At 71.4% G+C, this 40450-nt stretch carries 27 protein-coding genes, 1 pseudogene and 1 riboswitch (1 of these 29 running past the window's edge); of the genes and pseudogenes, 18 read left to right on the top strand and 10 right to left on the bottom strand.

Annotated features, from left to right (window positions below; translation table 11 throughout):
* Window positions 1–522 carry the 5' end (the start) of an ATP-binding protein gene (locus QMF80_RS14110; RefSeq protein ID WP_283453046.1) on the bottom strand. The gene continues 1092 nt to the left of window position 1, outside the view, so only the first 522 of its 1614 coding nucleotides appear in the window; its start codon is at window positions 520–522; its stop codon lies beyond the left edge, outside the window.
* 215 nt (window positions 523–737) lie between these two features.
* On the opposite strand from QMF80_RS14110, the gene QMF80_RS14115 reads away from it, so the two are divergent.
* The 7 genes from QMF80_RS14115 to QMF80_RS14145 all read left to right on the top strand — a co-directional run bounded on the left by QMF80_RS14115 (window position 738) and on the right by QMF80_RS14145 (window position 13974).
* Entirely contained in the window at window positions 738–5024 is a 4287-nt protein-coding gene (locus QMF80_RS14115) for a discoidin domain-containing protein (protein WP_283453048.1), read from the top strand.
* Window positions 5025–5125: 101 nt separating this feature from the next.
* The gene (locus QMF80_RS14120; protein ID WP_283453050.1) at window positions 5126–6136 is read left to right on the top strand and encodes a LacI family DNA-binding transcriptional regulator; all 1011 of its coding nucleotides are present in this window, start codon (window positions 5126–5128) and stop codon (window positions 6134–6136) included.
* A 221-nt stretch (window positions 6137–6357) separates the two neighbouring features.
* Entirely contained in the window at window positions 6358–7761 is a 1404-nt protein-coding gene (locus tag QMF80_RS14125; RefSeq protein WP_283453052.1) for an ABC transporter substrate-binding protein, read from the top strand.
* Between the two features lie 90 nt (window positions 7762–7851).
* Window positions 7852–8757: a carbohydrate ABC transporter permease gene (locus QMF80_RS14130; protein WP_283453053.1), complete on the top strand. Its 906-nt coding sequence runs from the start codon at window positions 7852–7854 to the stop codon at window positions 8755–8757.
* A gap of 105 nt (window positions 8758–8862) precedes the next feature.
* Complete coding sequence (locus QMF80_RS14135) at window positions 8863–9738, top strand: carbohydrate ABC transporter permease (protein ID WP_283453055.1); 876 nt, start codon at window positions 8863–8865, stop codon at window positions 9736–9738.
* A gap of 89 nt (window positions 9739–9827) precedes the next feature.
* Complete coding sequence (locus QMF80_RS14140) at window positions 9828–11435, top strand: glycoside hydrolase family 13 protein (RefSeq protein ID WP_283453057.1); 1608 nt, start codon at window positions 9828–9830, stop codon at window positions 11433–11435.
* Window positions 11436–11577: 142 nt separating this feature from the next.
* Window positions 11578–13974, top strand: coding sequence for a discoidin domain-containing protein (locus QMF80_RS14145; protein ID WP_283453059.1), 2397 nt, complete (start codon window positions 11578–11580; stop codon window positions 13972–13974).
* A 31-nt stretch (window positions 13975–14005) separates the two neighbouring features.
* On the opposite strand, the gene QMF80_RS14150 is transcribed toward QMF80_RS14145, so the two are convergent.
* Entirely contained in the window at window positions 14006–15268 is a 1263-nt protein-coding gene (locus QMF80_RS14150; RefSeq protein ID WP_283453061.1) for a citrate synthase, read from the bottom strand.
* Between the two features lie 70 nt (window positions 15269–15338).
* On the opposite strand from QMF80_RS14150, the gene QMF80_RS14155 reads away from it, so the two are divergent.
* Window positions 15339–16532: a citrate synthase gene (locus QMF80_RS14155; protein ID WP_502962841.1), complete on the top strand. Its 1194-nt coding sequence runs from the start codon at window positions 15339–15341 to the stop codon at window positions 16530–16532.
* A 24-nt stretch (window positions 16533–16556) separates the two neighbouring features.
* Window positions 16557–17684, top strand: a complete 1128-nt coding sequence (locus QMF80_RS14160; RefSeq protein WP_283453063.1) for a CobW family GTP-binding protein — start codon at window positions 16557–16559, stop codon at window positions 17682–17684.
* A gap of 179 nt (window positions 17685–17863) precedes the next feature.
* Here QMF80_RS14160 and QMF80_RS14165 read toward each other — a convergent pair whose 3' ends face one another.
* Window positions 17864–20323: a DNA gyrase/topoisomerase IV subunit A gene (locus QMF80_RS14165; protein ID WP_283453065.1), complete on the bottom strand. Its 2460-nt coding sequence runs from the start codon at window positions 20321–20323 to the stop codon at window positions 17864–17866.
* A gap of 188 nt (window positions 20324–20511) precedes the next feature.
* Here QMF80_RS14165 and QMF80_RS14170 point away from each other — a divergent pair, with 188 nt between their 5' ends.
* The 4 genes from QMF80_RS14170 to QMF80_RS14185 all read left to right on the top strand — a co-directional run bounded on the left by QMF80_RS14170 (window position 20512) and on the right by QMF80_RS14185 (window position 25250).
* Entirely contained in the window at window positions 20512–21864 is a 1353-nt protein-coding gene (locus QMF80_RS14170) for a M16 family metallopeptidase (RefSeq protein WP_283453109.1), read from the top strand.
* Window positions 21865–21884: 20 nt separating this feature from the next.
* On the top strand, window positions 21885–23252 hold the full coding sequence (locus tag QMF80_RS14175; protein ID WP_283453110.1) for a M16 family metallopeptidase: 1368 nt from the start codon (window positions 21885–21887) through the stop codon (window positions 23250–23252).
* A gap of 183 nt (window positions 23253–23435) precedes the next feature.
* A riboswitch (cyclic di-AMP (ydaO/yuaA leader) is annotated at window positions 23436–23594 on the top strand.
* Between the two features lie 12 nt (window positions 23595–23606).
* Window positions 23607–24410 (top strand): M23 family metallopeptidase, encoded by an 804-nt coding sequence (locus QMF80_RS14180; protein WP_283453067.1) that lies wholly within the window; start codon window positions 23607–23609, stop codon window positions 24408–24410.
* A 174-nt stretch (window positions 24411–24584) separates the two neighbouring features.
* Complete coding sequence (locus tag QMF80_RS14185) at window positions 24585–25250, top strand: GntR family transcriptional regulator (protein WP_283453068.1); 666 nt, start codon at window positions 24585–24587, stop codon at window positions 25248–25250.
* A 183-nt stretch (window positions 25251–25433) separates the two neighbouring features.
* Here the strand turns inward: QMF80_RS14185 and QMF80_RS14190 are convergent, their stop codons facing one another.
* The gene (locus QMF80_RS14190; protein WP_283453069.1) at window positions 25434–25715 is read right to left on the bottom strand and encodes an HPr family phosphocarrier protein; all 282 of its coding nucleotides are present in this window, start codon (window positions 25713–25715) and stop codon (window positions 25434–25436) included.
* A gap of 211 nt (window positions 25716–25926) precedes the next feature.
* On the opposite strand from QMF80_RS14190, the gene QMF80_RS14195 reads away from it, so the two are divergent.
* The 4 genes from QMF80_RS14195 to QMF80_RS14210 all read left to right on the top strand — a co-directional run bounded on the left by QMF80_RS14195 (window position 25927) and on the right by QMF80_RS14210 (window position 31467).
* Window positions 25927–28878, top strand: a complete 2952-nt coding sequence (locus QMF80_RS14195) for a bifunctional acetate--CoA ligase family protein/GNAT family N-acetyltransferase (RefSeq protein WP_283453070.1) — start codon at window positions 25927–25929, stop codon at window positions 28876–28878.
* Window positions 28879–28939: 61 nt separating this feature from the next.
* Window positions 28940–29539 carry a DUF5998 family protein gene (locus tag QMF80_RS14200; RefSeq protein ID WP_283453072.1) on the top strand — a complete coding sequence of 200 codons (600 nt, stop codon included), beginning with the start codon at window positions 28940–28942 and terminating at the stop codon, window positions 29537–29539.
* Window positions 29539–30750 carry an alkaline phosphatase family protein gene (locus QMF80_RS14205; protein ID WP_283453073.1) on the top strand — a complete coding sequence of 404 codons (1212 nt, stop codon included), beginning with the start codon at window positions 29539–29541 and terminating at the stop codon, window positions 30748–30750. Before QMF80_RS14200 ends, QMF80_RS14205 begins: the two co-directional genes overlap by 1 nt.
* Before the next feature lie 66 nt (window positions 30751–30816).
* Complete coding sequence (locus QMF80_RS14210; RefSeq protein ID WP_283453075.1) at window positions 30817–31467, top strand: thymidine kinase; 651 nt, start codon at window positions 30817–30819, stop codon at window positions 31465–31467.
* 90 nt (window positions 31468–31557) lie between these two features.
* On the opposite strand, the gene QMF80_RS14215 is transcribed toward QMF80_RS14210, so the two are convergent.
* On the bottom strand, window positions 31558–32211 hold the full coding sequence (locus tag QMF80_RS14215) for a DUF1326 domain-containing protein (RefSeq protein ID WP_283453077.1): 654 nt from the start codon (window positions 32209–32211) through the stop codon (window positions 31558–31560).
* A gap of 179 nt (window positions 32212–32390) precedes the next feature.
* Here QMF80_RS14215 and QMF80_RS14220 point away from each other — a divergent pair, with 179 nt between their 5' ends.
* Complete coding sequence (locus QMF80_RS14220) at window positions 32391–33218, top strand: DUF2182 domain-containing protein (RefSeq protein WP_283453079.1); 828 nt, start codon at window positions 32391–32393, stop codon at window positions 33216–33218.
* A 66-nt stretch (window positions 33219–33284) separates the two neighbouring features.
* Here QMF80_RS14220 and QMF80_RS14225 read toward each other — a convergent pair whose 3' ends face one another.
* The 5 genes and pseudogenes from QMF80_RS14225 to QMF80_RS14245 all read right to left on the bottom strand — a co-directional run bounded on the left by QMF80_RS14225 (window position 33285) and on the right by QMF80_RS14245 (window position 40127).
* Window positions 33285–34925 carry a M4 family metallopeptidase gene (locus QMF80_RS14225; RefSeq protein WP_283453081.1) on the bottom strand — a complete coding sequence of 547 codons (1641 nt, stop codon included), beginning with the start codon at window positions 34923–34925 and terminating at the stop codon, window positions 33285–33287.
* A gap of 751 nt (window positions 34926–35676) precedes the next feature.
* Window positions 35677–38021 (bottom strand): annotated as a pseudogene (locus tag QMF80_RS38305) (bifunctional polysaccharide deacetylase/glycosyltransferase family 2 protein).
* A 35-nt stretch (window positions 38022–38056) separates the two neighbouring features.
* Complete coding sequence (locus QMF80_RS14235; protein WP_283453083.1) at window positions 38057–38626, bottom strand: hypothetical protein; 570 nt, start codon at window positions 38624–38626, stop codon at window positions 38057–38059.
* A gap of 59 nt (window positions 38627–38685) precedes the next feature.
* A complete protein-coding gene (locus QMF80_RS14240) occupies window positions 38686–39501 on the bottom strand; it encodes a hypothetical protein (RefSeq protein ID WP_283453085.1) in 816 nt (271 codons plus the stop codon).
* On the bottom strand, window positions 39498–40127 hold the full coding sequence (locus QMF80_RS14245; protein WP_283453112.1) for an RNA polymerase sigma factor: 630 nt from the start codon (window positions 40125–40127) through the stop codon (window positions 39498–39500). Before QMF80_RS14245 ends, QMF80_RS14240 begins: the two co-directional genes overlap by 4 nt.
* Between the last annotated feature and the right edge of the window lie 323 nt (window positions 40128–40450).

Consider the following 40450-nt stretch of genomic DNA (forward strand, 5'->3'; position numbering starts at 1 on the left):
GCGGACGTTGTCGTAGGCGATGCCGACCGAGACGGCGCCGACGATCTCGCCGTCGGCGGCGAGCAGCGGGACCTTGCCGCGGGCGGAGCGGCCGAGGGTGCCCTCGTCGATCTCCATGACCTCGCGGCCCGCCAGAGCGTCGGAGGGGTCGGTGGAGACGGGCAGGCCGATGAGCGCGGGGCTGGGGTGGGAGCGACGGATGCCCTTGAGGTCGATGACGACCACGTACTCGGCTCCGGTGGCGCGGCGGATCCGCTCCGCGGTGGCCTGAACCGCGCTGTCCGGGCCGGGCGGGCCGGACAGGAGCGCGGCGGGCAGCTCGGGGTCGGTGGCGGCGCTCTGGGCGATGGCCAGGGCGCGGCGCATGGCCTGGTCGTCGAGCTGGGCGCCGAGGGGGGCCAGGAAGAGGCCGGTGGCCAGCACGGCGACCCCCGCGGCCAGCGCGAGCTGGGTCAGGAGGATCTGGGACACCGCCCGCCGGGGTCGCCCCGGGCGCCAGGTGCTCGTGAAGTGGAACCGCATGAGTAGGAACGGTAAGGCGGCCTCCGGTTTTACGGAATTTCCATAGTGCACGCAAATTACTTGCGTCGCTTGCGTCCAGCTTGCGCAAGCGATTCAGCAGGGAAAGTGCGGTCGTGACGGTAGACGACTGACCAAGGCTCTGCAATTCTCGCACCGCAGTACGCAAATTCCTATGTCACCTGGTTCAGAAAACTCATGTCGAGGGACGAGGACGTATGAGAAGGCACACCTGGAGATGGCGGGTCCTGGCCGCCCTCATCAGCACGGCCCTGCTGATGCTCGGCTGGCCCGCCCTGACCGCCGCGGCCGCGGGCGGTCCGAGCGTCGCGGCGGGCAGGCCCGCTTCCGCGAGCAGTACCAACGGCTCCTTCACCGCCGCCGCCATCACCGACGGCAACCAGTCCACCTACTGGGAGAGCGCCGGAAGCACCTTCCCGCAATGGGTGCAGACCGACCTCGGCGCCACCACCCGCGTCGACGAGGTGGTCCTGAAGCTCCCCGCCGCCTGGGAGAACCGCAACCAGACCCTGTCCGTGCAGGGCAGCCCCGACGGCACCAGCTTCTCCACCCTGGTCGGCTCGGCGACGTACACCTTCGGGCAGGGCGCCGGGAACACGGTGACCATCGCCGTCCCGGCCACCCAGACCCGGTTCGTCCGGATCGAGTTCACCGCCAACACCGGCTGGCCCGCCGCCCAGCTCGCCGAGCTGGAGGTCCGCGCCGCCGGCGGGTCCTCGGCCAATCTGGCCCTCGGCAAGACCCTGACCGCGAGCAGCAACACGCAGGTCTACGTCGCCTCCAACGCCAACGACGGCAACAGTGCCAGCTACTGGGAGAGCGTCAACAACGCCATGCCGCAGTGGCTCCAGGCGGACCTCGGCGCGTCGGTGCGCGTGGACCGGGTGGTCCTGCGACTGCCCGAGAACTGGGGCGCCCGCACCCAGACCCTGAAGATCCAGGGCAGCGCCAACGGCGCCGACTTCACCGACCTGACCGCCTCCAAGGCCTACGACTTCAACGCGGCCGACATCAACACGGTGCCCATCACCTTCGACGCCACCACCACCCGCTACGTCCGGGTGCTGATCTCCGTCAACAGCGTGCAGCCGGGGGGCCAGCTCTCCGAGCTGGAGATCTACGGACCCCAGACCGGGGACACCCAGGCCCCGACCGCGCCCACCGCGCTGGCCTACACCGAGCCCGCCACCGGCCAGATCAAGCTCACCTGGCAGGCGGCCACCGACAACGTCGGGGTCACCGGCTACGACGTCTACGCCAACAACCAGCTGCGCACCAGCGTCGCGGGCAATGTCACCGGCTACACCGACACCCAGCCCACCAGCGCGAGCGTGACCTACTTCGTCCGCGCCAAGGACGCGGCGGGCAACCAGTCGCCGAACAGCAATAGCGTGACCCGCGCCGGTGACACCGGGGACACCCAGGCCCCCACCGCTCCGGGCGCCCTGTCCTACACGGAGCCCGCCACCGGCCAGATCAAGCTCACCTGGCAGGCCTCCACCGACAACGTCGGGGTCACCGGCTACGAGGTGTACGCGAACAACGCGCTGCGGACCACCGTCGCGGGCAACGCCACCACCTACACCGACACCCAGCCCACCAGCGCCACGGTCAGCTACGTCGTGCGCGCCAAGGACGCGGCGGGCAACCGGTCCGGCGACAGCAACTCCGTCACCCGCAACGGAAGCGGGGGCGGCGGCTCCAACCTGGCCGTCGGCAAGCCCGTCACCGGCTCCTCCGTGATCAACACCTTCGTCGCGGAGAACGCCGACGACAACAGCACCGCCACCTACTGGGAGGGCGCGGCCGGGGCCTACCCGAGCACCCTGACGGTCAAGCTCGGCGCCAATGCCGACACCGACCGCCTCGTCCTCAAGCTCAACCCGGACAGCAGCTGGGGCGCCCGCACCCAGCGCATCGAGGTCCTCGGCCGGGAGCAGTCCGCCTCCGGCGTCACCAGCCTGGTCGCCGCCAAGGACTACGCCTTCGACCCGGCCTCCGGGAACACCGTCACCATCCCGCTGGCCGCCCGCATCGCGGACGTACAGCTGCGCTTCACCGCCAACAGCGGCTCCTCCAACGGGCAGATCGCCGAGTTCCAGATCATCGGCGTCCCGGCGCCCAACCCCGATCTGGTCGTCACCGCTCTGAGCGCGACCCCGGCGGCCCCAGTCGAATCGGACACCGTCACGCTCGCCGCGACGGTCAAGAACAGCGGCCCGGTCGCGGCCCCCGCCACCGCGGTGACCTTCCAGCTGGGCGGGACCAAGGTCGCCACCGCCAACGTCGCGGCCCTCGCCCCGGGCGCCTCGGCGAACGTCACCGCCGCCATCGGTCCGCGCGACGCGGGCGCCTACCCGCTGACCGCGATCGTCGACGAGGCGAACACGGTCGTCGAGCAGAACGACACCAACAACACCTACACCGGCTCCCCGCTGGTGATCCGCCCGGTGGACAGCTCAGACCTGGTGGCCTCGGCCGTCAACTGGACCCCGAGCGCGCCGTCCGCGGGCCAGAACGTGGCCTTCTCCGTCACCGTCAAGAACCAGGGCACCGTGGCGGCGGCCGCCGGTTCGCACGGGATCACCCTCACCCTGCTCGACGCGAACGGCGCCACCGTCCGCACCCTGTCCGGCTCCTTCAGCGGCGCGCTCGCGCCCGGTGCGGCGGCGGCCCCCGTCGCCCTCGGCAGCTGGCCCGCGGCCAACGGCAATTACACCGTCAAGGTGGTGCTCGCCGACGACGCCAACGAACTGCCGGTCAAGCGCGGCAACAACAGCAGCACCACGTCCTTCTTCGTCGGCCGAGGGGCGAACATGCCCTTCGACATGTACGAGGCGGAGGACGGGGCCGTCGGCGGCGGCGCGAGCGTGGTCGGCCCCAACCGCACCATCGGAGACATCGCGGGCGAGGCCAGCGGCCGCAAGGCGGTCAGCCTCGACCAGACCGGCGAGTACGTCGAGTTCACCACCCGGGCCAGCACGAACACCCTGGTCACCCGCTTCTCCATCCCGGACGCCCCGGGCGGCGGCGGCATCGACTCGACCATCGACGTCTACATCAACGGGACGCTGAAGAAGGCGCTCCCGCTGACCTCCAAGTACGCCTGGCTGTACGGCGCCGAGGCCTCCCCGGGGAACTCGCCCGGCTCCGGCGCGCCGCGGCACATCTACGACGAGGCCAACATCGTGCTCGGCGAGACCGTCCCGGCCGGAAGCAAGATCCGCCTGCAGAAGGACGCGGGCAACACCTCCACCTACGCGATCGACTTCGTGAGCCTGGAACAGGCCACGCAGATAGCCAACCCGGACCCGGCGACCTACACCGTGCCCGCCGGATTCGGCCACCAGGACGTGCAGAACGCCCTGGACAAGGTCCGCATGGACACCACCGGCAAGCTCGTCGGCGTCTACCTGCCGCCCGGCGACTACGACACAGCCAGCAAGTTCCAGGTGTACGGCAAGGCCGTGCAGGTGGTCGGCGCGGGACCCTGGTTCACCCGCTTCCACGCCCCCGCCGCGCAGGACAACACCGACATCGGCTGGCGGGCCGAGGGCACGGCGAATGGCTCGTCCTTCTCCGGCTTCGCCTACTTCGGCAACTACACCTCACGGATCGACGGCCCGGGCAAGGTCTTCGACTTCTCCAACGTCACCGACATCACCATCGACAACGTGTGGGACGAGCACACGGTGTGCCTCTACTGGGGAGCCAACACCGACCGGATCACCATCAAGAACTCCCGGATCCGGGACACCTTCGCCGACGGCATCAACATGACCAACGGCAGCACGGACAACCTCGTCTCCAACAACGAGGCGCGCTCCACGGGTGACGACAGCTTCGCGCTGTTCTCCGCGATCGACGCGGGCGGCGCGGACATGAAGAACAACATGTACGAGAACCTGACCACGCTCCTGACCTGGCGCGCGGCCGGAGTCGCGGTCTACGGAGGGTTCAACAACACCTTCCGCAACATCCTCATCGCCGACACCCTCGTCTATGCGGGCATCACCATCAGCTCGCTGGACTTCGGGTATCCGATGAATGGTTTCGGCACCGATCCGACGACCTTCGAGAACATCTCGGTCATCCGCTCGGGCGGCCATTTCTGGGGGGCGCAGACCTTCCCGGGAATCTGGATCTTCTCCGCGTCGAAGGTGTTCCAGGGGATCCGGATCAACAACGTCGACATCGTGGATCCGACCTACAGCGGCATCATGTTCCAGACCCAGTACGTAGGAGGACAGCCGGTCAATCCGATCAAGGACACCATCCTGCGGGACATCACCATCACGGGCGCCAAGAAGAGCGGCGACGCCTACGACGCCAAATCCGGCTTCGGTCTCTGGGCCAACGAGATGCCCGAAGCGGGGCAGGGTCCGGCGGTCGGTGACGTCGAGGTCCGCAACCTGAGGATGAGCGACAACGCCGTGGACATACGGAACACGACCTCGACGTTCAAGATCAACCAGCTGCCGTAGCGGCTGCCGCGGAAGCGGCCGGAACGGCCGCCGGAGGGTGGCCGGAGAAGGGCCGAAGACTAGCGCAAGCGACTTGCGTCGTTTGCGCTAGTCTTGCGTTCATGACGCGACGACTTGCTCAGGTAGCCAAGAAGGTGGGAGTCAGCGAGGCAACGGTCAGCCGGGTGCTCAACGGCAAGCCGGGCGTCTCGGACGCGACCCGCCAGTCCGTACTCACGGCTCTCGACGTTCTCGGCTACGAGCGCCCCACCCAGCTGCGCGGCGAGCGCGCCCGGCTGGTGGGCCTGGTCCTGCCCGAACTCCAGAACCCCATCTTCCCGGCCTTCGCCGAGGTGATCGGCGGAGCCCTGGCCCAGCAGGGGCTGACCCCGGTGCTCTGCACCCAGACCACGGGCGGCGTCTCCGAGGCCGACTACGTCGACCTCCTGCTCCAGCAGCAAGTCTCCGGCGTGGTCTTCGCGGGCGGCCTCTTCGCCCAGGCCGACGCCCCGCACGACCACTACCGGCTGCTGGCCGACCGCAAGGTCCCGGTCGTGCTGATCAACGCTTCCATAGAGGATCTGGGCTTCCCCTGCGTGGCCTGCGACGACGCCGTCGCGGTCGAACAGGCCTGGCGCCACCTGGCGTCCCTCGGCCACGAGCGGATCGGTCTGGTGCTGGGTCCGCCCGACCACATGCCCTCGCTGCGCAAGCTCGTCGCCGCCCAGGCGGTGGCCGCGGCCGCCGGGACCGAGCTGCCCGCCGCCCACGTCGAGCGGGCGCTGTTCTCCCTGGAGGGCGGCCACGCGGCCGCCTCCCGGCTCCTGGACCGCGGGGTCACCGGAATCATCTGCGCGAGCGACCCGCTGGCCCTGGGGGCCGTACGGGCGGCCCGCCGCCGGGGTCTGGACGTGCCCCGCCAGGTCTCCGTGGTCGGTTACGACGACTCGGCCTTCATGAACTGCACGGAGCCGCCGCTGACCACCGTGCGCCAGCCCATCGAGGCCATGGGCCGGGCCGCCGTCGAGCTGCTGACCGCGCAGATCCAGGGGGCCGCCGTACAGCCCGGGGAGCTGCTCTTCGAGCCGGAGCTGGTGGTGCGCGGCTCCACCGCGCAGGCCCCGCGCGGGTAGAACCCCGCCGCCGACCCGCCCGCCGACCCGCCCGCAGGGCCCCCGTACGTCCACGTGACGTACAGGGGCCCTGTTTTTGCGTCCATGGACAGTCCGGAACGGTATCCACTGTCAATGTATTACGAAGTCTGCGCGAGATATTGCGTTCATCTGTGGCTGGTGGTTGAGTGTGCCGCGCTCGCCCCCACGCACTCCTGCTCGATGCTCGAAGGGGTCCACCGATGAGAAGCAACACCCGCCGCACCGTCGCGGCTGCCCTCGTCTCCGCGCTCGCCGTCACCGCCCTCGCGGCCTGCGGTACGAGCAGCAGCGGCGACGGCAAGGCGGACAAGGCGGCGCCCGGCGCGTCCGCCGACGCCTCCGCCCCGCTCGACCCGGACACCAAGGTCACCCTCTCGATCGACTGCATGCCGCCCGCCGCCAAGGCGGCGGAGCTGAAGGAGTGGAAGGAGGACATCGCGGCGTTCAAGAAGATCTACCCGAACGTCACGATCGACGGCCGTTCCACTCCCGGCCAGTGCCTGGAGCCGCCCCGGTTCACCGCGATGCTCAAGGGCAAGTCCCAGCCGGACGTGTTCTACACGTACTTCACGGACCTCCAGCAGGTGCTCGACAACGACGGGGTCGAGGACATCTCCGCCTACGTCACCGCGAAGTCGGTGCCCGCGATCGGTGACCTCGACAAGAACGTCATGGACATGCTCAAGAAGGACGGCAAGCTCTACGGCCTGCCGACCAGCAACTACACGATGGGCCTGCTGATCAACCGCAAGCTCTTCACCCAGGCGGGGCTCAACCCCGACACCCCGCCCCGTACCTGGGACGAGGTCCGCACGGCCGCCAAGAAGATCGCGACCCTCGGCAACGGCACCGCGGGCTTCGGCGAGTACAGCGTGGAGAACACCGGCGGCTGGCACTACACCGCCACCCTGTACGGCATGGGCGGCGACGTCGTGGGCTCCGACGGCAAGGCCGCCTTCAACAACCCCACGGGCCGCCAGATCGCCGACAACCTCAAGGCGATGCGCTGGACGGACGACAGCATGGGCAAGACCCAGCTGCTCAAGTGGGGTGACCTGCAGAAGCAGATGACCTCCGACAAGCTCGGCATGTTCATCGCCGCTCCGGACGACATCACGTACATGGTCCAGCAGCTCGGTGCGAAGTACGAGAACTTCGGGATGGGCCCGCTGCCCGGCGGCGCGTCCACCCTCTCGGGCGGCAACGCCTACATGGTCAAGAAGGGCAGCTCGCCCGACAAGGTCAAGGCGGCCATCGCCTGGCTGAACTTCAAGACCCTCACGGTCGGCAAGGGCCAGTTCGACTTCGCGCGCAGCAAGGCCGACGGCCTCCCCGTCGGCCTCCCGCAGCCCGCCTTCTTCACCGGCGCCTCCCGGGAGCAGAGCGACGCGCTGAAGACCGCGAGCGCCACGATGCCGGTCGCCAACTTCAAGCCCTTCCTGGACAATCCGGTCCCGCCGAAGGCCGAGCCCGCCAAGGCCCAAGAGGTCTACAAGGTGCTCGACAAGGTGATGTCGGGCGTCCTCACCAACAAGGACGCCGACCCCGCGCAGCTCCTCGGCGATGCTGAGAAGGCGGTCAACCAGGTACTGGGCAACCAGTAGGGCACCGGGCGGGTCCGGCGCACCTCCCCGGCCCGGTCCCGCCCGCTCCGCCCCACCCCGTTCCGACCTGCGAGCCACCAAGGAGCGGCGATGTCGGCCCCCACCCTGCCCGGATCCCGAGAGGCCTTCGTCCGGGCGTTCAAGCGGAACGTCTCCGCGCACGGATTTCTGATCGGCGCGGTCATCTGCTTCGCCTTCTTCTCCTGGTACCCGATGGTCCGGGAGTTTCTACTGGCCTTCCAGAAGACCGAGAACGGCGCCACCAGCTGGGCCGGTCTCGACAATTTCCGCTACATCTTCAACGACCCGAGTTTCTGGCAGGCCTGGCGCAACACCCTGCTGTTCACGGGTCTCGCGCTGATCTTCGGGTTCGTGGTCCCGTTCTTCATCGCGATCGTGCTCAACGAATTCCGCCACGCGCAAGGGTATTTGCGGCTGCTCGTCTACCTTCCGGTGATGATGCCGCCGGTCGCCTCGGTGCTGCTCTTCAAATATTTCTACGATCCGGGCTACGGCCTCTTCAACCGGATCCTGGTCTTCCTGCACGTGCCCGCCCAGGACTGGCTCCAGTCCACCGACACCGCGATGCTCTCCGTTGTCCTCGCCGCCACCTGGATGAACATGGGCGGCGCGACCCTGATCTACCTGGCCGCCCTCCAGGGCATCCCGGGCGAGCTGTACGAGGCCGCCGAACTCGACGGTGCGGGCCTGCTCCGCAAGATCTGGCACATCACCGTTCCGCAGACCAAGCTCATCCTCTCGCTGATGCTGCTCATGCAGATCATCGCGACGATGCAGGTGTTCGTGGAGCCGTTCCTGCTCACCGGCGGCGCCGGACCCGAGGGCTCCACGACCACCGTCGTCGTCCTCATCTACCAGTACGCCTTCAACTTCAACCAGTACGGCGGCGCCTCGGCCCTCGGCCTGTGCCTGCTCGTGCTGCTCGCGGGCTTCTCCGCGGTGTACGTCCGGCTCAGCCGCGACAACGAGAGCTGACCCGGGAGACCGACCGGTGCACCTGACCGGGGAACCCGCCCGTGAACCCGACCCGGGCCACCGACCCGAGAAACCGACACGAGAGCCGACCGGAGCACGGAAATCATGGCAGAGCGCACGCTGATCTCCCCGGCCCAGCTGGGCCGGACCCGGGGGAAGGTCCTCTACTGGACGGTCTTCGTCCTGGTCGTGGCCGGCTTCACCCTCGTCTTCCTCGGCCCCCTCTACTGGATGGTGGCCAACGGCCTCAAGAGCACCGAGGAGTTCGCCAAGGTCCCGCCCACCCTGGTGCCGGGCTCCCTGCACACCGCCAACTACAGCAGCGCCTGGAAGGTCATGGACCTGGCCAAGCTGCTCTTCAACACCCTCTACTACTCGTTCGGCGCGCTGGCCTTCCAGCTGGTCCTCGACGTCGCCGCCGCCTACTCGCTGTCCCGGCTCCGCCCGGTCTTCGGCAAGGCCGTCCTCGGGATGATGCTGGCGACGCTGATGATCCCGGCCACCGTGCTCGTCGTACCGCAGTACCTGACCGTCCTGGACATGCCGATCATCCAGCGGAACCTGCTCAACACGCCCTGGGTGATCTGGCTGCCGTCCGTGACGAACGCCTTCAACATCTTCCTGCTGAAACGCTTCTTCGACTCGATCCCGCAGGAGATCCTCGACGCCGCCTCCATCGACGGCGCGAGCGCCCTGCGCAGCCTGCGCTCCGTCGTCCTGCCGATGTCCCGCCCCATCCTCGGAGTCGTGTCCATCTTCGCGATCGTCGGCGTCTGGAAGGACTTCCTCTGGCCGATGCTCACCCTGCCGGACCCGGCCCTGCAGACGCTCAACGTAGGCATCTACTCGCTGTCGACCGGAGTGCCCGAGAACCATCTGATCGCGGCGCTCGCCATGGCCTGCGCACCCACGCTCATCGTGTTCCTGATCTTCCAGCGCAACATCATGAGCGGCCTCACGGCGGGCTCGCTCAAGGGCTGACCACCCGGATCCCCGGCCCGGACCTCCCGGCACCACCCCGGGCCGCACGGCCGCCGTCCGCATCGCCACTTGTGAAAGGACCACCCCTCGTGGCCGACTTTCCCCTGCCCGCAGCCGCCGCCGACTGGTGGCGCAGCGCGGCGATCTACCAGGTGTACCCGCGCAGCTTCGCCGACGGCGACGGCGACGGCACCGGCGATCTCGCGGGTGTCCGCGCCAAACTGCCCTACCTCGCCGAACTCGGGGTCGACGCACTGTGGTTCACGCCCTGGTACCTGTCACCGCTCGCCGACGGCGGCTACGACGTGGCCGACTACCGGACCATCGACCCCGCCTTCGGCACCCTCGACGAGGCCGAGAAGCTGATCGCCGAGGCCACCGGCCTGGGCATCCGCACCATCGTCGACATCGTCCCGAACCACGTGTCCGACCAGCACGCGTGGTTCCGGGCCGCCCTCGCCGCCGGACCCGGCAGCCCCGAGCGTGAGGTCTTCCACTTCCGGCCCGGCCGCGGCGAGCACGGCGAACTGCCGCCGGGCGACTGGCCCTCGCAGTTCGCCGGGGCGACGACCTGGACGCGGGTACCGGACGGGGAGTGGTACCTGCACCTGTTCACCCCCGAGCAGCCCGACCTCAACTGGGCCCATCCCGAAGTCCGCCGCGAACACGAAGAGGTCCTGCACTTCTGGTTCGAACGCGGGGTGGCGGGCGTACGGATCGACTCCGCGGCCCTGCTGGCCAAGGACCCGGCGCTGCCCGACCTGGCCGGCCGCCCCGGCGAGCCCTGGCCGGGGGAGGTCCACCCCTACATCGACCGGGACGAACTGCACGGCGTCTACCGCTCCTGGCGGGCCATCGCCGACGCGTACGACGCCATCTTCGTCGGCGAGGTGTGGCTGCCGGACTCCGAGCGCTTCGCCCGCTACCTGCGCCCCGACGAGCTGCACACCGCCTTCAACTTCTCGTTCCTGAGCTGCCCCTGGGACCCCGCCCGGCTGCGGACCGCCATCGAGGAGACCCTCGCCGAACACGCCCCGGTCGGCGCCCCCGCCACCTGGGTCCTGTGCAATCACGACGTGACGCGCACGGTGACGCGGTACGGGCGCCAGGACACCGGGTTCGATTTCGCCGCCAAGGTCTTCGGCACGCCCACCGACCTGGCCCTGGGCACCCGCCGGGCGCGCGCCGCGGCCCTGCTGACCCTGGCCCTGCCGGGCGCGGTGTACGTGTACCAGGGGGAGGAGCTGGGCCTTCCGGAAGCGGACATCCCGCTCGACCGGATCCAGGACCCCATGCACTTCCGCTCCGGCGGCCGGGACCCCGGCCGGGACGGCTGCCGGGTCCCGCTGCCCTGGACGGCCGAGCCCTGGCAGGACCCCTGGCTGCCCCAGCCGGCCGACTGGGCGGCGTACGCGGCCGACGGTCAGGCCGCGGACCCCCGGTCGATGCTCACCCTCTACCGTCGCGCCCTCGGCCTGCGCCGGGCCGCGCGCGGTTTCGGCGGGGGCGCGCTGGAGTGGCTGCACGCGCCGGACGGGGTACTGGCCTTCGCCCGCCCCGACGGCCTGGTCTGCGTGGTCAACCTGTCCGACGAGCCGGTGCCCCTGCCCGGCCACACCGGTCTCCTGCTGAGCAGCGCCCCGTTGTCAGACGCGGGGCTGCTTCCGCAGGACACGGCGGCCTGGCTGCGGACCTGACGCCGTAGCCGGGCCGCCGGAACCATCCGTACGCCGACACCTGTACGCCGACACCCCTGTACGCCGGTCCATTCGTCGGCCGATCCGTCCGTCCGCCCCCTCATAGCCGCCGTGCACGTCCCCCGCATGGAGAGGTCCCCTCATGAGCCCAGCACGAGGCAGGCCGACCAGGCCCGCCCTGTTCGCCGCCCTGGCCGCCGCGATCCTCGCCGCCGCCGCCCTGCCCGTCCTCACGGCCGCTACCCCGGCCGCCGCCGCCCCGCCCGCCGCGCTGTCGCCCCTGGAGGTCCCGGGGCGCGGGGCGAGCGTCCCCTTCACCGAGCAGGAGGCGGAGCAGGCGGCCACCACCGGCTCGGTCATCGGCCCCGACCGCACCTACACGACCCTGCCCGCCGAGGCTTCCGGCCGCAGCGCCGTCCGGCTGGACGCGGCGGGGGAGTACGTCGAGTTCACCCTGGCCAAACCGGCCAACGCGATGAACGTGCGCTACTCCGTCCCCGACAACGCGGCCGGTACGGGCATCACCGCGCCCGTGGAACTGAAGCTGGACGGTACCAAGCTGAAGGACCTCGACTTCACCTCGAAGTGCAGCTGGTACTACGGCAGTTACCCCTTCACCAACCAGCCCGGCGAGAAGCCCCACCACTTCTACGAGGAGACCCGGACCCTCTTCGGCACGACCCTCCCGGCGGGTTCGAAGGTCCGGCTCACCCTGGCCGCGACCTCGGCCACCCCCTGGGCGGTGGTGGACCTGGCCGACTTCGAGCAGGTCGCGGGCCCGGCCACCCGGCCCGCGGGCTCGCTCTCGGTGACCGACTTCGGGGCGGACCCGAACGGCTCGGCCGACTCCACGGGAGCGTTCCAGCAGGCCGTGGACGCGGGAGCGGCGCAGTCGAAGGAGGTGTGGATCCCGCAGGGCGCCTTCAAGCTCACCGACCACGTGGTCGTCGACAAGGTGACCCTGCGCGGCGCCGGACCCTGGTACTCCGTACTCACCGGCCGCAGCGCCACCGACCGCAACCGGGCCGCCGGGATCTACGGCAAGTACGCGCGCGGAGGCGGCTACGGCGGCCAGATACGCCCGTACGAGGACGACGGTCCCAGCCGCAACGTCACGCTCAAGGACTTCGCGATCATCGGCGAGATCGGTGACCGCGTGGACGACGACCAGGTCAACGCGATCGGCGGCGCGATGACGGACTCCGTCGTCGACGACGTCTGGATGCAGCGGACCAAGGTCGGGGCCTGGATGGACGGCCCCATGGACAACTTCCACATCAGGAACAGCCGGATCCTCGACCAGAGCGCGGACGGGGTGAACTTCCACTGGGGCGTCACCAACTCCTCGGTGGAGAACACCTTCCTGCGCAACACCGGTGACGACGGGCTGGCCATGTGGGCCGACACCAAGGTGAACGTCGGGAACTCCTTCAGCCACAACACCGTGGTGGCGCCGATCCTCGCCAACAACATCGCGGTCTACGGCGGCAAGGACATCAGCGTCACCGACAACGTGGCCGCCGAGACCCTGACCAACGGCGGCGGACTGCACGTCGGCAACCGCTACCCCGGAGTCACCGCGGGCCAGGGCACCGATGTCCAGGGCACCTTCACCCTCGCCCGCAACACGCTGATCCGGACCGGGAACACGGACTACGGCTGGAACTTCCCGATCGGAGCCGTCTGGTTCGACAGCCGCAACAGCGCGATCGACAAGGCCGTCATCAACGTGACCGACAGCGACATCCTGGACAGCTCCTACGCGGCGGTCCACTTCGTGTCCGGGACCACCAAGGGCGTCCACTTCGACAACGTCAACATCGACAAGACGGGAACCTTCGCCCTCCAGTTCAACGATCCCGCCGAACTGTCGATGACGAACGTCAAGGCCACCCGGATCGGTTTCGGGGAGCCGGTCTACAGCTGCCTCGGCGCGCAGCTGAAGCTCACCCAGGGAACCGGGAACTCCGGCTGGAACACCAAACTGCCCGCCACCTACTGCGGGCCGTTCCCGCCCGCCAACGACCAGCCGGGACCGGACCCGACCCCGACGCCCACCCCGACTCCGACCCCCACGCCGACTCCGACGCCAACCCCGACTCCGACCGTGGACCCGGCGCGCAACCTCGCGCGGGGACGGCCCGTGAGCGAGACCTCGCACACCCAGGTCTACGACGCGGCCAGGGCCGTCGACGGTGACCCGGGCAGCTACTGGGAGAGCGCCAACAACGCCTTCCCGCAGTCCCTCACGGTCGACCTCGGCGCCACCGCGTACATCAGGCGCGTCGTCCTCAAGCTGCCGCCGCCCGCCGCCTGGGGAGCCCGTACCCAGACCGTCGCGGTCCTCGGCAGCGCCGACGGAACGGCCTTCACCACCCTCGTGGGCGCGCAGGGCTACCACTTCGACCCGGCCACCGGCAACCAGGTGACCATCGCCCTCCCCGCGGGCACCGACGTACGCCACCTGCGGGTGACCGTCACCGGCAACACCGGCTGGCCCGCGGGCCAGATCGGTGAGTTCGAGGCCTACGCGGGCTGACCCCCCGCCGATCGCCGCTGCACCCCGCCCGTCACGGCATCGGCTGTGGCGGGCGGGGTCCGTGGTACAGCCCGCTCGGGCGCATCCGCAGCGGCCGCTCCTGGTACTCCTCCAGCGCGTGCGCGATCCAGCCCGCCGTACGGGCCACCGCGAACACGCTCTCCCCGGCCTCCGCGGGCATCCCGCAGGACACCGTCAGCACGGCCAGCGCCAGATCGACGTTCGCGTGCAGCCCGGGCCGCCGGGCCGCCGCGGTGGCGACCACGTCCCGGGCGGCCGCGAGCGCGGGCCCGGCCTGCGGCAGCTCCTCCAGCCGGGCGAACAGCGCCGTGGCCCGCGGATCCTCGCCCCGGTAGAGCCGGTGGCCGAGCCCCGGCACCCGGCGCCCGGCCCGCAGGTGGTCGGCGACCACGGGCGCGGCCCCGCCCCCTTCGACCACCTCCAGCAGCATCCGGTGCGCGAGCCGCCCGGCCGCCCCGTGCAGCGGGCCCTCGAGAGCGCCGAGCCCGGCCGACACCACCGCGTACGGATGGGCCCGCGCCGAGGCCGCCACCCGTACCGCCAGCGTCGAGGCGGCCAGATCGTGGTCGATGAGCAGGGCCAGCGCCAGATCGAGCACGTCCAGCGCGAGCGGATCCGCCTCCCGCGCGGTCAGCCTGCTCCACAGCCGCCAGGCCAGCGGTCCGGTCCCGCGGTGGGCCTGCCCGACCACCGGCAGGGCGCCGACCAGCGTGGGGATCAAGCAGCGCGCCGAGCCGAGCACGGCCTCCTCGGACAGGTCGAAGCGCAGCGGGTCGGCCACGGCGGCGGCGGCCGTCGCCACCCGCAGCCGGTCCAGGGGTCCGCTGTGCTCCGGCAGGGCCGCCACCGGCCGCCGGGCGGCGGCCAGCATCGCCGCTGGGGCCTCGAACCGGATCCCGGGGCTCAGGACGCCGGTCCAGAGCCAGTCGGCGACCTCCTCGTAGGAGTGCCGGGCGGCCAGTTCGGTGGCGTCGACGCCCCGGTACCAGTAGCGGTCGCCCTCGATCAGGGTGATGCCGGTGCGGACGGCGAGTTCGCCGCCGGAGGCCGCCGCCGGGAGAGCGGCCTCGCGGCGGGTGCGGCGCGCCAGTTCCTCGACCTCGTGGGCGGCGAAGCTGCTGCCCCGGCCGACGGGGTCGCGGCGGCTGGTGAGCTGGCCCCGGCTGACGTAGGCGTAGACCGTCGCCGGTTTCACGCCGAGCAGTTCGGCGGCCTGCCGGGTGGTCAGCCGTCGTTCGTCGCGCTGTGGTTGATCGGGGGCCTCGTGGTCCATGCATCCCAGCCTACATATATTGATGCGATCAACATTGACAGCGATTGGATCCATCATGGATGGTCGATCCATGGACATCAACGTCAGCATGACCGCAGACGCCGCCACCGCGGCCGCGGACACCGTCACCGAGGTACCCCGCGGACTCGCCGGAGTCGTCGTCACCGAGACCGCACTCGGCGACGTCCGGGGCCGCGAGGGCTTCTACCACTACCGCCAGTACTCGGCCGTCGACCTCGCCACCGAGCGCGGCTTCGAGGACGTCTGGCACCTGATGTTCCGCGGCGCCCTGCCCGGCCCCGCCGAACGCGCCGCCTTCGCCGCCGAACTGGCCCCGCTGCGCCACCTGCCCGCCGACGTCCGCGACGCCCTCCCCGCCCTGGCCCGGGCCACCGCGCTCTCCGGCCCCCTCGCGGGCCTGCGCACCGCGCTCTCCCTGCTCGGCGCCTCCGCCGGCTTCCGCCCCGTCTACGACCTCAGCCCCGAGCGGCGGGCCGCCGACGCGCTGTCCGCCTGCGCCGCCGTACCCACCCTGCTCACCGCGCTGCACCGGCTCGGCCGGGGGCTGGCCCCGGTGGAACCCCGCGACGACCTCCCCTACGCCGCCAACTACCTGTACATGCTGACCGGCGAGGAGCCCGACCCGGTCCGCGCCCGCGCGGTCGAGCGCTATCTGATCTCGACCATCGACCACGGGTTCAACGCCTCGACCTTCACCGCCCGGGTCATCGCCTCCACCGGAGCCGACGTCGTCGCCTGCCTCACCGGGGCGATCGGCGCACTGTCCGGCCCGCTGCACGGCGGCGCCCCCAGCCGGGCCCTGGACACCCTGGACGCCATCGGCACCGCGGACCGGATCGATCCGTGGATCCGCGCACGGGTCCTGGCGGGGGAGCGGATCATGGGCTTCGGCCACCCCGTGTACCGCACCGAGGACCCGCGCTCACGCATGCTGCGCGAGATCGCGCTGGGCTTCGGCGGCCCGTTCGTGGACTTCGCCGTCGAGGTCGAGCGGCACGTCGAGGAGATCCTCGCCGAGCTGAAGCCGGGCCGCGAACTCCACACCAACGTCGAGTTCTACGCCGGTGTGGTCATGGAACTGTGCGGGCTGCCCCGCGAGATGTTCACGCCCACGTTCTGCGCGGCGCGCGTGGTCGGCTGGAGCGCGAACGTCCTGGAGCAGGCCGCCGATACGAAGATCATCCGGCCCGCCGCCCGCTACGTCGGCCCGGTCCCGCCCCAGCCCGTGCCCCCGCTCGGCTGACCCGTACGCCCTACCATCGACGGGATGAGCACCAGCCAGCCCCAGCCCGAGCCGTCCCGCGTCCCCCGGCGGACCGGGCAGCCGATTCCCGTCGTCGTCCTCGCCGGATTCCTCGGATCCGGCAAGACCACCCTGCTCAACCACCTGCTCGCCCATCGTGCGGGCACCCGTGTCGGGGTGGTCGTCAATGACTTCGGCTCGATCGAGATCGATGCGATGTCCGTCGCCGGGCAGGTCGGCGACTCGATGGTCTCCCTCGGCGGAGGCTGCCTGTGCTGCGCGGTGGACGGCAGCGAGCTGGACGCGTACCTGGCCAAGCTCTCGGATCCCGTCCACCGCATCGACGTGATCGTCATCGAGGCGAGCGGGCTGGCCGAGCCGCAGGAGATGATCCGGATGCTGGTGGCCAGCGAGAACCCGGACGTCCGCTACGGCGGCATGGTCGAGGTCGTCGACGCCGCCGAGTTCGACGCCACCCGCCGCGCGCACCCCGAGACCGACCGTCACCTCGCCGTCGCCGACCTCGTCGTCCTGAACAAGACCGACCGGGTGGACGCCGCCGAGCGGGCCAGGATCGAGACGGAACTCGGCGCGCTCTCCCCCGGGATCCCGCTCGTCACCGCCGACCACGGCAGGATCGACCCGGAGCTGCTCTTCGACCGCCGCCCCTGGACCGAGACCCGCGGCCAGCTGTCCTTCGAGGACCTGCTGACGGGGGCGGCCGAGGACACCGAGGACCACAGCGGTCACGCCCACACCCGCTACGAGACCACCGAGTTCGTCACGGACGGGGCGCTCGCGCCGCGCCGCTTCGTCGAGTTCCTCGACAGCCGCCCGGCCGGGCTCTACCGGATCAAGGGATTCGTGTACTTCGGCGTGCCCGGCCACGAGGAGAAGTACGAGGTCCACGCGGTCGGCCGGTTCCTGCGCTTCGCCCCGCTGCCCTGGGCCCGCGCCGAACCCCGGCGCACCCAGCTCGTCCTGATCGGCAGCGGAACCGACGGCCCCGCCCTGCTGCGCGCCCTGGAGGCGTGCCGCGAGCCCGCACCGCGGGACGCCCGCCCCGAGAGCATGTGGGGCGTCCTGCGGTACGTCCGCCAAGAGGCGGAGAGCAGCGACGGGACCGGAGTCCCGGCCGCGCCGTATTCCTAGTGCCTCGTCAGGCGACGTTCGCCCCGTAGCGACGTCCCGCTCGCACTCTCGCCGCACCGGCCGGAAGCCCACGTACGTCCAGTCCAAGGGCTTCCGGCCGGCCCGCCGAGAGCACGCACCGGACGCCGCTCCTCAACGGGGCAAACGTTGCCTGACGCGGCACTAGTGCCGTGACCGCACTAGAGCACCGCTCCGGCCAGCGCGGTCACCGTCGCCGGAAGCGGGATGCCCGAGCCGTCGCGGCGCGGGTCCGGCACCGGCAGTTCGGCCGGAGCGCCGTTCGCCCCCGCCGCCCGGGCCGGGGATCCGCCCGCCCAGGCCAGCACCAGCACGTCCTCGCCCTTCAGGAAGCGCTGGCAGCGCACCCCGCCGGTGGCCCGGCCCTTGCGCGGGTACTGGTCGAACGGCGTGAGCTTGCCCGACCGCACCGAATCGTCCAGGGTGCCGTGCGAACCGGCCACCGTGAACACCACCGCGTCGCCCGCCGGGTCCACCGCCGAGAAGTGGATCACCTTGGCGTTGTCCGTGAGCTTGATGCCCGCCATACCGGCCGCCGGGCGGCCCTGCGGACGGACCTGTCCCGCCGGATACCGCAGCAGCTGGGCGTCGTCGGTGATGAAGACCAGGTCTTCCTCGCCCGTGCGCAGCTCGACCGCGCCGACGATCCGGTCACCGTCCTTGAGGGTGATGACCTCCAGCTCGTCCTTGTTCGCCGGATAGTCCGGCACGACCCGCTTGACCACGCCCTGCTCGGTACCGATCGCCAGACCCTGTGAGGACTCGTCCAGCGAGATCAGGCAGACCACCGACTCCTCCGCCTCCAGCCCGGAGACGAACTCCGTGACCGGGGCCCCGCCCGCCAGGTTCGGCGCCGCGTGCGTGTCCGGCAGCTGCGGCAGGTCGATCACCGCGAGCCGCAGCAGCCGCCCGGCCGAGGTCACCACGCCCACATCGGCCCGCGCGGTCGCCGCGACCTGCGAGACGACCAGGTCGTGCTTGGCGCGCGCCCCGCCCTCCTCGGCGACCGCGAGGGGATCGCCGTTCGCTGTACGGGCCAGCAGGCCGGTCGAGGACAGAAGCACCCGGCACGGGTCGTCCGCGACCTCAAGCGGCACCGCCGCCACAGCGGAACCCGCCGACTCCAGCAGCACCGTGCGCCGCTCGGTGCCGAACTTCTTCGCGACCGCGGCCAGTTCGTTGGAGACCATCTTGCGCAGCTCGGAGTCCGAGTCCAGGATCCCGGTCAGTTCGTCGATCTCGCCGTTGAGGCGGTCCTGCTCGGTCTCCAGCTCCAGCCGGTCGAACTTGGTCAGGCGGCGCAGCGGGGTGTCCAGGATGTACTGGGTCTGGATCTCGCTCAGCGAGAACCGCTCGATCAGCCGGGCCTTGGCCTGCGCGGAGTTCTCGCTGTCGCGGATCAGCCGGATGACCTCGTCGATGTCGATGAGGGCCACCAGCAGGCCCTCGACGAGGTGCAGCCGGTCGCGCCGCTTGGTGCGGCGGAACTCGCTGCGGCGGCGCACGACCTCGAAGCGGTGGTCGAGGTAGACCTCCAGCAGCTCCTTGAGGCCCAGCGTCAGCGGCTGGCCGTCCACCAGGGCGACGTTGTTGATGCCGAAGGACTCCTCCATCGGCGTCAGCTTGTAGAGCTGCTCGAGCACGGCCTCGGGGTGGAAGCCGTTCTTGATCTCGATGACCAGACGCAGACCGTGCGAGCGGTCCGTGAGGTCCTTCACGTCGGCGATGCCCTGGAGCTTCTTCGAACCGACCAGGTCCTTGATCTTCGCGATGACCTTCTCGGGACCGACCGCGAAGGGCAGTTCGGTGACGACCAGCCCCTTGCGGCGGGCCGTCACGTTGTCCACGGACACCGTCGCGCGGATCCGGAAGGTGCCCCGCCCCTTCTCGTACGCGTCCTTGATGCCGGACAGGCCCACGATGCGGCCGCCGGTCGGCAGGTCCGGACCCGGGACGAAGCGCATCAGCGCCTCGAGGTCGGCCTCCGGGTAGCGGATCAGGTGCCGGGCGGCGGCGATGACCTCGCCCAGGTTGTGCGGGGGCATGTTGGTGGCCATACCGACCGCGATCCCCGAAGCGCCGTTGACCAGCAGGTTCGGATACGCCGCCGGCAGCACGCCGGGTTCGAGCTCCTGGCCGTCGTAGTTCGGAGCGAAGTCGACGGTGTCCTCGTCGATGGACTCCGTCATGAGCGAGGCGGCGTCGGCCATCTTGGACTCGGTGTACCGCATGGCGGCGGGCGGGTCGTCGTTGCCGAGCGAACCGAAGTTGCCGTGGCCGTCGACCAGCGGCAGGCGCATCGAGAAGGGCTGGGCCATGCGCACGAGGGCGTCGTAGATCGACGCGTCACCGTGCGGGTGGAGCTTGCCCATGACCTCGCCGACGACGCGCGCGCACTTGACGTAGCCGCGGTCGGGGCGCAGGCCCATCTCGTTCATCTGGTACACGATGCGCCGGTGTACCGGCTTCATGCCGTCGCGGGCGTCGGGCAGGGCGCGGGAGTAGATCACCGAGTACGCGTACTCGAGGAAGGAGCCCTGCATTTCGTCGACGACGTCGATGTCGAGGATCTTCTCCTCGAAATCCTCCGGCGGCGGGGTCTTCGTGCTGCGGCGGGCCATCGCTGCGCGGCTCCTTAACCATGGTGATGGGGGCTGGGTCTGACGCGGACCATTGTGGCCCGAGGCACCGACAACGCCGACTCCGACCCAGGAGTGACCCGGGAACTTCTCCAGGGGCCGACGCGCTTGCATACAGTGACAGGTCTGACAGGAATCTCTGCATCGCGATACGAAGGGACCACATGCCCATGGGTCACACGGCCACAGCTCAGGCCGGCTCCGGCGGCCTGACAGCGACCGAGCACCGGCTGGCCAACGGCCTGCGCGTGGTGCTTTCCGAAGACCACCTGACCCCGGTCGCCGCGGTCTGCCTGTGGTACGACGTCGGTTCGCGGCACGAAGTCAAGGGCCGGACCGGTCTGGCTCACCTCTTCGAGCACCTGATGTTCCAGGGCTCGAAGAGCGTGTCCGGGAACGGGCACTTCGAACTGGTCCAGGGCGCGGGCGGTTCGCTCAACGGCACCACCAGCTTCGAGCGCACCAATTATTTCGAGACGATGCCGACGCACCAGCTGGAACTCGCGCTGTGGCTGGAGGCGGACCGGATGGGTTCGCTGCTGGCCGCCCTGGACGACGAGTCCATGGAGAACCAGCGCGACGTCGTCAAGAACGAGCGCCGCCAGCGCTACGACAACGTCCCGTACGGCACGGCGTTCGAGCGGCTGACCGCGCTCGCCTACCCCGAGGGCCACCCGTACCACCACACTCCGATCGGCTCCATGGCCGACCTGGACGCGGCCTCCCTGGAGGACGCGCGGGCCTTCTTCCGCACGTACTACGCGCCCAACAACGCCGTGCTGTCGGTCGTCGGGGACATCGACCCCGAGCGGACGCTCGCCTGGGTCGAGAAGTACTTCGGCTCCATTCCCGGGCACGACGGCAAGCAGCCGCCGCGCGACGGCTCGCTGCCCGACACCATGGGCGGCCAGCTCCGCGAGGAGATCGTCGAGCAGGTCCCGGCCCGCGCCCTGATGGCCGCGTACCGCCTGCCGCACGACGGCACCCGCGACTGCGACGCCGCCGACGTGGCGCTGACCATCCTGGGCGGCGGCGAGTCCTCCCGGCTGCACAACCGGCTGGTACGCCGCGACCAGAGCGCCGTCGCGGCCGGTTTCGGCATGCTGCGCCTGGCCGGTGCCCCCTCGCTGGGCTGGCTGGACGTCAAGACCTCGGGCGGCGTCGAAGTGCCCGGCATCGAGGCCGCGGTCGACGAGGAGCTCGCTCGGTTCGCCGCCGAGGGCCCGACCGCCGAGGAGATGGAGCGCGCCCAGGCCCAACTGGAGCGCGAATGGCTGGACCGGCTGAGCACGGTGGCGGGCCGCGCCGACGAACTGTGCCGCTTCGCGGTGCTCTTCGGTGACCCGCAGCTCGCGCTGACCGCCGTGGGCCGGGTCCTCGACATCACCGCCGAAGAGGTCCAGGCCGTGGCCGCCGCCCGACTGCGCCCGGACAACCGCGCCGTGCTCGTCTACGAGCCGCTCGCGGCCGAGGACGCCGAGGAAGCCGCCGAGAACGACGAGACCGAAGGGGCGGAGCAGTGAGCGACACCGCAGCCGTCACGATGATCTTCCACCCCCAGCCGCAGGCGGGCGAGGCCCAGCCGTGGGCGTTCCCGGCGCCCGAGCGCGGAGCGCTCGCGACCGGCCTGACCGTGCTGCGCTGCCACCGGCCCGGCCAGCAGGTGGTGGCCGTCGAGATCAACCTCGCGGCCCCGCTGGACGCCGAACCGGCCGGGCTGGACGGCGTGGCCACCATCATGGCCCGCGCGCTGTCCGAGGGGACGGACAAGCACTCCGCCGAGGAGTTCGCGGCCGAGCTGGAGCGCTGCGGCGCCACCCTCGACGCGCACGCCGACCACCCGGGCATCCGGGTCTCCCTGGAGGTCCCCGCCTCCCGGCTGGCCAAGGCCCTCGGGCTGCTCGCCGAGGCGCTGCGCGCCCCCGCCTTCGCCGACGGCGAGGTCGACCGCCTGGTGCGCAACCGGCTCGACGAGATCCCGCACGAGCTGGCCAACCCGCAGCGCCGGGCCGCCAAGCAGCTCTCCAAGGAACTGTTCCCGGCCACCCTGCGGATGTCCCGGCCGCGCCAGGGCACCGAGGAGACGGTGGCCCGGATCGACTCCGCGGCCGTACGCGCCTTCTACGAGGCCCACGTGCGCCCCGCCACGGCCACCGCGGTGGTGGTCGGCGACCTGACCGGGATCGACCTGGACGACGTCCTCGCGGACACCCTGGGCACCTGGACGGGCGGCACCGCCGAGCCGCTCCCGGTACCGCCGGTCACCGCGGACGACACGGGCCGCGTGGTCATCGTGGACCGGCCGGGCGCGGTCCAGACGCAGCTGCTGATCGGGCGGATCGGCGCGGACCGGCACGACCGGGTCTGGGCCCCCCAGGTACTCGGCACGTACTGCCTGGGCGGGACCCTGACCTCCCGTCTCGACAAGGTCCTGCGCGAGGAGAAGGGGTACACGTACGGCGTGCGCGCCTTCGGGCAGGTGCTGCGGTCCACCGCGGACGGCACCGGCGCGTCGATGCTGGCCATCAGCGGCTCGGTGGACACCCCGAACACCGGTCCGGCGCTGGACGACCTCTGGAAGGTGCTGCGCACCCTCGCGGAGGGCGGCCTGACCGACGCCGAGCGGGACGTGGCGGTGCAGAACCTGGTGGGTGTGGCCCCGCTGAAGTTCGAGACGGCCGCGTCCGTCGCGGGCACCCTGGCCGACCAGGTCGAGCAGGGCCTGCCGGACGACTACCAGGCGCAGTTGTACGCGCGGCTGGCCGAGACGGGCACGGTGGAGGCCACGTCGGCCGTCGTCAACGCCTTCCCGGTGGACCGTCTCGTCACGATCCTCGTCGGTGACGCCGCGCAGATCGAGGCGCCGGTCCGGGCGCTGGGGATCGGCGACGTGAGCGTCGTCTCCAACTGACGGTGCGAAGAGGGGTTCTGGTGGCTTGTCCACCAGAACCCCTTTTGTCTGTTTGGCGGAGAGGTTGCTCCTATGTCACGTGACGTAGGTAACAATGGGGCTCGTGTGTTTGGTGATTGGCTGATGATCCGCCTAGCGTCGGAAGTGCTGTCCGTCAGTTGTATTTGCCGCAATCGCGGCACCGGGCAGCGATCGCCGAGTCCCCGTCAGGCGCGAGCCTGGGGAGCCGGGGACCCACAGTCCCTGGGGTGAATCGGACCACCTCTCACCGGAGGGGGCCCGTAGGAGACCTTCCTGCTCCGAACCCGTCAGCTAACCCGGTAGGCGAGAGGGAAGGAAAGGATCAGCCCCTTCATGGCGTTTGGCAGCAGTCATGCCTCCGGCAACAAGCACCGTGGTTCCAGCCGTCTGAGCCGGAAGACCGCAGGCGTCGCCGGTATAGCCGCCCTCGCCGTGACCGGCGTCGTCGGCACCCTGGCGGCCCCGGCCTTCGCCGCGGACAACCACGACACTTCGGCTCAGGACACCGGCAACATGAAGGCCGTCGTCATGGCCGACAGCATCTCCGGTGACATCGAGACCCAGGCCGACGCGCAGCGCAACGCCGCCGACGCCGCCGCCCTCAAGGCGCAGGCCGAGGCCGAGGCGAAGACCAAGGCCGCCGAGGCCAAGCGGATAGCCGAGGCCAAGGTCAAGGCCGAGCGCGACGCCAAGGAGCGCGCCGACCGCGAGGAGGAGCGCAAGCGCCTCAATGCCTTCGTGGCGCCGATCACGGGCTCGTACGTCAGCACCCAGTACGGCGCCGGCGGCGGCATGTGGTCCTCCGGCAGCCACACCGGCATCGACTTCCACGCGGACGAGGGCACCGTCGTCCACGCCGTGGGCGCGGGCGTCATCGTCGAGTCGGGCAACGGCGGTGCGTACGGCAACAACGTCGTCATCAAGCACAACGACGGCACCTACACCCAGTACGGGCACATGTCCCGGCTGGACGTCTCCGTCGGCGAACAGGTCGCCGCGGGCCAGCAGATCGGCCTGTCGGGCAGCACCGGCAACTCCAGCGGCCCGCACCTGCACTTCGAGGCCCGTACCGGCCCGTCCTACGGCTCTGACATCAACCCGCTCGCGTACCTGCGGTCCAAGGGCGTCAGCATCTGACCCCTGCCGCACTCCAGCGGACCCACGAAGGCCCCGGCTCACCGAGCCGGGGCCTTCGGCGTTGTTTCCGGCCTTTCGCCTTCCAGCTTCTGCCCGTCCTCGGAAAATTCCGCGAGTTGCCATAGAGTCGCGACAATGGAATCGGCGGCAACGATATTCAGCGGAGGTCCGGTCTTGCGAATTCCCGCGCACGCGGTTTGTACGGCAATCCGCGACGACATCGTCTCCGGGGTCTTCGGGCCGGGCGGCCGGCTCACCGAGGAGCTGCTCGCCCGCCGCTACGGCGTCTCCCGCGTCCCCGTCCGCGAGGCCCTGCGCACCCTGGAGTCCGAGGGCTTCGTCACCACCCGCAGGCACGCGGGCGCCTGCGTCGCCGAGCCGACCGAGCAGGAGGCGGCCGACCTCCTGGAGGTGCGGATGCTGCTGGAACCGCTCGCGGCGGCGCGGGCCGCCCGGCGGCGCAGCGAGGCGCACCTCAAAGTGCTGCGCGGACTGGTCAGGCTGGGCCAGGAGCGGGCCAGGCGGGGCCAGGGGGAGGACCTGCGGGCCCTGGGCGGCTGGTTCCACGAAACGCTCACCCAGGCCTCGGACAGCCCCGGACTGGTCGCGCTGCTGACGCAGCTGCGGCACAAGGTGGCCTGGATGTACGCGGTGGACACCCCGGCGCGGCCCGTGGAGTCCTGGGCGGAGCACGGCGCGATCGTGGACGCGGTGGCGCGCGGCGACGCGGAGCGGGCGCGGGTCCTGACCGCGGGCCACGTGTCCCGGGCGGCGGGGGTGCACCGGCTGCGCGTGAGGACTTCGCAACCTGCCGTCAACACGGCGAGCGGCGGCCTTTAACAATTCCCGCGTATAAAGAACGGATATTGCCGCGGTCTCGCGGTGTCGGCACTCTTAATTCCGGCCGGACGGGCGGGCGTGGGCGGCAGGAATGGACCGGAACGGGCAGGAATGGCGAAAGCCGTGGTCCCGGAATTCCGGGACCACGGCTTTCGCTGCGCGTGCGGGGGTCGGGCCCGGAGGTCAGACGGTCTCGGGAAGCTCATCGAGGCCCTCGGCGACCAGCTTCGCGAGGCGGTCCAGCGCGGCGTCCGCACCCTCGGCGTCGGACGCGAGGATGATCTCCTCGCCGCCCTGGGCGCCCAGGCCCAGAACCGCGAGCATGGACGCGGCGTTGACCGGGTTGCCGTCGGCCTTGGAGATCGTCACCGGGACGCCGGAAGCGGTCGTCGCCCGTACGAAGATCGAGGCGGGACGAGCGTGTAGGCCTTCGGTCCAGCCGACGTTGACGCGGCGCTCTGCCATGGTGATGCCCTTCAGGTTCTTACGGTTGTCTAGACCAGTCTCTCACGGCGCTCGGAATGCTCCGGCCGACTTTGGACCCCGGTCCACCCGCCGTTCGGCCTTCCCCAGCTTGCACTGATTTGCCCCGGCTCGCCTCATGCGCCGCGCGAGCGCTGCCCGGCTGATGAGGTCTCGCCCCGCCGATCCCCAAGACAGGCCCTAGGGTGGCCCCATGACCACCGCGTCGGACCCCTCGTACCCGGCCCACTGGGAAGCGGACGTCGTGCTCCGCGACGGTGGCACCGCCCGGATCCGCCCCATCACCACCGAGGACGCGGACCGCCTGGTCAGCTTCTACGAACAGGTCTCGGACGAGTCGAAGTACTACCGGTTCTTCGCCCCCTACCCCCGCCTGTCCGCGAAGGACGTCCACCGCTTCACCCACCACGACTACGTGGACCGGGTCGGACTCGCGGCCACGATCGGCGGCGAGTTCATCGCGACCGTGCGCTTCGACCGGATCGACCCCGACGGCCGCCCCGCCTCCGGACCCGCCGACGAGGCCGAGGTCGCCTTCCTGGTCCAGGACGCCCACCAGGGCCGCGGGGTGGCCTCCGCCCTCCTCGAACACATCGGCGCGGTCGCGCGCGAGCGCGGGATCCGCCGCTTCGCCGCCGAGGTGCTGCCCGCCAACGCCAAGATGATCAAGGTGTTCAAGGAGGTCGGCTACCAGCAGAAGCGGACCTTCGAGGACGGCGCGGTCCGCCTCACCCTCGAACTGGAGCCCACCGCCGAGTCCCTCGCCGTGCAGCGCGCCCGCGAACAGCGCGCCGAGGCACGGTCCGTCCAGCGGCTGCTCGCCCCCCGCTCCGTCGCCGTCATCGGAGCCAGCCGCTCCGGCACCGGTGTGGGCGCCGCCGCCCTGCGCAACCTCCGCGACAGCGGGTTCGACGGCCAGCTGTACGCCGTCAACCACACCGTGACCTCCGACACCCTGCTCGGCGTACGGGCGTACCGCGACCTCGGCGGCATCGGCGAACCGGTCGACCTCGCCGTGGTGGCGGTGCCCGCCGAGCGGGTCCCGGAGGTGGTCGCGGACTGCGGGGAGCACGGGGTCCAGGGCCTGGTCGTGCTCTCCGCGGGCTACGGCGAGAGCGGGCCCACGGGGCTGGCGCGCCAGCGGGAACTGGTCCGCCAGGCGCGCACGTACGGCATGCGCATCGTCGGCCCCAACGCCTTCGGCGTGATCAACACCGCCCCCGGGGTCCGGCTCAACGCCTCGCTGGCCCCCGCCCCGACGCCCGAGCCCGGGCGGATCGGCCTGTTCACCCAGTCCGGGGCCATCGGCATCGCCCTGCTCGCGGGGCTGCTGCGCCGCGGCGAGAGCCTGTCGTCCTTCGTCTCGGCGGGCAACCGGGCGGACGTCTCGGGCAACGACATCCTGCAGTACTGGTACGACGACCCGGCCACCGACGTCGGCCTCCTCTACCTCGAAACCCTCGGCAACCCGCGCAAGTTCACCCGCATCGCCCGGCGCACGGCGGCCGTGAAGCCGGTGGTCGTGGCCAAGGGGGGCCGCCACAGCGGGGTCACCCCGGCCGGGCAGGTGGTCCCCGGGACCCGGCTGCCCGACGCCACCGTCTCGGCGCTGCTGCGCCAGGCGGGGGTGATCCGGGTGGACACGGTGACCGAGCTGGTGGACGTGGGCCTGCTGCTCGCCTCCCAGCCGCTGCCGGGCGGCCCGCGGGTGGCGATCCTCGGGAACTCCGAGTCGCTGGGCGTACTGGCGTACGACGCCTGCTTGAAGGAGGAGCTGAGGCCGTGGCCGCAGCTGGACCTCACGACGGCGGCGTCGCCGGAGGACTTCCGGGCGGCGCTGGTCACGGCGCTGGCCGCCGACGCGAACGACGCGGTGATCGTCACCGCGATCCCGGCCGTGGGACGCCAGGACCTGACCGAGGGACTGGCCGCCGCGATCCGTGCGGCGGTGACGGAGGTCCCGGGCAAGCCGGTGGCGGTGGTCCATGTCGAGCTGGGCGCCCTGGCCGAAGCCCTCTCCGCGGCCGGAGCCGGGTCCGCCGTGCCGGCGTTCGTGGCGGCGACGGCGACGGCCACGGCCACGGTGGCGGGCGGCGCGGCGCCTGCCTCCGGCGGGCCCTCAAACGCCGGGCGGGCTGGAATGCCGCCGCTCGGCGGGGCGACAGGGGCCGGGCAGGCCGGCCTGGCGGCGCTCGGCGGGGCGGCGGGCCGCGGGCAGGAGGGGAGCGGGGCGACGGGCGGCGGGCCGGCCGGAGTGGCGGGGGCCGCCGGGCGGGTGCCCGCCTATCCGGCCGCCGAGCGAGCCGTGCGGGCCCTCGCCGAGGCGGTCCGCTACGCCCGCTGGCGGAAGGACACGGCCGACCCCGGCCGCGTACCCGAGTTCGACGACATCGACGAGGCCGGCGCGGCCACCCGACTGACCGCCCTCCTGCAGGCGGCCCCGCCCGGGGACCCCGCACCGCTCGCCCTCCCCGACCCCGCCGCGAGCGACCTCCTCGCCCGGTACGGGATCCACGTCCGCCCCACCCTCGCCGCCCCCACCCCCGACGCCGCCGCCGAGGCAGCCCGCACGCTCGGCTACCCCGTGGCGCTCAAGACCACCGCCCCGCACCTGCGCCACCGCGCCGACCTGGGCGGCGTACGCCTGGACCTGACCACCGAGGCCGAGCTGCGCCGGTCCTACGACGAGCTCACCGAGACGCTCGGCAAGGCCACCGAGCTGCTGCCGGTCGTCCAGGGCATGGCCCCGCGCGGGGTGGACACGGTCGTCCGGGCCGCCGTCGACCCCGGCGCGGGCGCCGTGCTCTCCTTCGGGCTCGCCGGGGTCGCCTCCGAGCTGCTCGGCGACACCGCCCACCGGCTGATCCCCGCAACCGACCGGGACGCCGCTGAACTGATCCGGTCCATCCGGACCGCCCCGCTCCTCTTCGGCTGGCGCGGCAGCGATCCGGTGGACACCCCCGCCCTGGAAGAGCTGCTGCTGCGCCTGTCCCGGCTGCTCGACGACCACCCCGAGGTGATCGGCGTCTCCCTCGAACCCGTCGTCGTCGCCACCGAGGGCCTCTCCGTGCTCAGCGCGACCGTCCGCATCGCCCACCCCCCGGCCCGCACGGACCTCGGCCCGCGCACCCTCCCCAGTTACTAGTGCCGCGGCGGACCCGCCCGGGCAGGCCGAGGCGCCCCGTGCGGGCCTTAGGATGGACCTCATGGCGAAATCCGGTACGACGACCCAGGGGCTGCGCGCGGCGATCGAGCGCAGCGGCTACTACCCGGCCCTCGTGGCCGAGGCGGTGGAGGCCGCCGTGGGCGGTGAGCCGATCTCGTCGTACCTGGTCCACCAGGAGACCACCTTCGACTCCAACGAGGTCCGCCGCCACGTCACGGTCCTCGTGCTGACCGGCAACCGCTTCATCGTGAGCCACACCGACGAGCAGGCCGCCGACGCCGGATCGCCGTCCCCGTACGCGACCACCTCGACCGAGTCGGTCAAGGTCGCCGGGATCTCCTCCGTGGTGCTCAGCCGGGTCGTGGCCAACCCGGAGTCCTACACCCCCGGCACGCTGCCCCGCGAGGTCGTCCTGACCATCGGCTGGGGCGCGGTCTCCCGCATCGACCTGGAGCCCGCCGCCTGCGGCGACCCGAACTGCGACTCCGACCACGGCTACACCGGCAACTCCACCGCCGACGACCTCAGCCTGCGGGTCAGCGAGGCGGGCGACGGCCCGGAAGCGGTGCGCCAGACCCTGCTCTTCGCGCAGGCGCTCTCCGAGGCCACGGCGGCCACGTCCGCACCGGCCGCCCGCTGATGGCGTACTCCGCGGCGCAGAACTGGCAGGAGCAGGAGCCGGAGCTGCTGGACCTGTCCGGCGCGCCCGTCCCGCACTACGGCACCGGCTCGCTCGCCGATCTGCTGCCCACCCTCGCGGCTGGCCAGGGCGTGCCCGGCCTGACCGCGGGCATCGCCGAGCTGACCCCGGCCGACCGGAACTGCGTGTTCCTGATCGACGGGCTCGGCTGGGAGCAGATCAAGGCCCACCCGGCCGAGGCCCCGTTCCTGACCTCCCTGCTCGGCAGCTCGCGCGGCGGCACCGGCCGCCCCATCACCGCGGGCTTCCCGGCGACCACCGCCACCTCGCTGGCCTCCGTCGGCACCGGCTTGCCGCCCGCCGCGCACGGCCTGCCCGGCTACGCGGTGCGCAACCCGGCGAGCGGCGAGCTGATGAACCAGCTGCGCTGGAAGCCCTGGACCCAGCCCAAGACCTGGCAGCCGTACCCCACCGTCTTCCAGCTGGCGGACGCCGCCGGGGTCGCCACCTCGCAGGTCACCTCGCCGGACTTCCAGCACACTCCGCTCACCAAGATCGCGCTGAGCGGCGGCAGCTTCCACGGCCGGATCACCGGCGAGGACCGGATGGACCTCGCGGCCCTGCGGCTCGCCGCCGGGGACCGCTCCCTCGTCTACACGTACTACAGCGAACTGGACGGCTCCGGTCACCGCTTCGGCGTGGACTCCGACGCCTGGCGCGGCCAGCTGATGTACGTCGACCGGCTGGTCCAGCGCCTCGCCGAGCAGCTCCCGCCGCGCTCCGCGCTCTACGTCACCGCCGACCACGGGATGGTCGACATCCCCTTCGAGGAAGACGCGCGGATCGACTACGACGAGGACTGGGAACTGGGCGCGGGCGTGGCCCTGCTGGGCGGCGAGGGCCGGGCGCGGCACGTGTACGCCGTCCCGGGCGCGCAGGCCGACGTACTCACCGTGTGGCGCGAGGTGCTCGGCGACCGGTTCTGGATCGCGAGCCGCGAGGAGGCCCTGGAACTGGGCTGGTTCGGTCCCCCCGGATTCTGCGACGAGCGGGTGCTCGGGCGGATCGGCGACGTGATCGCCGCCGCGCAGGCGGACGTCGCGATCACCGCCTCCCGGACCGAGCCCAACGAGTCGGCCCTCGCGGGCATGCACGGCTCGATGACCGCCGCGGAGCAGCTCGTCCCGCTGCTGGAGATCCGCTCCTCCTAGCGCCCCGGCCCGCCCCGCCCCGAGGGCACACCCCTCTCGCCCGATCCGAAAGGTCCCGTACTTCCCATGCCCGAGCTGGCTTTTTTCTCCGGAACCATGGATTGCGGGAAGAGTACTTTGGCGCTCCAGATCGGGCACAACCGGTCGGCCCGCGGGCTCCAGGGCGTGATCTTCACGCGCGACGACCGTGCGGGGGAGGGCAAGCTCTCCTCCCGCTTGGGCCTGGTGACGGAGGCTGTCGAGGCGGCCCCCGGCATGGACCTGTACGCCTACCTGGTGGACCAGATGTCCAAGGGCGGCAGGGTCGACTATGTGATCGTCGACGAGGCGCAGTTCCTCGCCCCGGAGCAGATCGACCAGCTCGCGCGCGTCGTGGACGAGCTCGGCCTCGACGTCTTCGCCTTCGGCATCACCACCGACTTCCGCACCAAGCTCTTCCCGGGCTCGCAGCGGCTGATCGAACTGGCCGACCGGATCGAGGCCCTCCAGGTGGAGGCCCTGTGCTGGTGCGGCGCCCGCGCCACCCACAACGCCCGCACGGTGGGCGGCGAGATGGTGGTCGAGGGCGAGCAGGTGGTCGTCGGCGACGTCAACCGCTCCCCGCAGGAGGTCGGCTACGAGGTCCTCTGCCGCCGCCACCACCGCCGCCGCATGACCTCCGGAGCCGCGCACGCGGCCGCCATCTCCCCGGACGTCCTGCCCGTCAACCACGCCTGACCGAGTTCTCGACAGGCCGCTTCGGCCCCGGCCCGCGGTTCCTGGTGCTGCCCCGCAGCGTTCTGCAGGCCTGACGCGGCTCTAGTGCCGCTAGTTCGGCCCGGTCCAGTCGAAGGGGATGTGTTTGCTGGACTGGCCTTCCCGGCTCCACTGGAACCCGAAGGCGTCGGCCCGGTCCGCTGTCGAACGGCCCCAGGTCGCGACCTGGCCCGGACCGGTCTCCGAGCCCGGGAGGTTGACCGACTGGACGCGCGCCCCCTCCGGTGTCGTGGGCCCGGTCAGGGCCTTGGCGCTCGCCTCGACCCTGCCGGGAATCACGGCTTGCCAGCTCGCGAGGTCGTCCGCGACTTCGATCTCGATGGGGGCGAAGTCCATGCCGCGCATCTCGGCGCCCATCATGCCCACCAGTTCGGCGGGCCAGCTGCCCGCCTGCCCACCGAAGATCATCTGGAGTGCTTCGCGCTGGGCGTCGTCGGCGCGCTCGTCGAGGAAGACCGCCGCGTAGGTATCGGAGTGTTCGGCCCATAGGTTGCCGACGAACGCGCCGAGCATCAGTACGTTGAGGCCGTCCAGCGGTACGTCACCGTAACGGCCTTCGCGGATGTGCCAGGCGAGGATGCCTTCGCAGTCGCCGTCTGTGGGCAACTGGGCGAAGGAGCACGGGCAGGGCACGTCGCATTTGCAGGTGTCGAACCAGTCTCCTGTCGCGTGCCACTTCGGGACCGTCACCGTTGTCTCGGACATCGCGCGCCTCCTTGTGACCGCGCGCCGGACGGCGGTTCACGAGAGACTGGCGAAGCCCTGGGAGGCGTCACCGGTCCATGCCCGGTAGCGCAGGTCTCCACTCCAGATTGTCCCCCTCTCGCGCGAGGCCCGCAATCCGCGCGCGGGCGCCCGCGCGGTTGTCGTGATGTGCTGAGAGCGTGCGCCTCGACCGGCAGGCCCTTCTGCCGCCCCTGCGCCCGGCCAACTTGTTGTCGGTGCGGGAGCTGGCAGTCGCCTGGTCGCTCATGGCCGTGCTCGCGCTCTCCGCCTGGGTTCTGGTCGTCGGCCAGGCCCGCGGCATGGGAATCGAGGCGGGAACCATGGGCATGGGCATACCGCTGTTCCTGCTGCTGTGGCTGGTCATGATGATTGCCATGATGTTCCCGTCCGTGGCGCCGGTGGCCATCACCTGGGCGCGTGCCATCAGCCGCCAGTCCACCGGGGCCGCCCGCGCGGCTCGCCTCGCGCAGTTCGTGGGCGGATACCTGCTGGCCTGGACGGCGTTCGGCATCCTCACGTACGGGATCCTGGCGGTGACCGGCAGGGTGGTGGCCGATCATCCCGGTGCCGGGCGCTGGATCGGCGCAGGCGCCTTCCTGCTCGCCGGGGTGCAGCAGCTCGGTCCGCTGAAGGACATCTGTCTGCGGCACTGCCGGAGTCCGATGGGTCAGCTCGCGAGGTACGCGGGCTTCCCGCGCAGGGCCCGCGACCTGCGGGTCGGGGCGCACCACGGTCTGTACTGCGTCGGCTGCTGCTGGGGGTTGATGATCGTCCTCATACCGCTGGGCGTCATGAACATCCTGGCGATGGCCGCGCTGGCCGTGGTGATCTTCATGGAGAAGCTGTGGCGGCGGGGCCCCCTGTTCTCGAATGTGGTCGGCGTCGCCTTCCTGGTGCTCGCGGTACTGGCACTGTTCCAGGGCTGGCTACTGCCGGGTCTCGGGCCGCCCGCGTCGCCGACGATGGACATGCCGACGCGGTCCTGAGCTCGGGGAACACCGGCGGCCGGCAGGACCCCGGAGGGCCCTGCCGGCGCGGGGCGTGCCGTCGGGTCAGTTCACGTTGACGCCGGACCAGGCCGCGGCGACGGCCTGATACTCCGCGGACGTCGATCCGTACAGGTCGCCCGCCGCCCTGAGGGTGGCCACGCGGGCGCCCTGGTAGTCGGTGGTCGAGGTCATGTAGACGGTGAGCGCCCGGTACCAGACCTGGAGGGCCTTGTCGCGGCCGATGCCGGTGACGGTGGCGCCCGTGTAGGTGGGGCTGTTGTAGGCGACGCCGTTGATGGTCTTGGCGCCGCTGCCCTCGGACAGCAGGTAGAAGAAGTGGTTGGCGACGCCCGAGGAGTAGTGGACGTTGAGGCTGCCGACGGTGGAGGACCAGTAGTCGGCGGAGTTGCCGTCCTTGGAGGGCTTGTCCATGTAGCGCAGCGGCGTGCCGTTGCCGTTGAGGTCGATCAGTTCACCGATGAGGTAGTCGCCCTTGTCCGAGGCGAGGTTGGCGTAGAACTCCACTCCGGTGCCGAAGATGTCGGAGGTGGCCTCGTTCAGGCCGCCCGACTCGCCGGAGTAGTTCAGGCCGGCGGTGTTCGCGGTGACGCCGTGGCTCATCTCGTGGCCGGAGACGTCCAGTTCGGTCAGCGGGTGGGTGTTGCTCGCGCCGTCGCCGTACGTCATGCAGAAGCAGGAGTCGCTCCAGAACGCGTTCACGTAGTTGCGGCCGTAGTGGACCCGGCTGAAGGCGCCGACGCCGTCGTTGCGGATGCCGTTGCGGCTGAAGGTGTTCTTGTAGAAGTCCCAGGTGGCCGCCGCGCCGTACTGGGCGTCGACCGCCGCGGACTGGCCGTTGGAGACGGTGCCGTCGCCCCAGGCGTTGTCGGCGTCGGTGTAGAGGGTTCCGTTCCCGGCGGTCTTGTTGGCGAGGTTGGTGGTGTACTGGCCCCCGCGCGTGGCGTCCTTCAACTCATAGGTGGAGCCGGTGAAGTTGGTGGTCAGCGGTACGGAGCCGACGAACACGCCCTTGCCGGTGCCGGCGGCGATGGCGCTCTGGACTCCCTCGTGGGTGGAGAGGACCTCGCCGCTCGTGGCGTCGGTGACGACGCGCTGGCTGCTGGGGGTGCCGTCGGCGCGCGTGCCCTCGACGAGGGTCTCGTACGCGAGGCGCGGGGTGCCGGACGAGGCCCAGACGACGAGACGGGCGGCCCCGGTCCGGTCGACCGAGGTGAGGGCCGGCTCGTCGGCGTCCTTGGCGATGCCGATGGTGGCCTTCACGGCGCCGGTCGCCTTGGCGGAGGCCTGCTCCGCCGAAAGCTTCGGGGCGAGCGAGGCGGGAGCGATGTCCGCCTTCGCCGCCTTGTCCACCGACTTCACGGCTCCCCTGGAGTCCTGGTGGACTATCAGGTCTCCGCCGAGTACGGGCAGGCCGCCGTAGGTGCGTTCGTAGCGCAGGTGGCGGTTGCCGTTCGCGTCGGTCAGGACGTCCTTGGCGACCAGGTTCTCCGTGCTGCCCAGTCCCAGGGCGCGGGCCGTGGCGGGGGCCTCGCTGCCGGCCTGGGCGAGCAGGGCGGCGTGCTCCTGGGCGGGGACGGGGGTGGGGGTGGGGGCGGCCTGCGCCATCCCGGCTCCGGCCTGGATGGCGCCGGCGAGCAGGGCAGAGGCTGAGAGAACGGCTCCGACTGCGAGCTTTCGCTTCACGTAGATTCCTTCCGGATCCGACCGCGTGTGCGCGGTCGCGCCTCGCTCCGGGGCGCCGGGTAGGTGCCTGCAGGGGGCGGAACGGGCGCTGACGTGCTGCTCCGTGGGGTCGAGCGGCACCTGTCGGAGGGGAAGGACCGGCGGCGCCTCACGGGGCTGACGGAAGCATGACAATCGAGGAGGTCGAATGAACAGGTCTGTCGAGGAATTGGCGCGCTCTCGCCACGGGAGGCCGCGCGAGTTTATTTGGGACGACGTCAGGAGATGCGGGCAATCCGGGTCAATCGGCCTGCGGGAATGATGTTCCCGGGCGTACGGGCGAGTGCGATTCGGGGAATTGGGTACCAACTCCGGCACGGCCGCGGCTGTTGCGCGCGTGTTGCGGATATGTGTACCTCTACCGGGCCTGGTTCGCAGGTGGCGGGAATTTGCCACTCCGGATGGTTGCCCGAATGCCCGGGAGTGTGTAGTGCGAATGTGAAAGGCCCGGCGGGCTAGGGCTGTTCATGGAAAAGCCTCCACGGCTCGGTGCGCCGTGGAGGCTTGCGGGGCGGTGTGGCATCGCCCTGAACAGTACTGATGGGGGGAGGGGCGTCCGGTGGGGTGTGGGGTCACTCGACGTGCTCACGTCGCGAAGGTGTCGTTCCGGCTCGGATTCCGAGTGCTTACGGGGAAACCCCGGCCTGAATTGCCGTGCGCGGCGGAAGTCTGGCGGCTTTTGCCGCGCACGGCTCGCTGAGGTGCGCGGCACTCAACTCCAGTGGGGTTCCCCGGGTATCTCGGGGGCGGGTGCTTTCCGGATCTGCTCGTTCGGAGTGGGGTGGGACGACCATGCGAGATCCGAGTAGTAGCCGACGCCCGGCGAGAGCGCCGCGGCACGGTGGGCTTCCTCGGCCCAGATATCAGCGAGTTCCAAGCCCGACGGCGCGGGTACGCGGGCGGGGGAATCGGATTCGGTCGGGCCGACCGGGACCTGGAGGCTCCCGTAGCGCTCCATCCGCTGCCAGCGCAGACGTGATCCGGCGATCGCGGTGAAGACCGACTGGATGACGACGAGGTACATGAGCTGGCGGTAGACGAACTGCTGGAAGGGCAGGCTCCAGAGCGGCCCGGGCCGTTCCCCGTCGAGGCGGAAGGCGTAGAGACCCATCAGGGCCTGGAGGAGCAGGAACGCGGTCCACAGTCCGAGGATGCGCAGCGGGTCCAGGAAGATCAGGCCGTAGACCGCGAAGACGTCCACGACGGGGGCCAGTAGCGGCAGCAGGACCTGGAACATGAGCAGGTAGACCAGACCGCGCCGGCCGAGCTTGCCGGCCTGGCCGCGCTGGGCGAGCGCGCCGCGGTGCTTCCACATGGCCTGGAGGGTGCCGTAGCACCAGCGGTAGCGCTGCTTCCACAGGGCGCCGAGCGAGGCGGGCGCCTCCGTCCATGCCTTGGCGCGCTCCTCGTAGACGACGCGCCAGCCGTCGCGGCACAGGGCCATGGTCAGGTCGGTGTCCTCGGCGAGGGTGGTGTCGCTGACGCCGCCGACGCGCAGCAGAGCTTCGCGGCGGAAGGCGCCGACGGCCCCGGGGACGGTCGGCATGCATTCGGCGAGGTCGAACAGCCGTCGGTCCAGGTTGAATCCGACGACGTACTCGATGTGCTGCCAGCGTCCCAGCAGGCCGCCCCGGTTGACGACCTTGGCGTTGCCGGAGACCGCGCCGACGCGGCGGTTGGCGAAGGGCTGGATGATCATGCGGACGGCATCCGGTTCGAAGACGGTGTCGCCGTCGACCATGACGAGCAAGTCGCAGGAGGCGGCGGCGATGCCGGTGTTGAGCGCGGCGGGCTTCCCCGCGTTCTGCTGCCGGATGACCCGGACACCGGGCAGGTGGAGGGCTTCGACGAGGTCGGCGGTGCCGTCGGTGGAGCCGTCGTCGACGACGATGATCTCGACCGGGTGGTCGGACGCCAGGAGGGAGCGGACGGCCGCTTCGATGCCCGCGCTCTCGTTGTAGGCGGGGACGATGACGCTGACGGGTTCGGTCACCGGAGCCCCCCACGGTCTGCGGCGCATCCGTACGTGGCGCCGGGCGGCGACGAACACGGCGACGGCACGCAGCAGGCTGATCGCACCCGCTGCCCACAGCAGCCAGGAGATCGCTCGAGGATCCCGTCACTGGTCCGGAGCGCGGTGATCAGAGCGAGGCCCTGCCAGTGCTCCGCGGTCCTCGCGGGCTGGACCGCCGTGGGCAGGGCGACCGCGTCGCCGACCGTGGAGAAGGTGAACCCGGCGGCCTTGACCCGGGGCAGCAGTTGCTCCAGGGCGGCGACGGTCTGCGAGCGGTCACCGCCCGCGTCGTGCATCAGCAGGATCTGTCCGCCGGTGCCCGGGGGAGTGGCGTTGGCGATGATCCGCGCGACACCCGGCCGACGCCAGTCCTCGCTGTCCAGGGTCGTGAGGACGGTGAGGTAGCCCTCCTGCCCGGCCTGTACGACGGCGTCCCAGTCGGGGTCGGTGAGAGCGTCGTTCCCGGAGGAGTACGGGGGTCGCAGCAAGGGGGTGGTGACACCGGTGGCGCCTGCGATGGTGAGCTGCGTTTCCCGCAGCTCCAGGGAGCGCCGCCAGGGGGAGGCGGAGCCCAGGTCGGTATGGGTGAAGCTGTGGAGTCCTATTTGGTGGCCCTCCTCGACGATCCGGCGGGCGAGTCCGGGGTTCTCGGCGACCCGGGTGCCGACGGTGAAGAAGGTGGCGCGGACACCGTTGCGGCGCAGGACGTCGAGGATCTTCGGTGTCCAGACGGGGTCGGGGCCGTCGTCGAAGGTCAGCGCGATCGTGCGGGCGGCCGGCCCGGCGGTGCGGCCTGCCGCCCCCTCGATCACCGGGCCGCCGGAGGCTATCTGCACTGGTACGGCGGCGGCCGATCTCTGCCCTCGGGGAGCGCCGTCGGCGGTGGAGTCGAACATGTGCCGGGTGTAGCCCTGGAGCAGCAGCGCGGCCGAGAGGGTGAGCACGAGCGTGGTGAGGAGCAGCCAGTGCGTGCGCAACGGAACGTTGCGTACGGTGCCGTGCCGGCCACGGGCCGGTGCTTGGCGGCGACGGTTCTTGGACAACGGGGGGTGCTTCCTGACTGCTGCGTTCGGGTGGCTTACGGGTGGGAGGTGGGCTTGCCGCCGCCCTGGCCCGGAGGGGAAGTGGGGCGGCCCCGCGCGGTGTTCGCCGCCGCCGGGGAGGAGCCGTTCCCGGGGATGGCAGCGGGCGGCGGGGTGATGACGGGGACCCCGGTCGGGCCCGGCGCGGGCGTCTGGGTCCCCGCCGTGGCCGCCTTGGAGGGTGCGGTGCCGTGCGCCGCGGACCGGGTGGGGCTCACGGCCTCGCCCGCCGCGCTACCACGGGAAGGACCGGGTGCGCTCGTCGTGTCCGGGGAGGCTTCGGGCTGGGGGGAGCGCGGTGGCGGGGCGGCGGGCAGGAGCGGTGAGCGGACCGTGGGGCCGCCCATCAGGGTGCTGATGAGCAGCACGACGTAGGCGGCGGCCGGGATGACCAGCAGACGCCCCGCCCGGCGTACCCGGCGCTGCCTGCGCCCCGAGGAGTCGACGAAGACGGGGCTCGGCTCGGGGCCGGGCTTCGGCGGGGTGTCCGCCGGGCCCGGATGGCCTTCCGGGACGCGCGGGATCGGCACGGTGTCCTCGGCCAGGGTGCCAAGTCGTCGTTGCATCGGTGGGGCCTCTAGGGGTAGCGGGATCAGGGCCGGGCGGTCGGTGGACGCGGGTGGGGCTACCCCTTGGGTCGAGTGGCCGTCGGGCCGGGGCGATTGTCCGGAGGGCCGGTCTGGTGGCTGCCGGGTCCGTTGGGGGTGTGGGTCTGAGCCGGACCCGGCGCGGTGGGCCGGTTGCCCGGCTCCTGGGCGCCCGGCGTCGGGCGGCTGCTCGGCCGACCGGGCGAGGGCCGGCCTGCGGGGGCGGTCGGTTCGAGGCTCGGCGCATCCGGGGCGTCCAGCGCCGGGGCGCAGTAGCGGGGGACGTTCTCCGGGCTTCCGGCCGCGGCGACCAGAACGGCGAAGCGCTGATCGGCCGGTACGTCCTTGGGACGCGCGCCGACCGCCCGGACGTAGGCCCGACAGGGTTCCACCAGCTCCGTGGGCACGGGCGCGGCGGGCCTCCTGGTGGCGGCGGGCGGAACCGCGCCGACCGTGGCCGCGGCGGAAGTCACCGCCGGCCCCGGCTCGCCGCGGGCGGGATCGCCGCCCAGCGCGGCAGGCAGATGGCCGGCGCCGGCTGCGACGGCGACGCCACCGAGCGCGGTGGCGACGGCGACGGCCGCGACCTTCGCGCTCAGGAGCTTCGCCAGCGTCGGCTTTCGCATCGGCCACTTCCGGGGGTGCTGAGGAGCAGGAGCAGGTGCGAGCTGAGCCGCCCGGAACGCGGCCAGCGCCGCCTGCTCGCCGACCAGCTCACCTTCCGCCGCCGGAGCGGCGGCGGCGCCGAGCAGTCCTACGAGGGCTTCGTGGTCGCCCGTCGCAGCGACTGGGCTTGCACCGAGCAACTGCTCGGCGGTGCTCTGGTCGATCCGACGGGGACGGTTGGTGCTCATCTCATGCCCTTCAGCGTCGGTGCCGTCGTCGGTGTCACTCCCTGGGAAGAATTCTTTTCCGGCGGTTCCGCCGCTGCGGCCGTTCCCGCTGGTCGCCGTCGCCCTTCGAGCCGTCCGGCGAGCTTGCGCAGGCCGCGGTGAGAGGCCATCCGTACCGCGCCGGCCCGCTTGCCGAGCACCCGGGCGGCGGTCTCCGCGTCCAGATCCATGACCACTCTGAGCAGCACGGCCTCGGCCTGGTCGCGAGGCAAGGTGGCTATGAGGGCCAGCGCGGCCGTCGTGTCGACCGCGGCCAGGGCCGCGCCCTCGGTGTCGTCGGCCGCGGGGCGGTCGCCGAGCAGGTCCTCCACCGGCACACCGCTGACCGGCCGACGGCGCTGGGCGCGCAACAGGTCCATCGCCCGGTTCCGGCCGATCGTCGCCGCCCAGCCGCGAAAACCATCGAAGTCTCCCCGGAACGAACCCAGGTCCCGGGCGATCTGCAGCCACGCCTCCGAGGCCACGTCCTCCGCTTCCGCGCCGACCAGCACCCTCAGGTAGCGCAGCAGGCCGGGCTGTACGGCACGGAACAATGCCCCGAAGGCGGCCTCGTCGCCGTTCTGGGCGGCTTTCACCTGCTCGGACATCTCCGCAGGGCCGCGTTGGATGGGCACTCTGGGGTTCCCCGTCTCGTCCTCGGCCTCGCCGAACTGTTCCGCATTCTGCACCGGGTCATGATGCGGCACGGCCCGCCCGGACCCGCGGGGTGCCCGGAGCGGACGGGGTGGCCGAGCGCCTCGCGGCGGCCGGCACGGCGAATCATGTGCGTACGAGCCCTGGCTAAGTGGTCGACGCGCGAAGTCCTTCGGGGGTTGACTCCGGAGCCGGTGGTGAGTGTGGCGATTCTCGAGGGCATCAAGCGTCCGTATCGGGCTGCGTCCCTGCTTGGAACAGGTGAACATTGACGTTC

Origin of the sequence: Streptomyces sp. G-G2 (assembly GCF_030063135.1) — a bacterium.
Taxonomy (GTDB): Bacteria; Actinomycetota; Actinomycetes; order Streptomycetales; family Streptomycetaceae; genus Streptomyces.

What these genes read in the sequence shown, in the direction of transcription:
- QMF80_RS14115 (WP_283453048.1), top strand. Translation starts at nt 738, where the DNA reads ATGAGAAGGCACACCTGGAGATGGCGGGTCCTGGCCGCCCTCATCAGC.
- QMF80_RS14120 (WP_283453050.1), top strand. Translation starts at nt 5,126, where the DNA reads ATGACGCGACGACTTGCTCAGGTAGCCAAGAAGGTGGGAGTCAGCGAG.
- QMF80_RS14125 (WP_283453052.1), top strand. Translation starts at nt 6,358, where the DNA reads ATGAGAAGCAACACCCGCCGCACCGTCGCGGCTGCCCTCGTCTCCGCG.
- QMF80_RS14130 (WP_283453053.1), top strand. Translation starts at nt 7,852, where the DNA reads ATGTCGGCCCCCACCCTGCCCGGATCCCGAGAGGCCTTCGTCCGGGCG.
- QMF80_RS14135 (WP_283453055.1), top strand. Translation starts at nt 8,863, where the DNA reads ATGGCAGAGCGCACGCTGATCTCCCCGGCCCAGCTGGGCCGGACCCGG.
- QMF80_RS14145 (WP_283453059.1), top strand. Translation starts at nt 11,578, where the DNA reads ATGAGCCCAGCACGAGGCAGGCCGACCAGGCCCGCCCTGTTCGCCGCC.
- QMF80_RS14150 (WP_283453061.1), bottom strand. Translation starts at nt 15,268, where the DNA reads ATGGACCACGAGGCCCCCGATCAACCACAGCGCGACGAACGACGGCTG.
- QMF80_RS14155 (WP_502962841.1), top strand. Translation starts at nt 15,339, where the DNA reads ATGGACATCAACGTCAGCATGACCGCAGACGCCGCCACCGCGGCCGCG.
- QMF80_RS14160 (WP_283453063.1), top strand. Translation starts at nt 16,557, where the DNA reads ATGAGCACCAGCCAGCCCCAGCCCGAGCCGTCCCGCGTCCCCCGGCGG.
- QMF80_RS14165 (WP_283453065.1), bottom strand. Translation starts at nt 20,323, where the DNA reads ATGGCCCGCCGCAGCACGAAGACCCCGCCGCCGGAGGATTTCGAGGAG.
- QMF80_RS14170 (WP_283453109.1), top strand. Translation starts at nt 20,512, where the DNA reads ATGGGTCACACGGCCACAGCTCAGGCCGGCTCCGGCGGCCTGACAGCG.
- QMF80_RS14175 (WP_283453110.1), top strand. Translation starts at nt 21,885, where the DNA reads ATGATCTTCCACCCCCAGCCGCAGGCGGGCGAGGCCCAGCCGTGGGCG.
- QMF80_RS14180 (WP_283453067.1), top strand. Translation starts at nt 23,607, where the DNA reads ATGGCGTTTGGCAGCAGTCATGCCTCCGGCAACAAGCACCGTGGTTCC.
- QMF80_RS14190 (WP_283453069.1), bottom strand. Translation starts at nt 25,715, where the DNA reads ATGGCAGAGCGCCGCGTCAACGTCGGCTGGACCGAAGGCCTACACGCT.
- QMF80_RS14195 (WP_283453070.1), top strand. Translation starts at nt 25,927, where the DNA reads ATGACCACCGCGTCGGACCCCTCGTACCCGGCCCACTGGGAAGCGGAC.
- QMF80_RS14200 (WP_283453072.1), top strand. Translation starts at nt 28,940, where the DNA reads ATGGCGAAATCCGGTACGACGACCCAGGGGCTGCGCGCGGCGATCGAG.
- QMF80_RS14205 (WP_283453073.1), top strand. Translation starts at nt 29,539, where the DNA reads ATGGCGTACTCCGCGGCGCAGAACTGGCAGGAGCAGGAGCCGGAGCTG.
- QMF80_RS14210 (WP_283453075.1), top strand. Translation starts at nt 30,817, where the DNA reads ATGCCCGAGCTGGCTTTTTTCTCCGGAACCATGGATTGCGGGAAGAGT.
- QMF80_RS14215 (WP_283453077.1), bottom strand. Translation starts at nt 32,211, where the DNA reads ATGTCCGAGACAACGGTGACGGTCCCGAAGTGGCACGCGACAGGAGAC.
- QMF80_RS14235 (WP_283453083.1), bottom strand. Translation starts at nt 38,626, where the DNA reads ATGCAACGACGACTTGGCACCCTGGCCGAGGACACCGTGCCGATCCCG.
- QMF80_RS14240 (WP_283453085.1), bottom strand. Translation starts at nt 39,501, where the DNA reads ATGAGCACCAACCGTCCCCGTCGGATCGACCAGAGCACCGCCGAGCAG.
- QMF80_RS14245 (WP_283453112.1), bottom strand. Translation starts at nt 40,127, where the DNA reads ATGTCCGAGCAGGTGAAAGCCGCCCAGAACGGCGACGAGGCCGCCTTC.